Annotated in this window: 41 protein-coding genes (1 of these 41 running past the window's edge); 16 read left to right on the top strand and 25 right to left on the bottom strand. The window is 64.9% G+C overall.

From position 1 onward, the window contains the following. Nucleotides 1-696: 696 nt before the first annotated feature. Genes IVB50_RS34610 through IVB50_RS34600 form a run of 3 tightly spaced genes read right to left on the bottom strand, consistent with a single transcriptional unit; the run spans nt 697 to nt 2557 of the window. Nucleotides 697-996 (bottom strand): transcriptional regulator, encoded by a 300-nt coding sequence (locus tag IVB50_RS34610; protein WP_018453460.1) that lies wholly within the window; start codon nt 994-996, stop codon nt 697-699. Beyond that, the gene (locus tag IVB50_RS34605) at nt 996-1550 is read right to left on the bottom strand and encodes a hypothetical protein (RefSeq protein WP_247299349.1); all 555 of its coding nucleotides are present in this window, start codon (nt 1548-1550) and stop codon (nt 996-998) included. The genes IVB50_RS34610 and IVB50_RS34605 overlap by 1 nt, the downstream gene beginning before the upstream one ends. Further along, nucleotides 1547-2557 carry an alpha/beta fold hydrolase gene (locus IVB50_RS34600; RefSeq protein WP_026232535.1) on the bottom strand — a complete coding sequence of 337 codons (1011 nt, stop codon included), beginning with the start codon at nt 2555-2557 and terminating at the stop codon, nt 1547-1549. Before IVB50_RS34600 ends, IVB50_RS34605 begins: the two co-directional genes overlap by 4 nt. 137 nt (nt 2558-2694) lie before the next feature. Here IVB50_RS34600 and xseA point away from each other — a divergent pair, with 137 nt between their 5' ends. After that, a complete protein-coding gene (gene xseA, locus IVB50_RS34595; RefSeq protein WP_026232534.1) occupies nt 2695-4317 on the top strand; it encodes an exodeoxyribonuclease VII large subunit in 1623 nt (540 codons plus the stop codon). Between the two features lie 264 nt (nt 4318-4581). Here the strand turns inward: xseA and IVB50_RS34590 are convergent, their stop codons facing one another. Together IVB50_RS34590 and IVB50_RS34585 are read right to left on the bottom strand one after the other, a co-directional pair. Continuing rightward, nucleotides 4582-4752, bottom strand: coding sequence for a hypothetical protein (locus IVB50_RS34590; RefSeq protein ID WP_198293346.1), 171 nt, complete (start codon nt 4750-4752; stop codon nt 4582-4584). 259 nt (nt 4753-5011) lie between these two features. After that, on the bottom strand, nt 5012-5836 hold the full coding sequence (locus IVB50_RS34585; RefSeq protein WP_018453455.1) for a dienelactone hydrolase family protein: 825 nt from the start codon (nt 5834-5836) through the stop codon (nt 5012-5014). Between the two features lie 175 nt (nt 5837-6011). On the opposite strand from IVB50_RS34585, the gene IVB50_RS34580 reads away from it, so the two are divergent. Then, entirely contained in the window at nt 6012-6239 is a 228-nt protein-coding gene (locus IVB50_RS34580; RefSeq protein WP_007596922.1) for a DUF2093 domain-containing protein, read from the top strand. A 16-nt stretch (nt 6240-6255) separates the two neighbouring features. Here the strand turns inward: IVB50_RS34580 and IVB50_RS34575 are convergent, their stop codons facing one another. Continuing rightward, nucleotides 6256-6561: a hypothetical protein gene (locus IVB50_RS34575; protein ID WP_018453454.1), complete on the bottom strand. Its 306-nt coding sequence runs from the start codon at nt 6559-6561 to the stop codon at nt 6256-6258. A 405-nt stretch (nt 6562-6966) separates the two neighbouring features. On the opposite strand from IVB50_RS34575, the gene IVB50_RS34570 reads away from it, so the two are divergent. Then, nucleotides 6967-7248, top strand: a complete 282-nt coding sequence (locus IVB50_RS34570; protein ID WP_231190246.1) for a hypothetical protein — start codon at nt 6967-6969, stop codon at nt 7246-7248. 327 nt (nt 7249-7575) lie between these two features. On the opposite strand, the gene IVB50_RS34565 is transcribed toward IVB50_RS34570, so the two are convergent. The 7 genes from IVB50_RS34565 to IVB50_RS34535 all read right to left on the bottom strand — a co-directional run bounded on the left by IVB50_RS34565 (nt 7576) and on the right by IVB50_RS34535 (nt 13697). After that, nucleotides 7576-7911 carry a GYD domain-containing protein gene (locus IVB50_RS34565; protein ID WP_007596925.1) on the bottom strand — a complete coding sequence of 112 codons (336 nt, stop codon included), beginning with the start codon at nt 7909-7911 and terminating at the stop codon, nt 7576-7578. A gap of 246 nt (nt 7912-8157) precedes the next feature. Continuing rightward, nucleotides 8158-9174: a tetraacyldisaccharide 4'-kinase gene (gene lpxK, locus IVB50_RS34560; protein ID WP_018453451.1), complete on the bottom strand. Its 1017-nt coding sequence runs from the start codon at nt 9172-9174 to the stop codon at nt 8158-8160. Continuing rightward, complete coding sequence (locus IVB50_RS34555) at nt 9167-10513, bottom strand: 3-deoxy-D-manno-octulosonic acid transferase (RefSeq protein WP_018453450.1); 1347 nt, start codon at nt 10511-10513, stop codon at nt 9167-9169. The genes lpxK and IVB50_RS34555 overlap by 8 nt, the downstream gene beginning before the upstream one ends. Beyond that, a complete protein-coding gene (locus IVB50_RS34550) occupies nt 10476-11189 on the bottom strand; it encodes a lysophospholipid acyltransferase family protein (RefSeq protein ID WP_018453449.1) in 714 nt (237 codons plus the stop codon). Before IVB50_RS34550 ends, IVB50_RS34555 begins: the two co-directional genes overlap by 38 nt. Then, complete coding sequence (locus IVB50_RS34545) at nt 11186-11428, bottom strand: DUF4170 domain-containing protein (RefSeq protein ID WP_007596929.1); 243 nt, start codon at nt 11426-11428, stop codon at nt 11186-11188. Before IVB50_RS34545 ends, IVB50_RS34550 begins: the two co-directional genes overlap by 4 nt. A gap of 60 nt (nt 11429-11488) precedes the next feature. Next, nucleotides 11489-12307: a 3'(2'),5'-bisphosphate nucleotidase CysQ gene (locus IVB50_RS34540; RefSeq protein ID WP_018453448.1), complete on the bottom strand. Its 819-nt coding sequence runs from the start codon at nt 12305-12307 to the stop codon at nt 11489-11491. Continuing rightward, complete coding sequence (locus tag IVB50_RS34535; RefSeq protein ID WP_018453447.1) at nt 12294-13697, bottom strand: TldD/PmbA family protein; 1404 nt, start codon at nt 13695-13697, stop codon at nt 12294-12296. The genes IVB50_RS34540 and IVB50_RS34535 overlap by 14 nt, the downstream gene beginning before the upstream one ends. A gap of 264 nt (nt 13698-13961) precedes the next feature. Between IVB50_RS34535 and IVB50_RS34530 the strand changes: the two genes are divergently transcribed. Further along, nucleotides 13962-14480, top strand: a complete 519-nt coding sequence (locus IVB50_RS34530) for a DUF6101 family protein (protein ID WP_018453446.1) — start codon at nt 13962-13964, stop codon at nt 14478-14480. Here IVB50_RS34530 and ubiA read toward each other — a convergent pair. Both ubiA and IVB50_RS34520 read right to left on the bottom strand, forming a co-directional pair. Further along, nucleotides 14477-15409 (bottom strand): 4-hydroxybenzoate octaprenyltransferase, encoded by a 933-nt coding sequence (gene ubiA / locus IVB50_RS34525; protein WP_018453445.1) that lies wholly within the window; start codon nt 15407-15409, stop codon nt 14477-14479. The genes IVB50_RS34530 and ubiA overlap by 4 nt on opposite strands. Then, nucleotides 15406-16065 (bottom strand): hypothetical protein, encoded by a 660-nt coding sequence (locus IVB50_RS34520; RefSeq protein WP_085350104.1) that lies wholly within the window; start codon nt 16063-16065, stop codon nt 15406-15408. Before IVB50_RS34520 ends, ubiA begins: the two co-directional genes overlap by 4 nt. A 209-nt stretch (nt 16066-16274) precedes the next feature. On the opposite strand from IVB50_RS34520, the gene IVB50_RS34515 reads away from it, so the two are divergent. Next, the gene (locus IVB50_RS34515; protein ID WP_018453443.1) at nt 16275-17027 is read left to right on the top strand and encodes a 16S rRNA (uracil(1498)-N(3))-methyltransferase; all 753 of its coding nucleotides are present in this window, start codon (nt 16275-16277) and stop codon (nt 17025-17027) included. A 9-nt stretch (nt 17028-17036) separates the two neighbouring features. Here IVB50_RS34515 and IVB50_RS34510 read toward each other — a convergent pair whose 3' ends face one another. Further along, nucleotides 17037-17981 carry a helix-turn-helix domain-containing protein gene (locus IVB50_RS34510; RefSeq protein ID WP_240543985.1) on the bottom strand — a complete coding sequence of 315 codons (945 nt, stop codon included), beginning with the start codon at nt 17979-17981 and terminating at the stop codon, nt 17037-17039. Between the two features lie 734 nt (nt 17982-18715). Here IVB50_RS34510 and IVB50_RS34505 point away from each other — a divergent pair. From IVB50_RS34505 to IVB50_RS34485, 5 genes are all read left to right on the top strand, one after another. Next, nucleotides 18716-19864: an ATP phosphoribosyltransferase regulatory subunit gene (locus IVB50_RS34505; protein ID WP_026232531.1), complete on the top strand. Its 1149-nt coding sequence runs from the start codon at nt 18716-18718 to the stop codon at nt 19862-19864. A gap of 3 nt (nt 19865-19867) precedes the next feature. Next, complete coding sequence (gene hisG, locus IVB50_RS34500; protein ID WP_018453440.1) at nt 19868-20845, top strand: ATP phosphoribosyltransferase; 978 nt, start codon at nt 19868-19870, stop codon at nt 20843-20845. Nucleotides 20846-20945: 100 nt separating this feature from the next. Next, nucleotides 20946-22007: a glycosyltransferase family 2 protein gene (locus IVB50_RS34495; protein ID WP_018453439.1), complete on the top strand. Its 1062-nt coding sequence runs from the start codon at nt 20946-20948 to the stop codon at nt 22005-22007. Continuing rightward, on the top strand, nt 22004-22849 hold the full coding sequence (locus tag IVB50_RS34490; protein WP_018453438.1) for a ChbG/HpnK family deacetylase: 846 nt from the start codon (nt 22004-22006) through the stop codon (nt 22847-22849). The genes IVB50_RS34495 and IVB50_RS34490 overlap by 4 nt, the downstream gene beginning before the upstream one ends. A gap of 136 nt (nt 22850-22985) precedes the next feature. Next, nucleotides 22986-23798, top strand: coding sequence for a DUF2076 domain-containing protein (locus IVB50_RS34485; RefSeq protein WP_018453437.1), 813 nt, complete (start codon nt 22986-22988; stop codon nt 23796-23798). A 73-nt stretch (nt 23799-23871) separates the two neighbouring features. On the opposite strand, the gene IVB50_RS34480 is transcribed toward IVB50_RS34485, so the two are convergent. After that, nucleotides 23872-24672, bottom strand: a complete 801-nt coding sequence (locus IVB50_RS34480; RefSeq protein WP_018453436.1) for a L,D-transpeptidase — start codon at nt 24670-24672, stop codon at nt 23872-23874. Nucleotides 24673-24986: 314 nt separating this feature from the next. On the opposite strand from IVB50_RS34480, the gene IVB50_RS34475 reads away from it, so the two are divergent. Continuing rightward, complete coding sequence (locus IVB50_RS34475) at nt 24987-25766, top strand: protein phosphatase CheZ (RefSeq protein ID WP_018453435.1); 780 nt, start codon at nt 24987-24989, stop codon at nt 25764-25766. 249 nt (nt 25767-26015) lie between these two features. Here IVB50_RS34475 and IVB50_RS34470 read toward each other — a convergent pair whose 3' ends face one another. Next, complete coding sequence (locus tag IVB50_RS34470) at nt 26016-26537, bottom strand: hypothetical protein (RefSeq protein ID WP_018453434.1); 522 nt, start codon at nt 26535-26537, stop codon at nt 26016-26018. 313 nt (nt 26538-26850) lie between these two features. Between IVB50_RS34470 and IVB50_RS34465 the strand changes: the two genes are divergently transcribed. The 3 genes from IVB50_RS34465 to IVB50_RS34455 all read left to right on the top strand — a co-directional run bounded on the left by IVB50_RS34465 (nt 26851) and on the right by IVB50_RS34455 (nt 30333). Next, the gene (locus IVB50_RS34465; protein WP_007596954.1) at nt 26851-27147 is read left to right on the top strand and encodes a co-chaperone GroES; all 297 of its coding nucleotides are present in this window, start codon (nt 26851-26853) and stop codon (nt 27145-27147) included. A gap of 142 nt (nt 27148-27289) precedes the next feature. Next, nucleotides 27290-28921, top strand: coding sequence for a chaperonin GroEL (gene groL, locus IVB50_RS34460; RefSeq protein ID WP_018453433.1), 1632 nt, complete (start codon nt 27290-27292; stop codon nt 28919-28921). Nucleotides 28922-29121: 200 nt separating this feature from the next. Then, nucleotides 29122-30333, top strand: a complete 1212-nt coding sequence (locus tag IVB50_RS34455) for a hypothetical protein (RefSeq protein WP_247299347.1) — start codon at nt 29122-29124, stop codon at nt 30331-30333. Nucleotides 30334-30529: 196 nt separating this feature from the next. Here the strand turns inward: IVB50_RS34455 and IVB50_RS34450 are convergent, their stop codons facing one another. After that, nucleotides 30530-30928, bottom strand: a complete 399-nt coding sequence (locus IVB50_RS34450) for an META domain-containing protein (protein ID WP_018453431.1) — start codon at nt 30926-30928, stop codon at nt 30530-30532. A 138-nt stretch (nt 30929-31066) separates the two neighbouring features. Next, on the bottom strand, nt 31067-32731 hold the full coding sequence (locus tag IVB50_RS34445) for an L-lactate permease (RefSeq protein ID WP_026232530.1): 1665 nt from the start codon (nt 32729-32731) through the stop codon (nt 31067-31069). Between the two features lie 312 nt (nt 32732-33043). Between IVB50_RS34445 and IVB50_RS34440 the strand changes: the two genes are divergently transcribed. Then, on the top strand, nt 33044-34807 hold the full coding sequence (locus tag IVB50_RS34440; protein ID WP_018453429.1) for an ABC transporter ATP-binding protein/permease: 1764 nt from the start codon (nt 33044-33046) through the stop codon (nt 34805-34807). A gap of 243 nt (nt 34808-35050) precedes the next feature. Here IVB50_RS34440 and IVB50_RS34435 read toward each other — a convergent pair whose 3' ends face one another. The 4 genes from IVB50_RS34435 to IVB50_RS34420 all read right to left on the bottom strand — a co-directional run bounded on the left by IVB50_RS34435 (nt 35051) and on the right by IVB50_RS34420 (nt 39481). Continuing rightward, nucleotides 35051-36055, bottom strand: a complete 1005-nt coding sequence (locus IVB50_RS34435) for a TorF family putative porin (RefSeq protein ID WP_026232529.1) — start codon at nt 36053-36055, stop codon at nt 35051-35053. A 415-nt stretch (nt 36056-36470) separates the two neighbouring features. Continuing rightward, nucleotides 36471-36824, bottom strand: a complete 354-nt coding sequence (locus tag IVB50_RS34430; RefSeq protein WP_083926345.1) for a histone — start codon at nt 36822-36824, stop codon at nt 36471-36473. Nucleotides 36825-36923: 99 nt separating this feature from the next. Further along, nucleotides 36924-38246, bottom strand: a complete 1323-nt coding sequence (gene glcF / locus IVB50_RS34425) for a glycolate oxidase subunit GlcF (RefSeq protein WP_018453426.1) — start codon at nt 38244-38246, stop codon at nt 36924-36926. After that, nucleotides 38243-39481 carry an FAD-binding protein gene (locus IVB50_RS34420; protein WP_018453425.1) on the bottom strand — a complete coding sequence of 413 codons (1239 nt, stop codon included), beginning with the start codon at nt 39479-39481 and terminating at the stop codon, nt 38243-38245. The genes glcF and IVB50_RS34420 overlap by 4 nt, the downstream gene beginning before the upstream one ends. Nucleotides 39482-39695: 214 nt before the next feature. Between IVB50_RS34420 and IVB50_RS34415 the strand changes: the two genes are divergently transcribed. Beyond that, complete coding sequence (locus IVB50_RS34415) at nt 39696-40031, top strand: antibiotic biosynthesis monooxygenase family protein (RefSeq protein ID WP_026232528.1); 336 nt, start codon at nt 39696-39698, stop codon at nt 40029-40031. 53 nt (nt 40032-40084) lie between these two features. On the opposite strand, the gene IVB50_RS34410 is transcribed toward IVB50_RS34415, so the two are convergent. After that, on the bottom strand, nt 40085-41179 hold the 3' portion of the coding sequence (locus IVB50_RS34410) for an FAD-linked oxidase C-terminal domain-containing protein (RefSeq protein ID WP_018453423.1). The gene runs 399 nt beyond the window's last position; 1095 of the gene's 1494 nt are visible here — the last part of the coding sequence; its start codon lies off the right edge, out of view; the stop codon is at nt 40085-40087.

Genomic DNA, 41179 nt, shown 5'->3' with positions numbered 1-41179 from the left:
CAGCTACGAGCTAATTGCCCCGCTCGTCACGATGAGCTGTCGCCTATTGCTTCGCCGTGTCGCCAGCCGCGGCGTTCTACCGCGCGAGCGGTTTAGTCCTCTGGCGGTTATCGGCGTCAGGACAAGCTGATGAGCATGTCCGCTAAGGGCCGCCTGACCGGGGACATTGCATGGCCGCGACCGCCACTGAGCGGCCTTACTGTCTTGTGTGGTGCTTGAGAACAGTGACGCGCCGATCTCTGTGCCACACTTCTAAATCGTGGCCGTCGAGCAGCTGTCTCGCTTTGGCTGTGGCCTCGTCGTCGTTGGCGCAATCGATCTCATGAACGCCGCTGATCCGCCCGTCCTCGCCCATGATATAGCGCGGTAGTCCATCGCACGCCTTCCCCGTTGGGAACATTTTACCTCCCAGTTACGGGCGCGGCCTTAACATAGATTAATCGATGTCGTGGGTGCCCTCAATCGTCGCAATGAGCTTCTGGCACTTGAAGGTGCGGACAGTTTTGAAGGAGCGTGTATCGAGATAGCTTTGGACCCGCAGCAATCGGCCATCGCAATGCCGGCAATCCCCAATTGATATGGACTATCGTTGTACGGGCGAGCCTCGCAGGTCAGCTTCGGGTCACAAGCCATCGATCATGCCCGAGGTGGGAGACTTCCGCTTTGCGTTGGTAAGCCGACATTTATGAGTACGTCCTACCCCTGCTTCCCCGCAATAATCTCCTGCAGCGTCGCCACATGCCGCGCGAACGCTCCGCGCCCCGCAGCGGTCGCGGTCACCGTGGTCTGCGGCTTCTTGCCGACGAAGGCTTTCTCCACCGACACGTAGCCCGCCTTGGCCAGCGTCTCGATATGCGCACCGAGATTGCCGTCGGTGGCGCCGGTGAGCTTTTTCAGCCGGGAAAATTCCAATCCTGCGGTGGCCGGCAGCGCGTTCAGTGCCGCCATGATCTTCAGCCGCAACGGCTGGTGGATGATGTCGTCGAGCTCGGCCATCAGATCCGCCGCATCCAGAGGCCGCCGAGGATCAGGCCTCCGCCATTGACGAAGGCCATCCAGAGCGGGAACGCCTCGCCGATGTAGAAATAGCCGATCAGCGTCAGCGCGGAGATACCGAGACCGATCGCCATGAAGGCATAGCCGAACCAGAGACCCGCCAGCGAATAGAACAGCATGAAGTAGAGCGGCCAGAACGTGCCCAGCTGGCGCGGACCGAAATGACCGATCACGTTGGTGCAGAGATAACCGAAGGCGAAGAACAGCGCGAACACCAGAAGCAGTCTGATGTTGAAGGCGGCGCCATGGGGGTGATGCGGCGGATTGAGAATGCGCAGCACCACCAGACCGCCGGCGCCCAAAACGTCCACGGCAACCCAGGCGTAGCCCGCATAGACCGGCCAAAGCCAGGTCACGAGATTGCCCGCGAACACCAATGCGCCCCACCAGACGGCGGCGTGGCTCGCCAGCTCGTAGAGCTGCGATTGCTTCACGCGCTGGACGATGTCGTCGATATCGGCCAGCGCCGCGGAGGCTTCCTTGCTGTCGATCATGACTGCCCTGTCCCGCGCGTCGCCACATCGTCGGCGATGACCGAGATCGCCTTCGGGTTGGTGACGATGCCCATGTGGTTGATGCCGTCGATGATCTTGACGTCGACCGATGGCTTCACCGCCTGCACGGTTTCTGCATATTTATCCGAGATCATCATCTCGTCCTCGGCGCCGCCGAAGATCGTGACCGGACGTGTCGCCGCCGGAAGATCGAGGCGATAGCCGCGCGTCGCGAAATTGCGCGTCAGGCGGTCCGAATAGGTGGCGACGAGATATTTTGCCGAACTCGCCGGCACGGCGAGCGCGAGCACCGGAAGCTGCGAACAGCAGTCGATGCCGATCTTGCGCAGCGTGGCCAGCGCGAAGAAGCGCGGCAGGTCGACATTGGCCCAGCCGCCGGCATGCGGCTTGTTGGTCGGCGCGTCATAGCCGAGATAGGGTGCGAGCAGCACGGTGCGCACGAACATGTCCTGCATGATCGGCGTCGCGGCGACGCGCAGCGAGAAGCCGGCGCCGGCGGAATGGCCGATCAAGGTGAGCGGCAGCTCCGGCGCGGTCTTGCGGATTTGAGCGACGAAGTCGACGAGGTCGTCCTCGAGCTGGCCGACATAGCCGATATCGCCGCGCGTGCCGGAGCCACCATGGCCGCGGATGTCGAGCGCCCAGGTCTCCACGCCGCGCGCGGCGATGGCATGGGTCAGGGCATGATTGACGGTGCCGCTGGAGCCGGACGAGCCGTGGATGAAGATCGCGCCACGGCCGGTTGCAAGACCATTGGCAGCGTAGTGGCGGAAACCGATCCAGGTGCCGTCGCGGGCCTGGAAGCGCTCGAGCGGAGGCAGCGTGGACCAGTCTATCCCCTTCGATGAGTCGGAGACCGACTTCATCTCCGGCGGCCGCTCCAGCGGCGTTGCGATCATGGCAGCCAGGATCAGCGCCACACAGCCGACCGCACACAGGGCCCATTTCAGCCCGTTCACAACGCCGCGCAGCACTCGAATTGCCATGATCTACTCCTCTCAGCCTATTCAGCTATAGAGAACTCTATATTGCAGAGTACTCTTTTGGTCAATACCCGGATTGGCGCGGCGCTGCAAAAATCCTTAACGTCGGGTCTGATCCCCACATGCCGAATCGTTTGCCGATGCCTTCAGCGGAACCCCTGCTCAACACTCCCGAATTCACCGTCTCGGAGCTCTCCCAGTCCCTGAAACGGACGGTCGAGGACACCTATGGCCATGTCCGGGTCCGCGGCGAGATCTCCGGCTTCCGCGGGGCTCATTCGTCCGGCCATTGCTATTTCGCGCTCAAGGACGAGAGCGCCAAGATCGAGGCGGTGATCTGGAAGGGCGTGCACGGGCGCATGCGCTTCAAGCCCCAGGAGGGGCTCGAGGTCATCGCCACCGGCAAGCTCACGACCTATCCGGGCTCCTCGAAATACCAGATCGTGATCGAGGCGCTGGAGCCGGCCGGCATCGGCGCGCTGATGGCGCTGATGGAGGAGCGCAAGCGGAAGCTCGCCGCCGAAGGCCTGTTCGACGAGGCGCGCAAGCAGCTTCTGCCGTGGCTGCCGGAGGTGATCGGCGTGGTGACCTCGCCGACCGGCGCCGTGATCCGCGACATCCTGCATCGGCTGGAGGACCGCTTTCCCCGCCATGTGCTGGTGTGGCCGGTCAAGGTGCAGGGCGAAGGCTCGGCCGAGCAGGTCGCGGCCGCGATCCGCGGCTTCAATGCGCTGCCGGAGGGCGGCAGGATTCCGCGCCCCGACGTGCTGATCGTCGCGCGCGGCGGCGGCTCGCTGGAGGACCTGTGGTCGTTCAACGAGGAGATCGTGGTCCGCGCCGCGGCCGAGAGCATGATCCCGCTGATCTCGGCCGTGGGGCACGAGACCGACATCACGCTGATCGATTTCGTCGCCGACAAGCGCGCACCGACGCCGACGGCGGCGGCCGAGATGGCCGTGCCGGTGCGCAGCGATCTCTTTGTCGAGGTCGGCGATCTCGGGCGACGTACCCGGTCCTGCTGGCAGCGCGGCCATGAGAGCCGCCGCAGCGAGCTGCGTGCCGCCGCGCGCGCGCTGCCGGCCGCCGGCGATTTGCTGGCGATCCCGCGGCAGCGGCTGGATTCGGCGGGTGCGTCCCTGCCCCGCTGCCTCAAGGCCAACACCCACGCGCATTTCCGAAGGTTCACCGCCGCAGGCGCCAAGCTGACGCTGCGGGTGCTGCACGGCCAGATCGCGCAGGCTGATCATCGCCTCACCGTGTGCGGCGAACGGCTCGGCCTATCCGCACGCTCGCTCTTGCGGCGGCGGCGCGACCGCTTTGCCGGGCTGGAGGTGCGCTTGCGCGCCTCAAAACTGTCCAATGCGCAGGCGCAGCGCAACGCGATTCACCGCCAGCGCGAGCGCACGCATCGCCTTGCCGAGCGCGCGGGCCGCGCGCTGGTGACGCTGTTGCAGCGGCTGGATGCCCGCGTCGAGAACAGCGGCAAGCTGCTCTCCGCCTTGTCCTATCGCGGCGTGCTCGCGCGCGGCTTTGCCCTGGTGCGGGACGAGGCCGGCCATCCGCTGCATTCGGCGAATGAGATCGGTCCCGGCGCACGGGTCGAGATCGAGTTTGCGGATGGCCGTGTCGGTGCGACCGCGGATGCGGATCGGCCCGCGGCTGCAGCGAAGCGCGCGCCGGCGCAAGCGAAGCCAGCCGCGCAGGACGCCAAGCCTGCGCCGAAGCGCGTGGGCAAGCCGGTGGATCAGGGGAATTTGTTTTAGGCGGAGGGCGGCGTTCCACCCTGGCTGTCATTCCCCGCCTTGTGCGCAATTGCGCACAGGAGCGGGGAATCCAGTACGCCGCGGCTTCTCGATCCATCACAACCGCCTCGGCGTACTGGATCGCCCGGTCAAGCCGGGCGATGACAGTGAGTGTGTGGGACGCGTGTCACGAACTCGCTGTCGTAGCCCGCATGAGCGTAGCGACATGCGGGAGTAGCGGCCCCGGATATCGCTACGCTCATCCGGGCTACAAGACTGCGCGTCTCAGCGGCAGGACAATCCCGCGTCGATCGTGGTCCAGAAGCCGCAATGTTCCGGCGCGCGTTGCGGCGCGCCGGCATGGGCTTCAAACAGGAAGACCGCGACGGTGAAGACGATCAGGGCGGAGGAGAACAGGACGAAGCGGTTGCGCATGGGATTGCGTTTAATCGACATCGTGGTCGAATGATGGCGTCGTCACGGGCTGAAACCACAACGGCGCGCGATCCGTAGAGTCACGGTCGGCCATTTTCCGTGCAGGGCGGTGGTCGATGCGGGGCTGTCCGCTGTTGTTCCCTTCGGCGGCCCCGCCTTCGCTTCTCACGAGCTACGGCGCGGCGAGCCCGCTCGCCACATGTAGCCCGCATGAGCGCAGCGACATGCGGGACAGGCCTACCCGGATATCGCTACGCTCATCCGGGCTACGGCACTGCCATCACCGCGCCAGCCACTCCGCCACTTCCTTCTGCGACTCCGCGCGCGCTGCCGCATCGGTGCCGAGATGGCCGTGCTCGGGCGCGGCGGCGTCGGTGCTGCCGCTCGCTGCGTGCAGCGGCGTGTTGGCGCGGTCGAAGTCGTGATAGGCGCCGGGATAGACCACGATGCGCGCGAGCGCGCTGCGGCCATGCGCGCCCTCGACCATCTGGCGGCAGGCCGGCGGCGACGAGACGTCGTCATTGCCGCCGATCAGCACCAGCGTCGGCACCCGTGTGCTCCACCCGAGGCCGGCGGAAATCCTGCAGTCCGGATAGAACGCGATCGCGGCGCGGAAATCCGGACCCGTCTCGCGCGCAAGGTTTTGCGGACGCACGGCCCAGAGCAGCGCGCTGGCGCCGTTGGCCCAGCCCATCAGGCTGACACGGTCGCGCGCAACCCAGCTCTGCTTCATCAGCCAGGCGCGCGACGCCGCGATATCGGTGACGCGTTCGCGCCGCGCCTTGACGTGGATCTCCTTGACGCGGCATTGCGGCCCGAGCTCGCGCGAGCCGTAGCTGTCAGGGAGCAGCACGGCGTTGCCGGATTTGAGCAGCCGCTCGGCCCATTCGCGATAGCGCGGCAGGACGGAATCGGAATGGCCACCGAGGCCGCCGCAGCCGTGGAGCGCGATCACGGTCGGAAACGGCCCGGTGCCCTCGGGCTTGTAGAGCTGCGCATGCAGCACGCCGGACGCCAGCGGAATCTCGACCGGCTGCGGTGCCGGCGAGCCGTGCGCGGCCGAGAGCAGGAAGGTCAGGAACAGGGCGGTGAACGGAAGGCGCATCGAACTTTGCCGTTGGATCCTTCGCTCAAGCACTATCATGCGGAAACGCCGCCAAAACATCACAAACCGGTGGGTTTACCGGGCGGACAAGCCACCCTATCTGTGCTACATCCCGTCCAACACATCGTGCCCTCCCAGGTGATCCCGGAGCGGCCTTCCACGGAGACTTTCGACCGTGCTGAACAAGTTCGGCCCTTCGGGCCATGGCGAAGCGCAGGTGCAGTATCTCGACGGCGATTTCCGCGTGATCTCGCCGGGGACCTTCGTGCGCTGCGCGATCACCGATACGCGCATTCCGCTCGACGAGTTGAAATACTGGAGCGTGGACCTGCAGGAAGCCTACGCCACGCCCGCCGCCGTGCTCGAGCGGCATTACCCGGGCGCGCCCAAGCCGCAGGCGTGAGGCCGCAGCCGCGCGTCTATCGCTGCTCCGCGCCATCCGCGCCCACGCAGGTCTTGATGAAACTCTTCCTGGTCTCGCCGACGATCTTCTGATCGATCGCCTGCTTCAGGCAATCGAGCCGCGCCTGCGCCATGCAGAGCTGCATCTGGTCGCGCTTGTCCTGTCCCTTCAGGCTTGCCGTCGTGGAAAGACACGTCACGCGCTTGGTCGCGGGGACCGGCACTGTGGCGGTGGACGCCGCCGGCGGTGCCGTCTGTGCAAACACCGGCGCAATGATCAGACCCACAAGACTGGCGGCAACGGCGGCGGACGGCAACTTCATCGCATTCTCCTGAGCGTCTGAAAACGATAGGAGCTTGCGATGAATGGCGCCTGAATGGCAGGCTGCTGTCGATGGGCAAAGCGCAGCTGCCCTGCCGGCATAGCACGAGCGGTGCAGCTTTTTCACGAGGCATGTTCGGACGCATCAGAAATGCTGCTCTCACAGCCGAGATGATTTCCGTTATGCCAATCCGCGTTGCATCGAAGAGTGCTTGCACTCCATGGTTAGTTATTTCGCGTTGTGGTTGGATTCTTTGTTGCGATTGGCGCTCTTAGGTTGTTTGACGAAGTCTTGGTGAAACAAAGCGCCGCTATGCTTCATCTTAGGTAACTGGCCCTGCTCTTTTTATCGCACAGACAATCAAGTCAGCCAAGCGGCCACTGAGCTCTGGAATTGGCGCAGTCTGTGAACGGGCTCATATCGAAGAGCCATCTGTCGGGCTACGATCACCTCGAAAATTTGCGGTGGAATATCTGTAATCGAAAATCAACGATGGGGGTGATCATGCCCACCATATTAGACCTGCTCTATCGTGAATATTGCCGCGCCCGCCTCGCTGAAATGCGGAAACAGCTTCTGATCGCAGCTGAACGCTTTGAAGCTCTCGACGCGCATCATCATCCGGATCAGGGTGACGATGAGAGGACGGACGCACAACGCAAGACCGGTCGCCGCGCGCCGAATTGAAGCGGCCCGAGACCGGCGATCTCTCCCCGTAGCAGTGACCAAGCAGTTGGCAACAGTTTGGGAGGCAGCAATGAATACACCCGAGTACTATACCGCCATGGTGGCCTGCGTCTCGTGCCTGACCATTATCGGATTGATGGCCGTTGGGGCGTGGTGAGCATGATTGACTGCTGAACGCCGCGGACGCAGCACGCACCGGACAGCATGGTTCGTCAACGCAGGCTGGAAGGCCTTCGCCTTGCCTCGGTTGCAGACGTGCTTCTTGCTGTGAGGTGAGCGTTGCCGCCGCTTCCTTCGACTGCGGCGGCTTCGCTTTAGATCCGGATGTCAGCTTCCGGGCGGAGTATACGAAGAACGCAGCTTCGCCGCGTTCTGGCGGACCTGCTTGATCTCGTCCTGCGTGAACAGCCGCGTCAGTTTCACGTTCTGCAGGGTGCCCGCCGTGACGGTCAGGCCGGAGATGGCCGGAGCCGCACCCGGATCAGGCACATCGAAAATCACCAACACGCCTGGGCCGTCGGCCGCAACGCTGAACATCGAAATCAGCTTTCCGCCGGCCGCTTCGATGAGTTTTCTTGCCGCCTCCTGACGATCGGTCTTGGGGTTCTCCAAAATGGCATTGAGAGCGCGGGGTGTGTATTGTCCGGTGAGGCAAAAATGCATGGCATGTTCTCCTCTGGGTTTTTGGCAATGACTTTCCCTGCCGTTCCGAACTCGTCGTTACGGCCGCTGCATCTGAAATGATGAAGGTACTGCCCGCCGTGGGCATAAACGCCGTCGATGATTTCCGGGAGTTCGGCACGTCCCGGTGACGGCTCTCATGCGAGGCTACATCAACTCCCGAACGTGCGGAAGGAAATTCATCAGTGCGACATGTCGTCCCGATCAGATCTCGCCCACCTTACGAGATCATCGCCTGGAAAACCGCCGCTCGCGCGCCTTGTAGAGATGATCGCTGATCAATTGCCGAAGCGCAACCGGGTCATCGAACTCGAGCTGCACCGCGAAAGGCACGATGTCATCCGGCACGCCTTCACGGCCGTGCAGGCGAGCAAGATCCTTTTCCGTCGTTACCAATGTTTGCTGCTCGCGCCCCGCCTCCGCAGCGATGGCTGCGATCTCCTCGTTCGAGAACATGTGATGATCGGCAAAGGCGCGCGTGCGCGCGAGGTCGATGCCGCGGGCGCGCAACGTACGGAAGAACCGTTCGGGATCGCCGATGCCGGCGAACGCGAACACCGGCTTGCCCAACAGTCTTGCGACCGCCTCGGCGTCGGGTTTCAGCCGCGCGCGCAGTTCCGGCTTGTTGCGCCTGGCTAGCTCGGCCGCGACATCGTCGGCGGCGCGGCCGCCGCCGATCACGACCAGCGCGTCGGTGCGCGCGAGCTGCGCCTTCAGCGGCGCACGCAGCGGACCGGCCGGAAACACCTTGCCATTGCCGAGGCCGCGCTCACTGTCGATCACGATCAGCGAGGTGTCCTTGAGAAGACGCGGGTTCTGGAAACCGTCGTCCATCAGGATCACGGTGGCGCCTTGCGACTTCGCCAGCACGACGCCGTCGAGACGGTCGCGCGCGACCGTGACGGGAACGTCGCGCGCCATCATCAGCGGCTCGTCGCCGACGTCGGACGCGGTGTGACGCATGCGGTCGACCATTACCGGGCCCCTGAGGCTACCGCCATAGCCGCGGCTGAGCACCACCGGCGTCTCGCCGAGCTCGCGCAGGAGCTTCGTCAGCGCCAGCACGGTCGGCGTCTTGCCGGCGCCGCCGACATGGTAGTTGCCGACGCAGATCACGGGGATGCCGGCGTCGACGCCCGCGCGCAGCATCCGCCGTTCGGTGATCGCGCCGTAGAGCGCACCCAGCGGCCCCAATGCGTACGATTCGAGCGAACGTGGCCGGTACCAGAAGGCCGGCTCACGCATTGGCGGCCCCCATCTCGATCCGCAACTGCAGAAGATAAGGCTCGAGCGCGGTCATGGTGCGGTTGAGCGCGCCGCCGAGATCCTCGACCACGCCGGCGCCCGATTGCTGGATCTTGTGACGCACGGCAGGATCGGCGAGCAGCTGGCCGAGCTGCTTGATCAGCAGCTCCTGCGTGTCGGCCTGGCGCGCACCGCCGCTGTGATCGAGCGCCTCGTAGACGTCGGCGAAATTGAAGACGTGCGGACCATGGACGATGGCCGCGCCGAGCTTGATCGCTTCGATCGGATTCTGGCCACCATGGCGGATCAGCGATCCGCCCATGAACACGATGTCCGAGAGGCGATAGAACAGGCCGAGCTCGCCCATGGTGTCGGCGATATAAACGTCGGTGGTCGCCGTCGGCAGCTCGTCGCGCGAGCGCAGAGCCGGCTTCAGGCCGGACGCCGTGATCAGGCCTGTGATCGAGGAGCCGCGATCCGGATGGCGCGGCACGATCACGGTCAGGAGCTGCGGGAAGAAACCGCTGAGGCTGCGATGCGCCGCCACCAGCATCTCCTCCTCGCCCGGATGGGTCGAGGCCGCGACGATGATCGGACGCCCGCGCGTCATCGCCATCAGCCGTTCGAGCTTGGCAGGATCGGCCGGCGGCGCCGGCACGTCGAGCTTGAGATTGCCCGTGGTGACGACGTCCCGGCCGCCGAGCGCCGAGAAGCGCTCGGCATCGGTCTTCGACTGCGCCAGACAAATGTCGAAACGCGACAGCAGCGCCGAGATGGTGCCCTGCATGCGGCGCCAGCGCGGGAAGGAGCGCGGCGACATCCGCCCGTTGATCAGCACCATCGGCACGCGACGCGCAGCGCCTGCCAGGATCAGGTTCGGCCAGAGATCGGATTCGATGAACAGCGCCAGCGACGGCTTCCAATGGTCGAGGAAGCGCGCGACGTAGCGCGGGGAATCATACGGCACGTATTGATGGATGACGTCGGGCGGAAAGCGCTTTGCGACAATAGCAGCCGACGTGACGGTGCCCGAGGTGAGCAGAATGCGCAGGTTCAGATCGCGCAAGCGCTCGATCAGGGCCGCCGCGGCGAGGACCTCGCCGACGCTGGCGCCGTGAATCCAGACCAGCGGACCGTGCGGTCGCACGTCCCGGGACAGGCCCCGCCGTTCGCCGACGCGCGCGGGATCTTCCTTGCCCTGCTTCAGGCGCCGCTTGATCAGCACAGGCGCGAGCGGCACCAGGCCGCGCGCCAGGCGCCGGTACATCCGCAGCGTCAACGGCAGCGAGCCCGGTAGCGATTTAGGCATCTGCAGGTCCCGGCCGGCCGAGTTGCGCATAGGCGCGGCGGGTCGCCTCGTTCAAGGTCTCCTCCAGCTCGAGCCGCAGCGCTTCCATGGTGGCGGCGTCCGCATCCGGCGGAACGTGGATTTCCTTGATGCCGACCAACGCGCCCCGCCCGAACGGCAGGTTGATGGTGGTGCGGTCCCAGTTCTTGAGCCGGACGAAGCGGCTGGTCGCCATCGCAAAAGGCATGATCGGCCGCCCCGATTCCCGTGCCAGCATGATGATGCCGAGCCCAGCCACGCGCGAGCGCTTGGGGACGTCAGCGGTCAGCGCGACATTACAACCGTCCTCGAGCGTCCGCACCATTTCCTTGAAGGCACCGACCCCGCCTTTGCGGTGAAACGCGCCGCCATGGTCGCCGGAGCCGCGGATGGTGCCGATGCCGAGCCGCTCGGCGGCAATCGCGTTGAACTCGCCGTCGCGGTGACGGGAGATCAGGACCCTGGCCTTGTACCAGTCCTTGTTCTTGATGAAGGGGGTGAGGAAATGCTGGCCGTGCCAAAAGGCGAAGATCGCCGGGATCTGCGGTTCGACGCGGTCATAGACGTCAGGCGGATCGAACGTGAATGTGTTCGTCCGCCAGACCAGACGCAGATATTCGGCCGCCAGGATTCCGACGGCACGCTGAACGAAGCTGCTCCTCAGCGTATTGCGAAGCAGCTTTTTCAACGCGCCGGTTCTTGATTCGGGTCGAGCAGCCGGTGGAGATGGACGATGAAATAGCGCATCTGCGCGTTGTCGACCGTGCTCTGCGCCTTGGCGCGCCAGGCGGCGTGCGCGGTCGCATAGTTCGGATAGAGGCCAACGATCTCAACGTCGTCGAGGTTCTTGAAGGTGTTGTGCTCGAGATCGACGAGCTCGCCGCCGACGACGAGGTGGAGCAGTTGTTGCGGGGCACTATCTGGCATCGGTTCTGTTCCTAACGGGCTGCCCGGCAAAGCAGTGTTCGACAAGCACGAGAAAGCGCTTCACGGCAAGGGGCGGTTTCGAAAATGCGAGACAATGTTCGCATGACGATCGCGACCCGCTGCCACCAGCACCCCATGCGTGACTTGCCGGCGGTTATAGAGGATGGGATCTCCGGAGAGATCGCTCATCCTACCATCGGCTTCCTGCACGATCAAATCCGCCGCCGCAAGGTCCCAATCATGACTGTTGCCGCCCGCAAAAGCCGCATCCAGCGCGCCATGAGCGACCCGGCACAGACGCAGCGCGAGCGAACCGATTCGCGGATGCAGCTTGATCTCGCCCAGTGACGGCTTCAGGCGCTCGACCAGGGGCTTCGGACCCGCGACCCGCGAGAAGTCAAGCTCGGATCCCGACGTCGCCCGCACCGGCACCTCGTTGAGGGTCGTGCCCTGGCCGCGGGCGGCGAAAAAGAACTCTTCGCTCGTCGGCGCGAACACCGCGGCCAGCACTGGCGAGGCATCCTCGACCAGCGCCACGCTGACGCACCATTCGTCATGGCCATTGAGATAGTTGCGGGTGCCGTCGATGGGATCGACGATCCAGGTCATCCGCCGCGACAGCCGCACCTCGTCGTCGGCGCTCTCCTCCGACAGCCAGCCATAGTCGGGCGTCGCCGCGCGCAGGCGCGCTTCCAGGAGATCGTTGACGGCAATGTCGGCTTCCGAGACCGGCGAGGACGCGCCCTTGGTCCACTTCTTCAGCTCGGTGCGGAACATCGACTGCGCGAGTGCGCCCGCCTCCCGCACCGTCTCTTGCAGCAGCGCCGCGTCGCGCGTCAGGATGGCTTCACCGGTTGCGTTCGCGTCAACGTCCGCCAAGCGTCAAACCCTCGATGCGCACCGTCGGCGCATTGACGCCGTAGCGGAACTCGAGATTGTTCGCCGGCTGCATCGACCTGAAGATCTCGAACAGATGGCCGGCGATCGTCACCTCGCTCACGGGATAAGTGAGTTCGCCGTTCTCAATCCAGAAGCCGGAGGCGCCGCGGCTGTAATCGCCGGTGACGCCGTTGACGCCCGAGCCGATCAAATCGGTGACGTAGAACCCCTGCTTGATGTCGGAGATCAGCTCGGCCGGCGTCGGCGTGCCGGGTTCAAGATGCAGATTGTACGGGCCGGGTGACGGCGAGGAGGACACGCCGCGGTGGGCATGGCCGGTGGTGGTGAGGCCGAGCTCACGCGCGGTCGCGCAATCGAGCAGCCAGGTCGTCAGCACGCCTTCGTCGATCAGCGCGATCTTCTTCACGGCGACGCCTTCGGCGTCGAACGTCTGCGAGCGCAGGCCGCGTTTGCGCAGCGGATCGTCGATGATGCGGATGTTGTTGGCGAACAGCTGCTGGCCGAGCGTGTCCTTCAGGAAGCTGGTCTTGCGCGCGATCGAAGCGCCATTGATGGCGCCGACGACGTGACCGACCAGCGAGCCCGCGACGCGCGGATCGAACACCACAGGCACCTTGCAGGTCTCGACCTTGCGCGGATTGAAGCGCGCCACGGTGCGCTCGCCCGCGGAACGGCCGACGATCTCCGGTGACAAGAGGTCTACACCATGCGGCGCCGAGGTGAAGTCGTAGTCGCGCTCCATGCCGGTGCCGTCACCGACAATGGCGGTGGCGGAGATGCCCTGGCTGGACCGCAGATAAGAACCGTGGAAGCCGGTGCTGGTGACGAGCACCATGCCGCCCATGCCGGCGGAGGCCGAGGCGCCGCCGGATTTGGTCACGCCCTTCACACCAAGCGCCGCAGCCTCGGCTTCGAGCGCGCGACGCTCGAGTTCCGAGGTCGCGGGCACGTCAGGGTCGAGCAGATCGAGATCGGGGAAGTCGCGCGCGAGCAGTGCCGGATCGGCAAGGCCGACATATTTGTCGTCGGGCGCGACGCGCGCCATCGCAACCGCTCGCTCGGCAAGCTTGGTCACGGCATCGCCGCTGGTATCATTGGTCGAGACCACCGCCTGACGGCGGCCGACCAGCACGCGCAGGCCGACATCGTCGCCCTCGGACCGTTCGGATTCCTCGACGCGGCCGTCGCGGACCTCGACGCCTTGCGAGACGCCACGCACGGCGACTGCATCGGCCGCATCCGCGCCGGCGCGCCTTGCAGCCTCCACCAGCCGCTGCGCGAGATCGGAGAGCGCAGACTGGTCGAACAGGTCGCGGCTGGCTGTGGACGAATCCTTGGGCGAAAGCGTCGAGCTTGGTGAAGGGTTCACAAACGAAATCCTGTTGGGGCGGGCTGCGGGACCGGAACCCACAGATGTGCCCTGATCGCGCGGACTTCAAGCATTTTCAGCCCACCAAAAGCTCAGATTCGCACCTTGCGCGCAACGTCTCGTCAATCATGCGCGCCAAGGTCTTGTCAATCATGCGCGGCGGTGAGGTTGGATTAACCAGCCTTTTTAAGCGGTTTCGGAAAGGCTCGCGCTAAGGTCCTCGCATCGACCGGGAACATAATCCTGGCGGGGAGAACTAAAGCCGTGAGGCGTCAAACAGCAACAAGCGGGATCGCTCCCGCCGGGTCGAGCCGCTCCCTGCGGCTCGACCCCCTTTCCCTTCCGGTCCGCTTCGATGCGCATGATCCGCGCGCCGACGGATATGTACGGCAGATCGAGCTTCATCGCGAACGTGTCGTGCTGCACCGTGCCGTCCGCGGCATGCGGATGGCAATCAATGTTCGCGTCAGCGACTTCACCGGCGTCGCGCTGCGCGGCAACGACGAGGCCCAGACCCTCGTCCTCGTTCATCGCGATCCCTCGCTCTCCATTCCGCTGCTGGTCAGCGCCGACGGCGACGAACTCGTTGAGGCCTGGGCAATCTGGAGCGAGCTGTTCGCACTTCCGCAGCTCGACGAAGGCGCACGCCAGCCCGCGCCGCGCCGTCGCCGCGCCAACCCGATTCGCGACCGCCGTCCGAAATTTCTGATGCGCCGCCGCACCGGTGTCGCACGGGAGTTGTCGGTGCATCGCGATGAGCGCGAGATCATCGCCCGGAGTTAAGCCGTCCGCATCACCGCGTCGGCCAGCAAACCCGCAAACAACAACAGCCCAGCGTCGCGGTTCGAGTAGAACAGGCGCTTGCAGAGATCGCCATCGCTGATATTCAGCCGCCCGATCTGCGAGGCCAGATGCACGGCGAAGGCCCCAAGTCCGAGCCAGGCCGGCCAGCGCGCATCGCCCGACGCCAGCGCCACGCCGATCAGCAGCACCGCGAGGCCGTAGAACAGTATCAGCGCCTGGTGCGTATGCGCACCGAACAGGCGCGCGGTGGACTTGATGCCGATCAGCGCATCGTCCTCGGCGTCCTGATGCGCGTAGATCGTGTCGTAGCCGATCACCCAGGAGATCGCGCCGGCATAGAGCACGAGCGCGGTGACATCGATCCGCCCGAAGGTGACGGCAAATCCCATCAGGGCGCCCCAGGAGAACGCGAGCCCGAGCACGATCTGCGGCCACCAGGTGATGCGCTTCATGAACGGGTAGATCGCGACGATCAGCAGCGAGGCAATGCCGGTCAGGATCGCGAAGCGGTTGAACTGCAGCAACACCACGAGCCCGATCAGCGCCTGCGCGACCATGAACGCCAGCGCCTGCTTCGCGCTCACCTGGCCGGAGGGCAGCGGCCGCGAGCGGGTGCGCTCGACCTTGTCGTCGAGGTCACGGTCGGTGATGTCGTTCCAGGTACAGCCTGCCCCCCGCATGACGAAGGCGCCGATGAAGAACAGGACGATGGTGAGCGGCAGGCCGCGGACGTCATGGGCCATGCCGGCGGCGAGCGCCGCCGACCACCAGCACGGCATCAACAGGAGCCAGGAGCCGATCGGACGATCGAAGCGGGACAAGCGCAGATAAGGCCGCGCCCATTGCGGCGCACGCGTATCGACCCAGTTGCCGGTGGAATCGGCAACTCGGGCTGACGTGTCGCTCATCGCGTCAGGACGTTGCCGTTGAGTGTGTCGAAGGTGCTGCCGCCCTTCTTACCGGCATTGGCCTCGGGCGGCGAGCCCGAACCCAGCACTTCGCTCAGCGACGGACCGGCCGGTCCGCGCGGCTGGTTCTGCATCTGCTGCGCAACATTGCAGACCTTCGCCGCCATGGCCTCGGTGTTCTTGTGGCCGTCCTTCATCTGCGCGCCGACCTGCGCCGGAATCCCGCACTTCGAGGCATTGGCCTCGATGTACTTGATCATCTTGGTCTCAGCCTGGCTGAAGTTGCGGATCAGCTTGCAGGCCTCGTCAGGCGGGGCGTGACGGTCGCTCGCGGCCTTGATCAGCTTGCCGCGTTTTTCGGCATCTTCGCGCAGAGGCATGAACGCCTTCATGCAGTCCTCGCCGGGACCGGCTTGCGTCGGCGGGGCCGCGCTGAAGGCGCCGGCGCCACCGACAGGAGCGGCGCCATTCACGGGGAAGGAGGATTGCGGCGCGCCGCCGACGGAGGCGACGGGCGCCGAGCCATTGACGGGCGGGAAGGCGGAACTGGTTGGGGCTTGGCCCGGCAGCGGCGCGGGGAAGCCCTGCGCATAGGCACCAACGGCGCCCATCGTGACCATGGCGGCAGTGATCGGAACCATCAAATGACGGATCATCAAGGCAGTCTCTCCGGCAGGAGCTTGCGGGGTTCGGCGTCTTCCCAATTGAAGCGCAACCGGCGTGCTCGCGATTTTACGATTCCCGCCGGCCCTTAACAACCCGTTGAATAGGGCGGGAGCGCGGCGCGCCGACGCACCATTTCGGCAAAATTTACCCCGAAAGGACTGCTTTCGGTTAAGAACGGCGGCAAATCGGACCTTTGACGATGCCTTCCCACGATTTCCGCGGCCCCCGCCTGTTCGTCGACGCCCCGCTTGCCCAGGACGGCAGGGTCGAGCTCGACCGCGACCAGAGCAATTATCTCGGCAATGTGCTGCGGCTTGCCGCCGGGGCCGAGGTTTTGGCGTTCAACGGCCGCGACGGCGAGTGGCAGGCCGCCATTGAAGGCCGCAAGCGGCCGGACGGTCTCGTCATCCTCCAGCAGACCCGGCCGCAGGACCGGCTGCCCGACCTCGCCTACATCTTCGCTCCGCTCAAGCATGCCCGGCTCGACTACATGGTGCAGAAGGCCATCGAGATGGGCGCCGCCAGCCTGCAGCCGGTTCTGACCCGATTCACCCAGGCCTCACGCGTCAATACCGAGCGGATGCGCGCCAATGTCGTCGAGGCGGCCGAGCAATGCGGCATTCTCAGCATCGCCACCGTTGCCGAGCCGGTGCCGCTGGAGCGCTTCTTGACCCAGCGCGCCGCTGGCAGGCTGCTGATCTTCTGCGACGAGGCGGCGGAGCTCGAAAACCCCATTCGGAGCTTGCAAGCCGCACGCGCCGGGGAGGGAATCGACGTGCTGATCGGACCCGAAGGCGGCTTTGCCGAGGAAGAGCGGGTCCTGCTGCTGCGGCAGCCGAAAATCCTGCGGCTGGCGCTCGGACCCCGCATCATGCGGGCCGACACCGCCGCGGTGGCCGCGCTGGCGCTGGTGCAGGCGGTGCTGGGCGACTGGGGTGGCGAACGCGGCTAAGGCACGTTGCTATTCGCCTCGTAGCGATCGGTTCAGGGTCTCCGAAGGCAACTCTCCGAAAGCCTCTCTGTAGCTCGCTGCGAATTCGCTGAGATGCCAGAAACCATGCGCAAGCGCGCAGGACTTCACACTCCGGCCTGCTCGGCCGGTGCGCAGTTGCTTGCGTACCGACCAGAGGCGCAAGACCCGGCTATAGCGATGTGGGCTCATGCCGCAGATGGCCCGTGTCGCACTCTGGAGAGTCCGGACCGACACGCCCGCCTGTTCCGCCAGTTCGGTGGTCTTGTGCCAGATCATCAGATCGCGCCGAATCAGTTTTTCCATATCAGCCACGATCCGCCGATAATGCTCGGTGGTGGACGACGCAGGTGCGCTTGCGACACTGGACCAGATCGCCGCATCCATCGTGCTGAGCAGTGACCGTTCGACAATCGTTTGCGAAGCCGGCTCATTCAGGAAGTCCGGGTCATTTGCCGCGGTTTCAAGCGAGATCGAGATCAGACGGCGCAGCGAGGCAAGCACGTCCGGCGCCGGATTCAGCAAATGGCATCCATCGCTCAATTCAGGCAATGGCTCCCGCCCGGATGGACTGAAGTAGACCACCGCCAGCAGACGCCCCTCCGGCTCATGCACCAAGCAATCTGAACCGCCTTTTAGAATGACAACAGAACCGCCGGTCGATTGCCCGTTTATGCGGGCAGAGGTCACGTGATCCATCGGTACCACCACTGCGGCAGCATTGGTGAGCTGATAGCCGCGAATGATCCGGGGGAAGGTTTTCAACAGCGACAGGGTCAGGGTCGGCAAGGTGAGCCGGGCACGCATGATCGCGGTCGTCCCGACAGACAACGGCATGCTCGATGCGCCGGCGTATTTCTCGGTCTCACCGAAATGATCGATGTCATACGATTTGAGCTCGAGCGCCGAGGACGGCTTGAGATCCTGGAACGACATCAAGCGATCCGCCGCTATCTTTTGCATTGCCTCGCGAGCAGGGACTAGACGGCTTTGATCCATGTTCTGCTGCTTACCTGACGTTCTTCGTAGAGACGGCGACTTTAGCGCGGCGCAAACCACCCGGCGCTCTGGCCCCGGCGCGCCGCAGGTCGCGGGGCATTGAGAATGGCACGAACGATCAGAAGGTCGAGTGGATCTAAGTCGTAGTGCCGGAACATCTCGCTAATCAAAACAGCATATAGGCCAGCGTGTGTCGCGCGACCGTTCCGATAACGTCTGTGCGTTGCCGCATGAATCGGAAACCAACTTTCGCATTGTAAACGAAGGCTCTGCGAACGGACCGTCCGCCCTACCCAAATTGAGCATGCGACCAGTGGACACCCTCAACCGGGCCAAGCAGCTCGCGGATGAGGTTACATGTGAGGCAGCGAGCATTCCGGCCAGGCGGCCATTCCTTCGTGGAAGCGGCCCGGAGAGCTCGCTGGCCGAATGAATGAGGGTGAGGCGTCCAACCTAACTCGATCGGCCGCAGCGCGATTAGGTATTATATTACCTAGCTTGGCGACGACGCCTGAATTGGGCTTCGCATCCTCTGCTGACGGTGCGTCGCTCCGGCGCTGTTAAGCGATTGATCCTTTGGAGGTCGAAACCGCTTCCGGGCCATGCTAAGGCCTGCGGCAATTCGTTCCCTGCTTGCCCTGCCCGGTTCCACCGGGACGATGGACCCCGAGATGACCGCGACTGCCACCTCAAATGCTGCCGGCTCCGCCTGGGCGGACACGCTGCTGCTGTCGTTCGCGCAGGCCGGCTATGTCAGGGCCGAGCCCGCCATCCTGCAGCCGGCCGAACCGTTCCTGGATCTCTCCGGCGAGGACATCCGCAAGAGCCTGTACCTGACCACGGACCTATCCGGCGATGAGCTCTGCCTGCGCCCGGACCTGACCATACCGGTGGCCCGCGATTACCTCAGCTCTGGCCGTGCCGGCCAGCCGGCCGGGTTCAGTTATCTCGGCCCGGTGTTCCGCTACCGCAGCGGCCAGAGCAGCGAATTCCTGCAGGCCGGCATCGAGTCGTTCGGCCGCCAGGACCGCGCCGCGGCCGATGCCGAAATGCTGGCGCTGGCGCTGGAGGCGACCGCCGCCTTCGGCGTTCGCGACGTCGAGATCCGCACCGGCGACGTGGCGCTGTTCAACGCGCTGCTCGACGCGCTCGACCTCTATCCGGTCTGGCGCCGCCGCCTGGTCAAGGATTTCAACCGCAAGATCAGCCTGGAGCAAGATCTCGAGCGGCTGGCAGCCGCGACCACCGCGACCCGCAGCGAATATGAGGGCGTGCTCGCGGCGCTCGCCGGCTCCGACCGCAAGGCAGCGCTCGCTTTCGTAACCGACCTCATGTCGATCGCCGGCACCACCAATGTCGGCGGCCGCACCACCGCCGAGATTGCCGACCGCTTCCTCGAGCAGTCGACGCTGAAGGGCGGCGCGCTGCCGCGCGAGGCCATCGCCGTGCTCAAACGTTTCCTGTCGATATCGGGTAACCCCGATGACGCCGTGGCCGAGCTGCGCGCGCTCACCAATGATGCGAAGCTCGACCTCAGTGCTGCGATCGACCAGTTCGAAAGCCGGGTCGGCTTCATGGCCGCGCGCGGCATCGATGTGAAGGCGACGCGCTTTTCCACCGCGTTCGGGCGCGGGCTCGACTACTACACCGGCTTCGAATTCGAGCTGCATCACCGCGGCAACGGCGCCGAGCCGCTGGTTGCCGGCGGCCGCTATGACGGATTGATGACCCAGCTTGGATCGGCCGAGCCGATCCCCGCGGTCGGTTTCTCGGTCTGGGTGGATGCGCTGACCCGGATCGGCCGCAAGGTGGGAGCTTAAGTCATGAGCGCGCCATTCGTTCTGGCCGTTCCCTCCAAGGGCCGCCTTCAGGAAAATACCGAGGCCTTCTTCGCCCGCGCCGGGCTGAAGCTGTCGAAGGCAGGCGGCGCCCGCGACTATCGCGGCACGCTCGCTGGCCTCGACAATGTCGAGGTCGCCTATCTCTCGGCGAGCGAAATCGCCTCGCAACTGTCCCGCGGCTCGGCGCATCTCGGCGTCACTGGCGAGGATCTGGTGCGGGAGACCATCGCGGACGCCGACAAGCGCGTCTCCCTGATCGAAGGCCTCGGCTTCGGCTATGCCGACGTCGTCGTCGCGGTGCCGCAGGCGTGGATCGACGTCCGCACCATGGCCGACCTCGACGACGTCACCACCGGCTTCCGCGAGCAGCATCACATGCGGATGCGGGTCGCAACCAAGTTCATCAATCTCACCCGCGCCTTCTTCCAGAGCCAAGGCATCACCGATTACCGCATCGTCGAAAGCACGGGCGCGACCGAAGGCGCACCGGCCGCCGGCAGCGCCGAGTTGATCGTCGATATCACCACGACCGGCGCGACGCTCGCCGCCAACGGATTGCGGGTGCTCGACGACGGCGTGATCCTGCGCAGCCAGGCCAATCTGGTCGCCTCAAGGGACGCCGATTGGTCGCCGCAAGCGCGGGAGACCGCGCGAATCATCCTCGATCACATCGCGGCGCGGGCGCGGGCCAACAAATACCGCGAAGTCCGCACCCGCTTCCGCCAGTGCGACGCGGCCATGCTCACCGAGGCCCATGAGCGCTTCGGCGTCGAAGCCCCGTTCGGCGGACCGACCTCGTCAGGCATGCTCACGCTGCACTGCCCGCCGGGCCAGCTCTATGCACTCGCGAGCTTCCTGCGCGGGCATGGCGCCGAGACCGTCTCGGTGGTTTCGCTGGATTACGTGTTCGACCGGGAGAACCCGCTGTTCGCCAGGCTCGAGGCGTTCCTGCGGCAGTGAGCCCAAAGTTTGTTGAGCAATTCCGTTCAGCGTAGCGACAGCAAACGGCAGCTACCATATGCTGTTGAGATGACCTTGAACGCCTCTGGAACCTTGATCGATGACGCTGGGCTCTGACGTTTCCGGCATGACGACCAACGCGGCAAGCGCCGCCGCGAAGGGGCTGTCGATTGTCGTCCCGCTCTACAACGAAGCCGCGGGCCTCGCCGCCCTACACCAGCGCATCTGCGATCTCGCAAAGACCTTGCGGCAGCGCTATCGCTTGGCTTGCGAGGTCGTCTATGTCGACGACGGTAGCGCGGACGCGACGCTGTCGATCGCCCGCTCGCTGCCGGCCGACGCGGTCGACGTCCAGGTGGTGTCGCTGTCGCGCAATTTCGGCAAGGAGGCCGCGCTGATGGCTGGCCTCGACCATGCCCGGCTCGGCGCGGTGCTGTTCATGGACGGCGACGGCCAGCATCCGCCGTCGCTGGTCGAGCGACTGGTGCGGCACTGGATCGAGGACGGCTACGACGTCGTCTATACCGCCAAGGCGCATCGCGACAACGAGCCCTTCCTGCGGCGGCTCGCCGGGCGCGGCTTCTATGCGCTGATCAATTGGGGCGCGCGCCAGAAGATTCCCGAAGACGCCGGCGACTTCCGCCTGCTGTCGCCGCGCGCGGTCGCAGCACTGAGGCAGCTGCCCGAGCGCAACCGCTTCTTCAAGGGCCTCGCGAGCTGGATCGGCTTCCGCCAGATCCGCGTCGATTACGAGCCCGCGCCGCGCACCCATGGCGTGACGACCTTCAGCGCCGCACGCCTGCTTGGTCTTTCGATCGAAGGCGTCACCTCGTTCTCGGTGGCGCCGCTGCGCTTCGCCAGCCTGCTCGGCGTGATCCTCGCCGGCGGAGCGTTCCTGTTCGGTCTGTCGATCCTCTGGGAGGTCTTGACCACCGGCAAGCAGGTGCCCGGCTATCCCTCACTCGTGATCGGCCTGATGACGATCGGCGGCGTGCAGCTCATCATGATCGGCATCGTCGGCGAATATATCGGCAAGATCCTCTCCGAGCTGAAGGCGCGCCCGATCTACTTCGTCGCCGAGCACAGTGAAAAGCATTTCGAAACCGAGAAGGCCCAGGACGCTTCAAGCCTGGACGCCTCGAAGAGGACGGCGGCCGAATGAGCGCGGCCGCGCCGCTGCGGCGGATCTGGCTCTGCGCCGACGATTACGGCATCAGCCCGGGCGTCAATCGCGCCATCCGCGACCTGATCGAACGCGGCCGTCTCAACGCTACCTCGGTGATGATGGTGGGACCTGCGGTCGAGCGCAGCGAGATCGAAGCGCTCCAGGCGGCAGCGCAAGCGAGCCCACGCTGCGCGATCGGATTGCACGTGACGTTGTCGGCACCGTTCCGGCCGCTCACCATGCATTTCCGTCCGCTCGACGGCGACATGTTTCTCCCGTTTCCGAAGCTGCTGCGCGCGGGTCTTGCGCGAAGGCTCGACCGCGAGTTCTTTCGCAACGAGGTCAAGGCGCAGCTGGCAGCCTTCGCGAAAGCGTTCGGACGCGCGCCTGACTTCGTCGACGGCCATCAGCATGTGCAGCTCTACCCGCAGGTGCGCGACGGCTTTGTCGATGCGGTGAGCGAAGTCGCGCCAAAAGCCTGGGTGCGCCAGGGCGGCCGCGACCTGCCGCTGATGCAGCGGCTGGCCTCACCGAAAGCCATGGTGCTCGACATTCTCAGCGCGCAATTCCGCCGCCGTGCCGTCAGCGCGGGCCTCAGCTTCAATCCCGGCTTCGCCGGCGCCTATGATTTCACGCGGGCGGCCGATTTCGGCGAGCTGATGCGGCAATTTCTCGAAGGCCTGCCGGATGGCGGCCTCGTGATGTGTCATCCCGGCTTCGTCGACGAAATTCTCACCGGGCTCGACCCGATGACGGATGTCCGCGAACGCGAGCACTCCTATCTCGCCGGCGATGCCTTTGCGCGCCTGCTGACGGACAGCGGCGTCACGCTGGGGTAAAACCGGCGAAGTTTGCGAGAAAGCCGCCCCGCGGGGCAGCTTGTCGCATACCGAAATTTAATCCAGCCGGCACTGTTGGGGCCACAATGGAACCCTACATCTGCCTCGCGCTTGTTTTGCGCGAGGGAGACTGACCATGACGCCGCAGGAACGCCAGCTCGTCGACGAGCTTTTCGACCGGCTTTCGAAACTGGAAAATGCACCGCGCGATCCCGACGCGATCGCCGCGATCTCCGACGGCCTGCGCAAGGCGCCCGGCGCCATCTATGCGCTGGTGCAGACCGTGCTGTTGCAGGACGAGGCGCTGAAGCGTGCTCACAACCGCATCCAAGAGCTGGAGGCGGCGCAGGCGCCCGAGCAGGCGCAGTCCGGCGGTTTCCTGGACACCATGCGCGACACGCTATTCGGCGGGGGCCCGTCGCGCGGCTCGGTTCCGAACGTGCCGCCGCGTGACTCGCGGCCGGTATGGAACAGCGGCCAGGCGATGCAGCAGCCCCAGCCGGGCTATGGCCAACCACCGTACGGGCAGGCCTACGGCCAAGGACCGGGTCAGGGCTATGGTGCGCCGCCGATCGGCGGTGGCGGTGGCTCGTTCCTCGGCACGGCGGCGGCCGCCGCGGCCGGCGTCGTCGGCGGCTCGCTGCTGCTCTCCAGCATCCGCGGCATGATGGGCGGATCGCATCAGCAGGCCTTCGGCGACACCAATGCCCTGGGCGATCGCAGCCCCTGGACCGGCAGCGATCAGTCCGGCGGCTCGCTCGCGCGCGATGCCGGCCTCGACGACATCGGCTCGAACCGCGGCGATGCTTCCCGGCAGGGCTTCGCCGACCACGCTTCGAACGACGACCAGAATTACAACGATCAGAACGACAATGACGGCGGCAATGTCGACCTCGCCGACGACGGCGATTTCGGCGGCGGAGATGATGGCGGCAGCGATTACGCCTGACGCTTCTTATCCTTGCTCCAAACGAGAACGGCCGCCGATGAGGCGGCCGTTTTTGGTTCCGAGCGCTATGCGCCTACATCACCACGACCTTGGTGCCGACGTTGACGCGGCCGTAGAGATCGATGACGTCCTCGTTGCGCATGCGAATGCAGCCCGAGGAGACGTTGGTACCGATGGTCCAAGGCTCGTTGGAGCCGTGGATACGGTAGAGCGTCGAGCCGAGATACATCGCGCGCGCACCGAGCGGATTTTCGGGGCCGCCTTCCATATGCCTCGGCAGGTCAGGACGGCGCGCGATCATTTCCGCCGGCGGCGTCCAGGCCGGCCATTCGCGCTTGGCCGTGATCGACTTCACGCCGGACCAGGTGAAGCCGGGGCGGCCGACGCCGATGCCGTAGCGCATCGCGCGGCCGTTGCCCTCGACGAGGTAGAGGAATTTGTTCGGCGTATCGACCACGATCGTGCCGGCGCTTTCGTTGCCGCTATAGTCAACGAGTTGTTTCTCGAATTTCGGATCGAACTGACGCTGCCGCGGGTCGACCGCCTCCTGCTGGAGACCTGCGTCCTGCATCTGCGGTTCGCCCATCGGCGGCAGGCGGCGCTGGTCATAATAACCCGGCTGCTGCTGATACACCGGCTGCTGCGGAGCGTAGGCCGGACCGCGACCGGGCCCGTCACCGAAGATGAACTCGATGAAGCCGCCGCCCATGTTCGAATTGGACGCGACGCGAACCGGCGCAGGCGGCACCTGCGGCTGGTACAGCACCGCGGGCGGATCGTTCGGCACGCTATTGTCGAAGGCGCTGGCGCTGTTGACGCCGGCAAGGAAGGTGCAAGCGCTGCCAAGCAGCGCAACAGACATTTTCTTGAACATCGACGTACTCTGTACTGTTTCGTCTAGATCACATGCGTCGTGGCGAGGTGATGGCTGATCCGCACCCGCGACGTGGTCAATAAAGAGCAAAAGCCGTTTTGTTTGGTAAACGGAAACGCCATTTCGATTCACCACGTCGTCGGCAGCGGCGCAATTTGGCGATCAGCGTTTATTTTCGATGAACGCCGCGCACGCATGGTTAATCGCTCGTTTGCAAGCCGTCGCGCACAGCCGTACGACAGTTCCGGCTGTGAACTTCGTGTTAAATCGCTTCTGCCTACAAAGACGCGTGAGTGAGGTGGGGGGAGTTCTTGATGGCTATTCACCGCAAACGTTTTCGTGTCGAGGAGGCTATTGTCGGCGAGATGCCCAGCCCCGAAATGATTGAGGAGGCTGCGCCGATGCATAGCGAGATCATGGCCGAGTTGCGTGCGATCCGCACGCAGATGGCGAAGGGCACCGCGCCGTTGTCCGGCAGCGCCGCCATGGCGGCGATCGACGCCTCCACCGCCCACGAGCTCTCGGAAGCCCGTACCATGCTCGATACTTACCGAGCGCAGATCGAGCAGTGCGAGAAGCTGAAGGTCGAGCTCGACCTCATCCACGACGCCATCGACCGCACCAAGCGCGAGATCGCGACACTGCATGGCAAGAGCTTCGACGGCGGCGAAATGGCCAAGGTCAATGGCGAGCTCGGCGCGGTCGTCGGCGGTACCGAACAGGCGACCCAGCAGATCCTCGAAGCCGCCGAGTCGATCGACCAGGCGGCCAGCGCGATGGCCAAGGTGCAATCGGCCGATCAGCAGAAGCGGCTCGCCGACGATATCCAGGAACGCGTCATCTCGATCTTCGAAGCCTGCAACTTCCAGGACCTGACTGGTCAGCGCATCAGCAAGGTCATGAGCACGATGAAGTTCATCGAGCAGCACATCAATTCCATGATGGAAATCTGGGGCGGCGTCGACGCGATCAAGTCCCACGTCGTGCCGCAGGTCGACACCCGCAGCGATGACGACAAGCTTCTCAACGGCCCGAAGCTCGCAGGCGACGTCGGCCACGCCTCGCAGGACGACATCGACGCGCTGTTCGACTGAACGGACGCGACGCTCTGAATAACGAAACGCCGGCGCAAGCCGGCGTTTTTTTGTTGTCTATCGTCCCCCGCTGTCATCGTCCGCGCAGGCGGACGATCCAGTATTCCAGAGACGGCAATGATTGAGCCGAGAAGCCGCGGCGTACTGGATGTCCGCCTGCCGCCTACGCTAAAGCTTCGGCGCCCCTGGACCTCAACCCCGGCGAAGCCTTGGCGTAGCCGGGTCGCGGGGCATGACGAAGGATAGAGACTACGCCCTCGGCGCGCAGCGGACGTAGACCATGTTGCCGTAGCGGGTGGCGGCGTCCTTGTCGATGAAGCGGGTGATGAGGACGCGGCCGTCGAAGGAGACGATCTCGCGGTCCTGGTCGCCGGGCGTCGGACCTGCCGGCCCGATATAGTTCTTGCCGCTCGGCGAGCCCTTCAGGCGCAGCTCCTGCGGTGTTGCCTGGTCGGCCAGATGCATGATCACGCCGCCGGAGGAGCCGGCCGTGATCACGTAAGGATTTTTGCATTGGGCCCGGGCGGCAGCCTCGGTGCGGGCGCGGTCGGCCGGGTTCTGGAACGAGGCCAGGCCCCAGCGCCCGACGATCTCGTCGGCGCGGATCGACGCGGGCATTTCCGGACCGGTGCCGGGCTCGGCCTCGGGGGGCGGTGAGGACGAAGAAAAGGACGGCAGGCTCATGCCGCCGCCGCAGGCACCAAGCAGCAGCGCCAGGCAAGAAGCCGCCGCCAGATTGGCGACCGTGCGCGCGTGAGCTGAACTGATCATGGCATTCCCCCGGACAAAACCATGGCCGCACCCCTTACGCAGCCAAGCGCAAAACCGCTGCCGGAGCAATGACGTCCTTTAATACGCCGGCACCCCGAACAAGTTTCCAATGTCACCATCCTATATCCGTCTCACCAATCGCTTAACCACCTTTGCTTGACAGGATCGCGGCCAAGCCATATTCCCGGGCGCACCATTAGCACTCTGAAAGATGGATTGCTAACGCGCGCCGATCGATCCTCGGGAAGGGTGGACGGAAGCGCCGCCCGCCCACTTCCTCTCCTTCCGAAGCGAGCCTCCAAAGGGAAACGTCATGACTAAATCCAAATTTCGTCCGCTGCATGACCGTGTCGTGGTCAAACGTATCGACGCCGAGTCAAAGACCAAGGGCGGCATCATCATTCCGGACACGGCCAAGGAAAAGCCGTCCCAGGGCGAAGTCGTCGCCGTCGGCCCCGGTGGTCGCGACGAGGCCGGCAAGCTGATCCCGATCGACCTCAAGGTCGGCGACCGTGTGCTGTTTGGCAAGTGGTCGGGCACCGAGGTCAAGATCGACAACGATGAGCTCCTGATCATGAAGGAGTCGGACATTATGGGCGTGATGGCCTAAGGCCAGACGCCTGAACGGCCGCTGAATGCACGCCCGGGTCACTCGATCCGGGCATGCATCATTCCGCCGGGTTCGATCGCGGACCCCGGAATGAGGCGACCCAATTAGCAAGACACATCACGAAGAAGAGGAATTGCAGACCATGGCTGCCAAAGACGTCAAGTTTTCCGGAGACGCGCGCGAACGCATGCTGCGCGGCGTCGATATTCTCGCCAACGCCGTCAAGGTGACGCTCGGCCCGAAAGGCCGCAACGTGCTCATCGAGAAGTCGTTCGGCGCGCCCCGCATCACCAAGGACGGCGTCACCGTCGCCAAGGAGATCGAGCTCGAGGACAAGTTCGAGAACATGGGCGCCCAGATGGTGCGTGAGGTCGCCTCCAAGACCAACGACCTCGCCGGCGACGGCACCACCACCGCGACCGTGCTGGCCCAGTCCATCGTCCGCGAAGGCGCCAAGTCGGTTGCCGCCGGCATGAACCCGATGGACCTCAAGCGCGGCATCGACATCGCGGTCGCGGCCGTCGTCAAGGACATCGAGAAGCGCGCCAAGCCGGTCGCCGCCTCCTCCGAGGTCGCCCAGGTCGGCACCATTTCGGCCAACGGCGATGCCGCCATCGGCAAGATGATCGCGCAGGCGATGCAGAAGGTCGGCAACGAGGGCGTCATCACCGTCGAGGAGAACAAGTCACTCGACACCGAGGTGGACATCGTCGAGGGCATGAAGTTCGACCGCGGCTATCTCAGCCCCTACTTCGTCACCAACCCCGAGAAGATGACGGCCGAGCTCGAGGACGCTTACATCCTCCTGCACGAGAAGAAGCTGTCCGGCCTGCAGGCCATGCTGCCCGTGCTGGAAGCCGTGGTGCAGTCGGGCAAGCCGCTCGTCATCATCGCCGAGGACGTCGAGGGCGAGGCGCTGGCCACCCTGGTCGTCAACCGCCTCCGTGGCGGCCTGAAGGTCGCCGCCGTCAAGGCGCCGGGCTTCGGCGACCGCCGCAAGGCCATGCTCGAGGACCTCGCGATCCTCACCGGCGGCCAGCTGATCTCCGAAGACCTCGGCATGAAGCTCGAGAGCGTGACGGTGAAGATGCTTGGGCGCGCGGGCAAGGTTGTGATCGACAAGGAGAACACCACGATCGTCAAGGGCGCCGGCAGGAAGCCGGAGATCGAGGCCCGCGTCGGCCAGATCAAGGCCCAGATCGAGGAAACCACCTCGGATTACGACCGTGAGAAGCTCCAGGAGCGCCTCGCCAAGCTCGCAGGCGGCGTCGCGGTGATCCGCGTCGGCGGTGCCACCGAGATCGAGGTCAAGGAGAAGAAGGACCGCGTCGAGGATGCGCTCAACGCCACTCGCGCCGCGGTGCAGGAAGGCATCGTCCCCGGCGGCGGCGTCGCGCTGCTCCGCGCCAAGAAGGCGGTCGGCCGTCTGACCAACGCCAATGCCGACGTCCAGGCCGGCATCAACATCGTGCTGAAGGCACTGGAAGCCCCGATCCGCCAAATCTCCGAGAACGCGGGCGTGGAAGGCTCGATCGTCGTCGGCAAGATCCTGGAGAACAAGTCCGAGACCTTCGGCTTCGACGCCCAGACCGAGGAGTATGTCGACATGGTCGAGAAGGGCATCATCGACCCCGCCAAGGTGGTGCGTACCGCGCTCCAGGACGCCGCATCGATCGCCGGTCTGCTGGTGACCACCGAGGCCATGGTCGCGGAGTCGCCGAAGAAGGAAGCCGCCTCCGGCATGCCGGCCGGTGGCGGTATGGGCGGCTTCTAAGGCCGAACCTCGCCTGACAGTGCTGCGAAGGCCGCCTCCGGGCGGCCTTCTTTTTGCCGATCATGGCCCGTGCTTTCCAATTCAACCGGCGGCCAAAACCCACTACGGTGACGGCCGATTCGAATTGTTTGGGCCTGATCTCGTCGGAAAACCGCTTCACACTTTCCGGATCATGCCCACTTTGCCCGGGGATTTCGTCGATGCGCGCGCTTGTGTTTTGCTCCACGGCCGTTCTGGCGGCTCTGCTTGCAGGTTCGCCAGAGGTCGCATCCGCCCAGATGAAGCTGGCGCCGAAGGCCACGGCGCCCGGCGGCGTCGAGACGCGCTATTTCACCTCGATCGACGGGCTGATGGACGGCAATGCCGACGTGATCTTGAAAGAGACACGCCAGGGCAAGACCGTCACCGCAGCCGTGCTCGACGTCTGCTATCCCGTCGCGAAGAATTCCGACCGCAAGGACCGCTTCGTCGTCAATCTCCAGGTCGCGGGCCAGAACCTGACGGGTACGACGCAGAGCCTCGGCGCGAAGGCGCCGGTCACAGTCAAGCTGCTGCGCAAACAGGCCGGAGACACGTTCGAATTCCGCGGCCAGATCAGCATTGGCCAGACCGTGACCGAGGTCACCTCGCCCGACAATTCCGATCTCAGCGAGAAGGAATTCCTCGACAACCAGACCTCCGACGACGGCATCACGCCGCAGCCGAAGGACTTCACCGACGTCTCGCCGGAAGCGATCGCGGTCAAGGTCAAGCTGGATGCCGCGACCGAGTTCCTGAAGAGCCTGAAGGGCCAGGACGTCGAGGTGACGCTGGCGAGTCTCACCGTCGGCTGCGACGCGCTGCGCGCGGGCGAGCAGACCATCAACATGTCGGTCGATCCGGAGCGCGCCGGCGCGCTGCTGGCGAAATTCAAGGCGACGCCCGGCGTCACCGCCGCGGGCTGGACCGCGGGCATGACCGAGATGGACCGCACCATCCGCATTGCCGCCGCCGATTGGCGCGAGGGCGACAAGATCAACCGCGACAAGCTCGCGGCCGCGGTGGCTGGCGTGCTGAGCAGGACGCTCGCGGCAAAGCCGGTCTCGCAAAGCTTCAACCCGGCGACCGGCAAGCTCAAGCTGGTGTTCAAGCGACCGAACCAGGATTTTCCCGCGCTCGAGCTCACCGACACGATCGAGGTCGCGGGCCTCGTCTCGCCCGACAAGCCCGGCACGACCGACAAGCTCATGCTCTGGATCGGGAGTCCCGCGACCACGACCACTGACGAGAGCAGCGGCGCCAAGCTCAATCTCTCGGACGAAGCGACCGCGGACGAGGAAGGCGATCAGCCCGACGACAACGGTTCGGTCGAGGCGCTCACCAAGGAGCTGAAAGGCCAGCGCTGGGACGCCGACAAGTCGGTGTGGAAGTGATGTAGCCCGCATATCAACTCTCGGTCGTCGCCCGGCTTGACCGGGCGATCCAGTACTCCGAGAAGGTTTTGATGAATCGAGAAGCCGCGGCGTACTGGATTCCCCGCCTGCCGCCTGTGCTAAAGCTTCGGCGCCCCTGGACCTCAACCCCGGCGAAGCCTTGGCGTAGCCGGGTCGCGGGGAATGACAGCAGGGGCTAATTGCCGTTGACGCGAAAGCGCAGCGGCTTGGGGCCGACGAGCGTGAGCACGTCACCCTGGCGCTTCCAGGTCTCGACACTGCCCAGGGCTGCAACGAGATCGTCGTCGGCCTGGGCCCTTGCCGGCGGGCAGGAGCGGTCCTGGATCTGGCCGGGGACGAAGATCACGGTGTTGCCGGCAACCGAGAACTGGCCCTTGCCGCCCTTGCACCAGAGCTCCAGCACGACTTCGCCATTGTCGCCGATCTCGATGTTCGGAATCCGCTTCGAGCCCGGCTGCGGCAGCGCCTCCAGCGTCATCTCGGTGCCGAACGGAAAACCGTCCTCCGCACGCGCGAGCGTGGACATCGCGAGCGTTGCAACCGCCGCACACACCATCTGCCTGAACGAAACCATGAGACCTCTCGACCGACGTGATTTGCGGCACCTTCTATAAGACGGCGGCGCCGTTGAGAAGGTTCGCCCATGGGCCACGCAAAAATCCCCGCGAGGAGCAACCTCGCGGGGATTTGGCTTGAAGCCGGGCGTGGCCTGCTACTTCAGGACCATCGCCGTGAACGGCCAGACATAGGCCTGCAGCGTCACGAACACGCCGACCAACGAGGCCAGCACGATCGAGTGCCAGAACACGAAGCGCAGGATCGTGCCCTCGTGCCCGTACCAATTCGTCGCGGTGGACGCGACCACGATCGACTGGGCGTCGATCATCTTGCCCATCACGCCGCCGGACGAGTTCGCCGCAGCCATCAGGATCGGCGACAGACCAAGCTGCTCGGAGGTGATCTTCTGAAGATTTCCGAACAGAACGTTGGAAGCGGTATCCGATCCCGTTAGCGCCACGCCCAACCAGCCGAGCAGCGTGCCGAAGAAGGGATAGAGCACGCCGGTTGCAGCAAAGGCGAGACCGAGCGTCGCGTCCACGCCGGAGAGCCGCGTCAGCGTGCCAATCGCGAGCATCGCCGAGATCGTGATCAGCGAGATCGCGCAAAGCCGGATGGTGCGCCCGTATTCCGTCAAGAGCCGGCCAGGACCGACGCCCATCAGGAAGCCTGAGATGATCGCCGCAATCAGCATGCCGGTGCCGGTGAACGAGAGATAGGTGAAGCCGAACACCGCGCTCTCTTTCGTCGGCCCCGGCGCGACCGGCGGCATCTTGTTGATCATCTGATGCAGCTCGGGAACGGGATAGTTCCAGGTGAAGATCGAGTTCGCCCAGGTCTTGAATCCACCATTGCCCCAGATCAGCATCACGATGCAGACGATGATCCACGGCAGCAGCGCGCTGAACAGCTCGCTCTGCGTCAGCGGCGTCTTGTCCATCGGTTTTGCCGCGGCCATGGTGGCGGCCGATTCATCGCGGCCGCGCAGCGCCGGCGACAGCCAGAGCTGCCTGGGCTGCCAGACCTTCAGGAACAGGATCAGCGCCCCCATCGAGATCAGCGACGCCCCGATGTCGACGATCCAGGGATTGACGTAGTTCGAGATCACGAATTGCGGGACCGCGAACGACACGCCGGTGACCAGGATCGCCGGCCAGACGTCCTTCATGCCCTTCCAGCCCGCGAACGCCCACACCACCCAGAACGGCACGATCAGCGAGAAGAACGGCAATTGCCGGCCGACCATCGCGCCGAGGATGTAGGGATCAAGCCCGGTCACCGAGGCAAGGCCTTGGATCGGCGTGCCCAGCGCCCCATAAGCGACCGGCGCGGTGTTGGCGATCAGCGACAGGCCGCTTGCTGCAAGCGGCGAGAAGCCGAGGCCGATCAGGACGGCGCCCGTGATCGCGACCGGCGTGCCGAAGCCCGAGGCGCCTTCGAAGAAGGCGCCGAACGAGAACGCGATCAGCAGCAATTGCAGCCGCCGGTCCTCGGTGACGCCGCCGACCGCGCGCTTGAGCAATTCGAAGCGCCCGGTGCTCACCGTCACCTGGTAGAGGAAGATGACGTTGAGAACGATCCAGCCGATCGGGAAGAACCCGGTGACGATGCCCAGCACCGAGGCGCGGATCGACATGTTCGCCGGCATGGTGAAGACGAAGATCGTGATCAAATTGGCCACGATCACAGCGATGACCGCTGCGATATGAGCCTGGACCCGTCCGCTCGCGATCAGGACCAGCAATGTGACGACAGGGACTGCCGCCGCGATCGTCGACAGCACGGGGCTGTGCAACGGGTCATAAACTTGATTCCACATGATCTTCCTCCCCCACGCATGTGTGCTGCAGGCGGCCCGCGTGGACAGCCGATCCTGCTTGACGCTGAAGCGATAACCCCCGAGCTGGACGCGAATTCCTCGCGAATGCAGCGGTTCCCGTCCGCTCACAAGCTCGCGAAATCCCGAAGGCCCCCACCCCGCGCCGTCGAGCCCCATGCTAGGGTTGCAAGCTGCGACAAGCCAACGCAAATTGCAGGACTTGCGACTTTAGTCTAAGCGCGCCGATTTCCGCCGTCGTCCCAAGTCTTTGGCCCCGGGCAGTTGTGCACATCCCTCAGGAGACAGAGCTCTGTGAAGAACATCAGCGCCACGCTCGCGATCGTCTGGCGAATCGCCGCCCCCTATTTCCGGTCGGAGGACAAATGGGCCGGCCGCGGCCTGCTTGCCGCAGTCATCGCGATGGAGCTGGCGCTGGTCGCGATCGACGTCCTGGTCAATCAATGGCAGAACCGGTTCTACAGCTCACTGCAGGCAAGTGACTGGGATAGCTTCGTCAGGGAGATCTGGATCTTCATCGGCCTCGCCTCCGCCTTCATCGCGCTGGCGGTCTACAAGCTGTACCTGAACCAGTGGCTCCAGATCCGCTGGCGGCAATGGCTGACCCGGCACTATTTGGGCGAATGGCTGCAAGGCGCCACCCACTACCGCATGCAGCTTAAGGGCGATGCGGCCGACAACCCGGACCAGCGCATCACCGAGGACGTCAAGAACTTCGTCGAGCAGACCCTGACCATCGGGCTCGGCCTGCTCTCGTCGATCGTGACGCTGTTCTCCTTCGTGATCATCCTCTGGGGGCTTTCCAACGCTGCGCCGTTGCACCTGTTCGGCGCCGACCTCATGATCCCCGGATATCTGTGCTGGGGCGCGCTGGTCTACGCGATCTTCGGCACCGCGCTGACGCACTGGATCGGTGCCCCGCTGGTCAATCTCAATTTCGAGCAGCAGCGCTTCGAGGCCGACTTCCGCTTCAACCTCGTCCGCGTCCGCGAGAATTCCGAGCAGATCGCGCTGCTCAAGGGCGAAGGCGCCGAGCGCGGCCGGCTGCTGGACCGCTTCGGCTTCGTGATCGGCAATTGGTATGCCATCATGAGCCGCACCAAGCGCCTCACCGCGTTCACCGCGAGCTATCAGCAGGCCGCCGTGATCTTTCCCTACGTGCTGGTGGCGCCGGCCTTCTTCGCCAAGAAGATCCAGCTTGGCGACATGATGCAGACCGCCTCCGCCTTCTCGAGCGTACAGGGCGCATTGTCGTTCTTCGTCACGGCGTACCGATCGCTGGCGGAATGGCGCTCGATCGTCGCCCGCCTCGACGGCTTCGAGATGTCGGTCGATGCGGCCGCGCACCTGCCGCCGCACGAGCCTGCGATCGCCCTCAAGGCCGCCGGCGGCAATCGCAATATCACCCTCGAACAGCTCTGCGTGAACCTGCCGAGCGGCACGCCGCTGGTCGCCACCGACGCCTTCTCCGTCCAGACGCCGGAGCGCGTGCTGGTGACCGGACCGTCGGGCTCCGGCAAGTCGACGCTGTTCCGCGCCATCGCCGGCATCTGGCCGTTCGGCACCGGCACCATCTTCGTCCCGGAAAAAGCGAAGCTGATGATGCTGCCCCAGCGCCCCTATTTCCCGGTCGGCGTGTTGCGCGACGCGGTGGTCTATCCGGCCGCGCCGGGCGCATTTGAAACTGCACGCGTCAGGGACGCGCTGATCGCGGTCGGCCTGCCCGACCTCGCCGAGCGGCTTGAGGAGGACGGTCATTGGAACCGGATGCTGTCGCTGGGCGAGCAGCAGCGCCTCGGGCTCGCCCGCGCGCTGCTGCACGCGCCGGACTATCTGTTCCTGGACGAGGCCACGGCCTCGCTGGACGAGCCGTCCGAGGCCCGCCTGTACCGGCTGCTGGCGGAGAAGCTGCCACAGGCCACCCTCGTCTCGATCGGCCACCGCTCGACGCTGGAAGCCTTCCATACCCGCAAGGTGACGATGGTGAAGCACGGCGCGATCCACGTCCTCGGTGACGGTGGTGTGCCGGTCGAGAAGGAGCCGAGCGCGGCACGCTGAGACGGCCCGACGAAGCTCTGAGGCTATGGCCCTTGGTTGCGGCCGTGCTTCGAGACGCCCGCCTTTTTCGGCCTTCAGGATGAGGTCTGTCCTCGCGGTGAGATCTGTGACCCCTCATGGTGAGGAGCCCGCCGGAGGCGGCCGTCTCGAACCATGCGGGCCCCTGGCCTACGCCCCAAAGCCCCAAAGCAAAAGGGCGGCAGGTTGCCCTGCCGCCCTCATCAAGTCGCTTCGGGAAGAAGCTTACTTCAGGTTGCTCATGGCCGTCAGGTCGAACGACAGCTTGGCAATGCCGGCCGCGCCGCACCAGTTGGAGCCAGCACCGCCCGGATTGATCGCGGTGACGTTGGTGGTGCCGGTGGCGTTGAAGGCGCTGGTGAAGGCGTTGCAATCACCCTTGTTCAGGTCGGTGTCGGAGTAACGCAGGTCCAGCGTGAACACTTTGTAGGTGAAGCCGATGCCGATGTTCCAGGTGTTGTAGTCCTTGTAGGGGATACCGTTGGCGAAAACGGTGCCGACGCCGGTGCCGTAGAAGGCGTCCGAAGTACCAAACCACTGCCGGCCGAACTCACCCGAGACGTACATGCCCATGCCGGAAGCACCGAAGGCCGTGCTGGGCGCCGTGTACTTGGCGGTCAACGAAGCGTAGTTGCCCCAGGCACCCGAGTTCAGGAAGTTCGGCGAGTAGTACTCGGTCGCGCCGACCGTGAAGCTGTCGTTGATGGTGTAGTTCACCTTGCCGTAGACTTCGACGAAGCTGACGTCCTTCTTCATGACGTTGCCGTCGGCGAGGAAGATAGTGGTCGTGCTGACGCCGCAGACGTTGCCGCCCGGAATGCCGCCGGTGAGCACGTTGTCGGCGCAGCTGCCGCCCGGATACAGGTAGCCCCAGACACCGATATCGAAGGCGAAGGCGCCGAAGGTCGGGCGGATACCGCCGTAGATGTCGACTTCAGCAGCAGCGCGATTGGCGAAGGAGATGCTCTCGGCGGACACGCCGACGTAGAGCTGGAGGTCCTTGTTGACGTTGTAGCGCGGCTCGAAATAGGCCGCGACCGACGGCTTGTGGTTCGACTGCGTGACGCCGCGGAAGATGTAGTCGCTCATGATGGCGCCGCCGAAGGCGATATCCCAGGGATCAAACGCGACCACCGGCGGGGCCTTCAGTGCCTTCACTCGCATGTCTGCCGCGAAAGCCGAGCCCGTCACCATTGCCAGCGCCGTTGCCAACAAAGCCACTTTTTTCATTTCGATCCCCATCACCAGTTCTAAGACCCCAGCCGGATCCCGGAAGCCCCCGGAACGCTCGACCTGATTGCAAATTTCGTAACTGCGGCAATCTGGATGGGGTGAGGCAAACCGTGAAGCAAAAAACGCGGGCATCTGCCGACTTTTTGGGCGTTCTGACGATTCCACGAAAGGTTGTCAGCCCGTGTGTCTTCTCGATCACATTATTTGCATTCCAAAGTGCACTGGGAGGCCCGCGTTAGTACGGGTCCGGCGGTACCGTGCTGCCCGTGCCACGAATCAGGCTGCTTCCCGACGAGATCATCCCCGCGCGCCGACGCGCCGATGCAAAAAGGCCGCAGCATCGCCGGCTGCGGCCTTCCTGTTGCCGATCATGGTCGTCGGATTGGATCCAGCCTTTGGCCTGACCTTGGGCCTAACCTTGTCCTTCGGCCGGTGTCGTGTCCGCAGAAGACGAAGGCATCGCCCAGCTTGTCTCGGCGGCAGGCTCGGGAGCCGGAGCTGCCGGCGTTGACGGCTTCGGAGCTGCCTTCGCCTTCTTCGGCGCCGCTTTCTTCGCAGCCTTCTTGGCGGCCTTCTTAGGCGCAGCCTTCTTAGCGGCCTTCTTTGGCGCGGCCTTCTTCGCAGATTTCTTTGGAGCCTTCTTGGCAGACTTCTTCGCGGATTTCTTCGCGGACTTCTTGGCTGCCTTCTTTGAGGTCTTCTTCGCCGCTACTGCCTTCTTGGCCTTTTTGGCCTTCTTGCTTTTTTTCTTCTTCGCTTTCGCCATCGTGATCCTCCTGTTGCCGCCGAACAATGGTCGATCGGGTGTCTTCAGCCGTTATCTCCGGACGAAAGCTCAGCCTTCGAAAGCTTAGTCTTCGAAAGCTCAGTCTTGCGCGTTCAATGCCGGCTGCGACCCGCCCGTAGCCCAATCGAGAAGCTCAATCGTGTGTACGACCGGAACTGACGTGCCACTGGCAATCTGCACCATGCAGCCGATATTGCCTGCGGCAATCATGTCCGGCTTGACGCTCGCGATGTTGGCGACCTTGCGATCGCGCAACCGGCCCGCAAGCTCGGGCTGGAGAATGTTGTAAGTCCCCGCCGAACCGCAACACAAATGGCTCTCCGGCACATCTTTCACCACGAATCCGTTATTGGAAAGCAATTCTTTCGGAAGGCCCGTGATTTTCTGCCCGTGCTGCAACGAACACGCAGAGTGATAAGCGACGACGATGTTGTCCTGTCGCGTCGTGGCCGCGAGTCCAAGGCCGGCGACGTATTCAGTGATGTCCTTGGCGAGCGCAGAGACCTTCGCCGCATCGGCGGCAAACGCAGCGTCTTCGCGCAGAAGATAGCCGTAGTCCTTGATCACGGTGCCGCAGCCTGACGCCGTCACCAGGATGGCGTCGAGCCCCTCGCCGGCCGCTTCCGCGCGCCACGCCGCGACATTGGCGCGAGCCCGTGCCAATGCGTCCTGATCGTCGCCGAGGTGATGGGTCAGGGCGCCGCAGCACTGCTCGTCCCTGACAAGGACGACCTCGATGCCGTGGCGCGTGAGGAGACTGATGGCGGCCTGGTTGATGCGCGGCGCCAGCACCTGCTGGGCGCAGCCCTGGAGCAGCGCGACCCGGCCGCGCTTCTTGCCGAGTGCCGCGAACACACTGCCGGCGGCGGGCCCGGGCGGCGGCAGCCGGTCCGGCGCCAGCGCCAGCATCGCCTTGAGGCGCAGAACCAGGCCGGGCGTCGCCGACGGCCGCGGCGTCGGCAGGAACGCGGCCAGCGGGCGGGCCAGCCGCGCCAGCCACATGCTGGCGCGGAAACGCTGCGGGTGCGGCAGGACGAAGGCCAGCACTCGGCGCAGCAGCCGCTCGGCGAGCGGCCGCTCGTAACGCTGCTCGATCCTGACCCGGGCCTGATCGACCAGATGCATGTAATTCACGCCCGAGGGGCAGGTCGTCATGCAGGCCAGGCACGACAGGCAGCGGTCGACATGTTTGACCACTTCGGCCGTCGGCGTCTGGTCCTTCTCCAGCATCTCCTTGATCAGATAGATGCGGCCGCGCGGGCTATCGAGCTCGTCGCCAAGCAGCACATAGGTCGGACAGGTTGCGGTGCAGAAGCCGCAATGGACGCAGGCGCGCAGGATCTTGTCGGCTTCCGCGATGTCGGGATCGGCGAGCTGCGCGAGTGAAAATTCGGTCTTCATGCGGCAGTGCCTCGCGTCAGCCGCCCCCGGTTGAGGATGGTCTTCGGATCGAAACTGGCGCGGACCCGCTCGCTCAACGCGGCAAGGCCAGGGGCTTGCGGGTGGAATACATCGATCGCGCGCCTGATGTCCTCGGCCGCCCGGATCAGCGTGGCGTGCCCGCCGGCGGCATTCGTACGTTCGCGCACGGCCCGAGCATGCGCGTCCGGCTTCGGTGGCACCGCCGCCCAGATCAGTCCACCACCCCAATCGTAGATCACGTCGCCACCGGTCTCGCGCGCCAGCAGGGTCCCGAGCGCCGCGCCCGACGCCGGCGGGCAGACGATCCGCCAGACCGGCCAGGCCCCCAGCGCGCCACTGGCCGCGAACGGCAGGACGTCGCGGATCGTGGTCCACAGCGCCGCTGACGCCGTGTCCTCGACGAGAATTGCGGTTCCGAACGGCGCCAGCAATTCGCGCAGCGAGCCGGCACGGTGGGCGGCCGAGGCGGCAATGCCCTCGAGCCGCAGCACGGTCAGCGCCTCGCCCTGGCCTGCGATATCGCCGAGACCTTCGATCTCGGTCCGGAACGCCGATGTCGGCAGATGCGCGGCCCCGGAGACATCGAAAGGCGAGCCGAGCGCCGCCGTCATTGCCTTGTTGGCGGCGGCATCGTCGAGCCCGCGCAGCAACAGCGTCCGCTCGGCCTCCGGCTTGGGCATCACTTTCAGCGTGACCTCGGTCATGACCGACAGCGTGCCCCAGGAACCGGCGAGAAGCTTGCAGAGGTCGTAGCCGGTGACGTTCTTCACCACCTTGCCGCCGGTCTTGAAGCTGTCGCCGAAACCGGAGACGGCATGCGCCCCGAGCAGATGGTCGCGCGCGCCGCCCGCCTTGATCCGGCGCGGACCGGCCAGGCCAGCCGCGATCATGCCGCCGATGGTGCCGAGCGCGGGCGTGCCGAGCAGCGGCGCGGTGTTCATCGGCTCGAAGGCGAATTGCTGGTTCTTGGCATCGATCAGCGACAGCACGTCGGCCAGCGGCGCCCCGGCCTGGAGCGTGACAATGAGTTCGTTGGGCTCGTAGCCGGTGATGGCATTCAGCGCGGAGACGTCGAGCACGGCGTTGGTCGCCATCGCGTGGCCGATGCCGCGCTTGGAGCCATGGCCGATGATCTCGAGCGGCTGCTCATTGGCAATCGCCGCGCGCACCACCTCTTCGACGTCTTTGGCGTCTCGTACCTTGAGCGTATCCACGGGCAAAGGCGGTAGCGAAATTCGCCGCCAAAATCAAATGCAGCGTGACGACAGCGGCCATTGCCGCGCGATCCGGCTCGACCTCGGAGCCACGGCCAAGATTCGATCCTCATCGAAGCATTCACGACGTCGACACTTCGATCACCGGCGAACCAAAGCCGACAGCCGATCGCTACAAATCTGCACCGAGAGACCAACCGACGGAGACGACATCATGAACCACTATGCCACGCAGAAATCGCTCAGCGACGCCGTCGACGGCGGCGGCCTGCTCGTCGTCGCGCAATGGGAAGCGAAGCCGGGCGAGGCCGACAAGATCGCCGCGATCCTCGACCGCTTCCTGCCGGAGGCCCAGCGCGAGGACGGCGTCAAGCTGTTCTTGATCTCGCGCGCAAAGGACAATCCGGCCCAGTTCCTGTTCTACGAACTGTTCCGCGACGAGGCGGCATTCAAGGCGCACCAGGAGAGCGCGCATTTCAAGACCTGGATCGCTGGCGAAGCCCTGCCGCTGCTGGCGAAGCGCGAGCGGGCGCAATACGGACTGCTGTAGGCATTGCCGAGGAAAGAGGCGTGCATCGCAAGCCCTTCCATCGGCGCAAGCGCCTAGAACCGGGGGATGTCCGGGAATGCCAGATTCCCGGCATGGACGTGCATGCGGCCGAGCTCGGCGCAGCGGTGCAGGGTCGGAAACACCTTTCCGGGATTGAGCAGGCCCTGCGCGTCGAAGGCGCATTTCAGACGCTGCTGCTGGTTGAGGTCGATCTCGCTGAACATTTCCGGCATCAGATCGCGCTTCTCGATGCCGACGCCGTGCTCGCCGGTGAGCACGCCGCCGAACTCGACGCAGGCGCGCAGGATGTCGGCGCCGAAGGCTTCGGCGCGCTCGATCTCGCCGGGCTTGTTGGCATCGTAGAGGATCAGCGGATGCAGATTGCCGTCGCCGGCATGGAACACGTTGGCGCAACCAAGCTGGTACTTTTCCGAGAGCTCGCGGATGCGCGCCAGCGCCTTCGGCAGCGCACCGCGGGGGATGGTGCCGTCCATGCAGAGATAGTCGGGCGAAATGCGGCCGACGGCGGGGAAGGCGGCTTTCCGGCCGGCCCAGAACAGATTGCGCTCGGCTTCCGAGGTCGAGATCTGGCAGGTGGTCGAGCCGCAAGCGTTCGCAATCGTCTCGACCCGCGTGATCAGCTCGTCGACCTCGATCTTGGGACCGTCGAGCTCGATGATGAGGAGGGCCTCGACATCGAGCGGATAGCCGGCATGGACGAAGGCCTCCGCGGCGTGGATCGCGGGCTTGTCCATCATCTCCATGCCGCCGGGAATGATGCCGGCGCCGATGATGCGCGCCACGCATTCGCCGGCCGCCTCGACTTGCGCGAAGCCGACCATCAGCGCGCGCGCCGTCTCCGGCTTTTGCAGGATGCGCACCGTGATCTCGGTGATGACACCGAGCAGGCCTTCCGAGCCGGTGATGACGCCCATCAAATCGTAGCCGGAGTTTTCCGCCGACTTGCCGCCGATGCGCAGGATCTCGCCGCTCATCAGCACGATCTCGCAGCCGAGCACGTTGTTGGTGGTCATGCCGTATTTCAGGCAGTGCACGCCGCCGGAATTCTCCGCGACATTGCCGCCGATCGAGCAGGCGATCTGCGATGACGGATCCGGCGCGTAGTAGAACCCAGCATGGGCGACGGC

Origin of the sequence: Bradyrhizobium sp. 87 (assembly GCF_023073015.1) — a bacterium.
Lineage (GTDB): Bacteria > Pseudomonadota > Alphaproteobacteria > Rhizobiales > Xanthobacteraceae > Bradyrhizobium > Bradyrhizobium canariense_D.
Note: the sequence above shows the minus strand (reverse complement) of the source record. Positions and strands in the feature narration are given on the sequence as shown.

Coding starts and splice junctions, on each gene's coding strand:
- IVB50_RS34610 (WP_018453460.1), bottom strand. CDS start 996: ATGGCCGAGCTCGACGACATCATCCACCAGCCGTTGCGGCTGAAGATC.
- IVB50_RS34605 (WP_247299349.1), bottom strand. CDS start 1,550: ATGATCGACAGCAAGGAAGCCTCCGCGGCGCTGGCCGATATCGACGAC.
- IVB50_RS34600 (WP_026232535.1), bottom strand. CDS start 2,557: ATGGCAATTCGAGTGCTGCGCGGCGTTGTGAACGGGCTGAAATGGGCC.
- xseA (WP_026232534.1), top strand. CDS start 2,695: ATGCCTTCAGCGGAACCCCTGCTCAACACTCCCGAATTCACCGTCTCG.
- IVB50_RS34590 (WP_198293346.1), bottom strand. CDS start 4,752: ATGTCGATTAAACGCAATCCCATGCGCAACCGCTTCGTCCTGTTCTCC.
- IVB50_RS34585 (WP_018453455.1), bottom strand. CDS start 5,836: ATGCGCCTTCCGTTCACCGCCCTGTTCCTGACCTTCCTGCTCTCGGCC.
- IVB50_RS34575 (WP_018453454.1), bottom strand. CDS start 6,561: ATGAAGTTGCCGTCCGCCGCCGTTGCCGCCAGTCTTGTGGGTCTGATC.
- IVB50_RS34565 (WP_007596925.1), bottom strand. CDS start 7,911: ATGCATTTTTGCCTCACCGGACAATACACACCCCGCGCTCTCAATGCC.
- lpxK (WP_018453451.1), bottom strand. CDS start 9,174: ATGCGTGAGCCGGCCTTCTGGTACCGGCCACGTTCGCTCGAATCGTAC.
- IVB50_RS34555 (WP_018453450.1), bottom strand. CDS start 10,513: ATGCGCAACTCGGCCGGCCGGGACCTGCAGATGCCTAAATCGCTACCG.
- IVB50_RS34545 (WP_007596929.1), bottom strand. CDS start 11,428: ATGCCAGATAGTGCCCCGCAACAACTGCTCCACCTCGTCGTCGGCGGC.
- ubiA (WP_018453445.1), bottom strand. CDS start 15,409: ATGAGCGACACGTCAGCCCGAGTTGCCGATTCCACCGGCAACTGGGTC.
- IVB50_RS34520 (WP_085350104.1), bottom strand. CDS start 16,065: ATGATCCGTCATTTGATGGTTCCGATCACTGCCGCCATGGTCACGATG.
- IVB50_RS34515 (WP_018453443.1), top strand. CDS start 16,275: ATGCCTTCCCACGATTTCCGCGGCCCCCGCCTGTTCGTCGACGCCCCG.
- IVB50_RS34510 (WP_240543985.1), bottom strand. CDS start 17,981: ATGTCGTTCCAGGATCTCAAGCCGTCCTCGGCGCTCGAGCTCAAATCG.
- IVB50_RS34505 (WP_026232531.1), top strand. CDS start 18,716: ATGACCGCGACTGCCACCTCAAATGCTGCCGGCTCCGCCTGGGCGGAC.
- hisG (WP_018453440.1), top strand. CDS start 19,868: ATGAGCGCGCCATTCGTTCTGGCCGTTCCCTCCAAGGGCCGCCTTCAG.
- IVB50_RS34495 (WP_018453439.1), top strand. CDS start 20,946: ATGACGCTGGGCTCTGACGTTTCCGGCATGACGACCAACGCGGCAAGC.
- IVB50_RS34490 (WP_018453438.1), top strand. CDS start 22,004: ATGAGCGCGGCCGCGCCGCTGCGGCGGATCTGGCTCTGCGCCGACGAT.
- IVB50_RS34485 (WP_018453437.1), top strand. CDS start 22,986: ATGACGCCGCAGGAACGCCAGCTCGTCGACGAGCTTTTCGACCGGCTT.
- IVB50_RS34480 (WP_018453436.1), bottom strand. CDS start 24,672: ATGTTCAAGAAAATGTCTGTTGCGCTGCTTGGCAGCGCTTGCACCTTC.
- IVB50_RS34475 (WP_018453435.1), top strand. CDS start 24,987: ATGGCTATTCACCGCAAACGTTTTCGTGTCGAGGAGGCTATTGTCGGC.
- IVB50_RS34470 (WP_018453434.1), bottom strand. CDS start 26,537: ATGATCAGTTCAGCTCACGCGCGCACGGTCGCCAATCTGGCGGCGGCT.
- IVB50_RS34465 (WP_007596954.1), top strand. CDS start 26,851: ATGACTAAATCCAAATTTCGTCCGCTGCATGACCGTGTCGTGGTCAAA.
- groL (WP_018453433.1), top strand. CDS start 27,290: ATGGCTGCCAAAGACGTCAAGTTTTCCGGAGACGCGCGCGAACGCATG.
- IVB50_RS34455 (WP_247299347.1), top strand. CDS start 29,122: ATGCGCGCGCTTGTGTTTTGCTCCACGGCCGTTCTGGCGGCTCTGCTT.
- IVB50_RS34450 (WP_018453431.1), bottom strand. CDS start 30,928: ATGGTTTCGTTCAGGCAGATGGTGTGTGCGGCGGTTGCAACGCTCGCG.
- IVB50_RS34445 (WP_026232530.1), bottom strand. CDS start 32,731: ATGTGGAATCAAGTTTATGACCCGTTGCACAGCCCCGTGCTGTCGACG.
- IVB50_RS34435 (WP_026232529.1), bottom strand. CDS start 36,055: ATGAAAAAAGTGGCTTTGTTGGCAACGGCGCTGGCAATGGTGACGGGC.
- IVB50_RS34430 (WP_083926345.1), bottom strand. CDS start 36,824: ATGGCGAAAGCGAAGAAGAAAAAAAGCAAGAAGGCCAAAAAGGCCAAG.
- glcF (WP_018453426.1), bottom strand. CDS start 38,246: ATGAAGACCGAATTTTCACTCGCGCAGCTCGCCGATCCCGACATCGCG.
- IVB50_RS34415 (WP_026232528.1), top strand. CDS start 39,696: ATGAACCACTATGCCACGCAGAAATCGCTCAGCGACGCCGTCGACGGC.